The sequence below is a fragment of the Anabaena sp. WFMT genome (assembly GCF_051781005.1).
Taxonomy (GTDB): Bacteria; Cyanobacteriota; Cyanobacteriia; order Cyanobacteriales; family Nostocaceae; genus Anabaena.
On the sequence record NZ_JBPWOA010000024.1, the window covers coordinates 1 to 57,671 of the forward strand.

Here is a 57,671-nt window from a genome sequence, read left to right on the forward strand (position 1 = left end):
ATGCGAGTCGAACCACCAACTAAGACAATTTCGTCAAGTTGAGCATTGCTGAGTTTTGCATCTTGCAGCGCTTGTTGGACGGGTTGACGACAACGGTCAAGAAGATCAGCAGTCATCTCCTCAAATTGAACCCGCGTTAATGTCATATCTAAATGCTTTGGCCCCGTTTGAGTGGCAGTAATAAAGGGCAAATTGATATTAGTTTGAGTGGTACTAGAAAGCTCAATTTTTGCCTTCTCTGCCGCTTCAGTCAGTCTTTGTAAAGCTTGCTTATCTTTACGTAAATCAATGCCTTCATTGCTTTGAAACTCATGAGCTAACCAATCTACAATCTTTTTATCAAAGTCATCACCACCTAAATGGGTATCCCCACTGGTTGATTTGACTTCAAAAACACCATCCCCAACTTCCAAAATAGAAACGTCAAATGTCCCACCACCAAGGTCAAACACTAAGATAGTTTCATTCTGCTTCTTATCCAAACCATAGGCCAGGGCTGCTGCTGTGGGTTCATTGATAATGCGGAGAACATCTAAACCAGCAATTTTACCCGCATCTTTAGTAGCTTGCCGTTGAGAGTCGTTGAAATAGGCAGGAACAGTAATCACTGCTTGAGTGACTTGTTCTCCTAAATATTTACTAGCATCATCAACCAACTTTCTCAATACTTGGGCAGAAATTTCTTCAGGTGCAAACTCTTTACCCGCAGCCGGACAGTTGAGTTTGACATTACCGTTGCGATCGCGCAGAGTTCTATAAGTAACTTCTGTGGCTTCATGGGTAATCTCTTCATATTTGCGCCCAATGAAGCGTTTAACAGAATAAAATGTGTTTTCTGGGTTCATTACCGCTTGTCGTCTAGCAATTTGACCAACCAAGCGTTCCCCAGTTTTCGTGTAAGCGACAACTGAAGGAGTGATGCGTTGTCCCTCAGTATTAGCAATGACTAATGGTTGCCCTCCTTCCATGACAGCAACACAAGAGTTTGTAGTTCCCAAATCAATTCCTACTACTTTTGCCATATCTTCCCCTTGGGCTTCAGTAGAAGTTTACTTTTTTAGTTCAGCATTCAGCTATATCTCGTTCCTAATCTCCGACTGGGAATGTTATCACAAAGGCTCTACCTCTGCTATCATTAAGGGCAGAGTCTTCTCGAATCCATTCCCATACAGAGTATGGGAACGAGAAAATTAGAAATTAGTTACAAATTAACCGAGATTAACTTTGAAAGCTTTTTGCTTTTCTGGTTCTGCTTTAGGCAAATTCAACCGTAGAATACCATCTTTATATTCAGCCTGTACTTGTTCATGTTGGACAAGGGAAGGCAATGGTATGACCCGTTGGAATTTGCCATAACGGAATTCAGAACGAGTGTAACCTTCTCTTTCTGTTGTAGTTTCCGATTTTCTTTCCCCAGTAATAGAAACAGCTTCAGGAGTTACTTCCACATTTACATCTTTCGCTTCCAGACCAGGTAATTCTAGTCTCAATTTAAAAGCATCATCAGTTTCTTCAAGTTCAGCAGAAGGAATAAAAGTGATTCCTCCTCTTTCACCCCCATCAGTTGGTATAATTCTTTCAAACAAACGATTCATACGACGTTGTAGAGTATCCATTTCGCGGAGAGGGTCCCAGCGATCGAGTTCACGGAATGGTTCTAAGCGTTCAATTTCCCGGAGTGGGTCCCAACGAATTAGTGCCATATCTATCTCCTAGACAATCCTCTATTTGGTTTGTGGAGGCTTAATTTCAAGCTTCACAGATGGCAAACAACAGTAATATTTTTTAAATCTTTCTTTGCCTGAAGCTTAATCTTTAGCTTCCTAAATAAACAATAACACTAGGATCTAAATTCAGTGGGTTCGGTTTTATAGATATGGGAATCGCAATAGCCGTACCTGCGCGTTTTTTTGATAATTCGTTACAATTTCAATATTGAAAACAGAATAAATTTCATGTCAGAATAATTGTAAATATCTCTACCTTTATCCCAGCCATAGGTTATTAAGTACCTTAACAATCATAGCAAAAATGTAAGGATTCAGAATCTATCTGAGGTGTAATCATGGATTGTATACACAATATTTTTACTCTAACTGTTGAGATATACTTTTAAGTAAAACTTTTTGATTCGAGCTAATAAAAAAGTGATTACCATCAATCATTTGTAATAAAAAAGGAGCAGTAGTTTGTTCACGCCACGCTTCTAGCTCATAATCAGTAAACTCTGGATCTTGCAAACCACCAAAAACACTAATAGGAAAATCAAAAGGTGGTTGATATTTGTAAATATAGGTATCTAAAACAGTAAAATCAGCCCTGAGAATCGGCAGAAAAATTTGGATTATATCTGGATTGTCTACGATATCATCAGGAGTACCATTAAAATTAAGAATTTCTTGCCAAAACTCTGCATCTGGTAAGTTATAAATCGGTCTTTTTGTCGGAGGAACTTGTGGAGCATTACGAGCAGAGATAAATAGATGCGATGGAGTTAAATTATAATCTGAGCGTAGTAAACGAGTTAATTCAAAGCTGACGAGTCCACCCATACTGTGACCAAAAAAAGCAAAAGGTTTATCTAGATAGGGAATGAGATTTTGGGCTATTTCCCTCACCAAAGGTTGCATTTTTGTGTAGGGAGGTAAGTTCATTTGTCGTCCTCTTCCAGGAAGTTCTAGAGGACACACTTCAATAGTTGGGGGTAAATCATTAGCCCAGGTACGAAATACCATTGCATTACCTCCTGCGTAGGGTAAGCAGAATAAACGTAATTTGGCTTGGGGGTTGGGTTGGGGACAAGTTACCCACGAGTTGAAGGTAGTTTTGGTTGTCATAATGGTTTTTTTAATCACCAGGTATTTTTCAAAAATTGGGATACTCCCGATCTAATATATGATTTAAATGTATTGCTGGTTTAAAAAATAAATTAAGTACAATCCTTCATGCGTCGGGACTCTATTTTTTATAAACTGTTTCAACAATCTCCCTCTTTACTATTTGAATTCTTGACAAATCCTCCGACAAATGCAGATGCTTATAGATTTGATTCGGTAGCTGTCAAAGAACCTAAATTTGAAATTGATGGGGTATTTCTCCCACCAGAAAATGAAGGTGCAGGAGTTGTCTATTTCTGTGAGGTACAATTCCAAAAAGATGAACAGCTTTACGAAAGAGTATTTGCTGAATCTTCACTTTATTTCTACCGCAACCGTGCTAGATTTAGTGACTGGCAAGCTGTGATCATTTACCCATCTCGCAGCATTGAACAAAGCGATATTCATCCTCATCGCACACTACTCAATGGAAACCAAGTGCATCGAGTGTATTTAGATGAATTGGGGGATATTCATCAATTACCTTTATGGGTAGCACTGATGGTACTCACTACAGTTGAAGAAGAACAAGCACCAGAAGCAGCAAGATATTTGTTAACCAGAACCAGTCAAGAAGTATCATCTCCAGCAAGTCGCGTCATAATAGAGATGATTACGACGATTATGGTGTACAGGTTTGAACAACTAAGCCGTATAGAGGTAGAGTCTATGTTAGGTATCACACTAAAGGAAACAAGAGTTTACCGAGAAATCAAGGAAGAGGGACGAGAAGAAGGCCGAGAAGAGGGACGAGAAGTTATGGCTAATGCAATTTCCCGACAATTGACTAAGCGGTTTGGAAAATTGTCGGAGGAAATGCGCTCCTCAATTTCTGGTTTAGCTTTACCGGTTTTGGAAGATTTGAGTGAAGCACTGTTAGATTTTAACAGTTTAGCTGATTTGTCATCTTGGCTAGAGGCGCAAATCAATTAATAGGTTTTGGTTGTCATAATTGGGTTTAAGTAGGGATAATAAAATTTAACTAGATTTTTTAGATATATTCACTGACTCACCATTATGACAGGATTTGAACCTTGGGTAATATCATGTGTTAGTGGTTTACCCGGATTTCTCACAAGAAGAAAAAATCATTCAGGACTTACGCAACTGGCACAAGCGATAGCGAAGCGCTGCTGCAAGCAGTTCGCTAATCCCGCCGCAGGCATCGCCATTTAAAGGCTGAATCACCATAAACTTCACTACGAGGTGGCAGATTTAAGGGTAAGGCATTGAGCATCGCGGACATCATTGGCACTACCAGGTAAAAACACAAATTCCACAGGAATTCCGGTTTTAGTTGTTAATAATTGAACTCGCACGCCATAGAAGTATCTTTTCTTCGATGCAATGTAACCCGGAGGCGGAGCGTCTCCGGCTCCGCTCTATACTGCTCTGACTCAATTAACTTGATATTAAAAATGCGGATATTGTCACACATCGGCACCGGGAATGAGTCTAAAAGATACGTGTGAAAAGTCCTTTAGTATCTAGGTTATAGCATTGGTTGATGTCCTAACCGCCTTGTCCGTTGCTATAAATCAAGAACTGTGTGATTGGAATAACCTGATGGGAGCAAAAGTTCAAATTACTGGCTATATAAAACAATTAATCAATTTTTAAATTGCCAAATTTAGGACTCCACCACCCTTTAGCCGTATGAAAATAAGCCACATCCTTATGTTTCTTATCCTTCCAAGACTCCTGACCAGAACACCGCAGCATAGTTTTACTCTGCCCATCCTTAATATAGCTGTATTCCTCCAAAGGTTTTTTACATACCGGACAGGGATATGAAGTTAACTTTGCTGAAGGCTTGGGAGTATTTTCAGTTTCAGATGTTTTAGTTTTGGGTGCTTCCCAAGTTTTGTTAAAATCGCTCCAAAACAAAACAATGTTTTCACACCCACTCACACATTTGAGAAAGTATTTCTTTTTAACTTTGCTGCTAGGAATTTTAGCTAAAAAGTTTTTACAATCAGAACAACGAGTTTTAGAAGTTTCATATTTGCGCTCAATTAAATTATTCGTTTTAGCTGTAGTTGATGAATTAACAACCACAGTTTTAGCTTTGGAAAGCGCCGGGACAAAATAATTTTGATTCCAACTAGTCAAATAATGTTGCCAAGAGTTTTTTCCTTCAGAGATTGCATCTAGTGCATCCTCCATTTTGGCAGTAAATTCCGCTTCTAATAAATCTGGTAAAGCCTTTTGTAAAAACTCATCAACTTCTAACCCCAAAACTGTAGGTTGAAGATTATCTTTTTTCAACTCCACATAATTGCGTTTCTTTAAAGTAACAACTGTAGGGGCGTATGTACTAGGACGACCAATTCCTTTGCGTTCCATCAGTTGCACCAGTTTTGGCTCACTGTACCTTGGTGGTGGTTGGGTCTGTTTTTGGTCATGTCCGGCATTTTCTAAGGTGAGTGCCTGTCCCTGTTGCAATAAAGGTAAAACCGCATCTTTGCTAAGATTCGGCCAATACTTTGCATAACCGTAGAATTCAATTACCTGCCCTCTAGCTTGCCATAAAAGATTACCTGACTGAGTAATGACCAGAGTTTTACGGAGTTGAGCAGGACGACATTGGGAAGCGATCGCTCTTTTCCAAATCATCACATACAAGTTAAACTCATCGGTAGGGAGTTCTTCACGCAATTGGACGGAAGGACGAAAGACATCTGTAGGACGAATAGCTTCATGTGCTTCCTGCGCTGTTTTACTACTGCGATGCTTGGCTACTTGCTGGGGGACATTCTGGGGGTCATTTTGCTCTAACCATTGACGCGCACTGGCACAAAACTCAGGACTCAACATCACTGAATCTGTACGCATATATGTAATTAACCCTGCCTCATATAGCTTTTGGGCAACTTGCATGGTTTTGTCGGGGGCAAATTTCAACTTGGAACCGGCTGCTTGTTGCAGGGTGGAGGTGGTAAATGGTGGAGGTGGTTGACGATTAACAAGTTTCCCTTCTACGTGAATAATTTGATGCGGATGACGCTTTGCTTCCTCAACTAATCTTGTTGCTTCTGCTTCTGAGAGAACACGTTTAGATTCTGGTTTTTCTGGGTTATTACTGGCTGCATCATCGTGAGTTTCCGTTTCTGCTTCTGGTGTTTCTGTGGGAGTATTGGCTGTCTCTTTGTAGAAAGCCCGGAATCCTTCTTGATAATCTACCCAGACACTCCAATAATCTTGGGGGACAAAAACTTGAATTTCTCTTTCGCGCTGACAAATCAGGTGTAATGTGGCGCTTTGGACTCTACCTACACTTTTTGCGCCGTTATTTAATGCCCAAACTAGGGGACTGCCTTTGTAACCTACCAGCTTGTCAAGACAATCTCGACATAATCCTGCACCTATTAAGTTGGTGTCAAGTTTTCTCGGATGTGCGATCGCATTCTGAACCGCAGATGCTGTAATCTCAGTGTATACTACTCGCTTTGGTTCTCTCAAACCTAACGTTTCTTTAAGATGCCAAGCAATGGTTTCTCCCTCTCTGTCTGGGTCTGTTGCTAAAACGACTTCATCAACCTGCCTAACAGCGGCTTTTAGTTGTTGAATGGTTTCTTTTGCCCGTTGGTCACGGGGGATATAGTTGCAGCGGACACTATTGCCTTCCATTGTGAATCCTAGTGAATCATCCCCCTCATTGCTGAGTTCGCGGATGTGTCCACAACTAGCGCGAACAATCCAATCTGAGCCGAGAATTTGACTCAGCTTTTTGACTTTACCAGGGGATTCGACGACTAGGAGGCGTTTGGGCATAGCACCTGTTTTCTAAATGCTCTATATTGAGTGATTTGTAACAGTAAGCAATTCCATAGTACATTTTAGTAGATATGTACTATGATTTTACTTTTATTTAGAGATAACTAATTTTTTAGCAAATTTACTCTTGTTTACACCTAAAAATCTTGTAAATATCTGCCTATATGTGTATAGTTTTGTCTAGAAAATTGTCAACTAGGGAATAACTCCCTTCATTAATTACAAACCCACTTCCACAAAGGATGACTAGGACCCTGTTGACGTATTCTATAAACCTGCTTTTCTAAACGTTGCTTTTCCAGTTCCGGTAGTCCTAGCAAAATATTTCGACTTTGCCAAACTAAAACAGAAACAGTCATTCCAATACAAAAAGCTAAACCTAGAGTAGCTAATGGATGAAAAAAGAGTCCATATCGCACCGCTGACCAGGTAAAGTATTGTTGCCACAAAGAAATTTCTGCACGTAAATCCCACAAACAACCAGGCGCAATCAGAAGCCATAAACAGCCAGCAAATAACCACCTGCCATATACTGTTAGCTGATGCAACCTCTGTACTTGGTGAATAAAAGAAGCATCAGAGTTGTCAAAGCTTGGGTCATTAATTGGTGGTTCTTCCTGTTGAGCCATAGGACAATAAAATTACAATATATGGGAAAAGCAATTCAAAATTCAACAAGATGCTTTAATCCCATTTTGGACTAATCTCTAACCTAACTATCCTGGGAACTCACAGAAGTATCAATTGCTGAAAGTGTGGATTTTTCTGTGCGTTCTCGCCACCAAGTTAGAAGTGTACTGGCAATAAAAATACTTGAATATGCCCCCATAATAAAGCCGATAATTAGAGCCAAAGAAAAATTATGCAGCGTTTCTCCACCAAATAGGAAAATAGCGGTTAATGTCAACAGCGTTGTTAAAGTAGTGTTGATTGACCTGGTTAAAGTTTGGTTGACAGCATCATCAACAATTTCTGCAATTGGTTTCTCTGGGTTAATTTTGAGAGTTTCCCGAATGCGGTCATAAATTACTACCGTATCGTTAACAGAGAAACCTGTAATAGTTAGCAAGGCAACGATGAAGAGGCTATCTACTTCTTTACCTGCAACTAAGCCTAAAATTGAGAACGCCCCCACTGTGACTAAAATATCGTGCAATAGGGCAACGATCGCAAAAATGGCATAGTCTAACTGGAAGCGGAAGGTCATGTAGACAGTAATTAGCACGAAGGAAACTACCAGAGCTAAGATTCCAGATGTAAATAGTTCTCGTCCTAGTGTGGGGCCTACTGAGTCAATTTGATTTTTTTGCGGGTCGAAAGTACCAATTTTTTCGCTTAAGGCGTTTTGCAACTTGGTACGCTGGTCGGTTTCTAAGTTTTTTGTACGAATGGTAATGCCATTATCTTTACCATCTTCGGAGACTAATTGAATACTGCTATCTCCAAGTCCCTGTTCTTTAGCAACTTCTCGAACGGCGTTGATATCTATGGGTTGGTCGCAGTTATTAGGTAGGCTACAATCCCTGACTAGCTGTAACCTTGTCCCACCAATAAAATCTAAACTGGGACGTAGGGGTGCTTTAATTCCTGGTGTTTGCCAAGAAATCACCATTGAAATGATACCACTGAGAATGATAGCAGCGGAAATAGTCCACCAAAGACTCCGCGATTTATTAATACTTAGTTTCATTTAGCAACCTCTGCCTTATTTGCTGCTCCTACATTGGGAGAGTAAAATTCTGTTTTCCGCAAGGAGGGAATGGAAATAGCCAAAAACATCAAGGTGCGACTACAGGTAATTGCGGTAAACATACTCACAGCCACCCCTAAAGCCAGGGTTAAGGCAAAACCTTTAACCAACCCGGAACCTAACCAAAATAGGGCAGCGCAAGCAATCCATGTAGTAACATTACTATCTAAAATGCTGGAAAATGCCCGGTAAAAACCAGACTCTACGGAACGATATAAAGATTTACCCGCTTGTAATTCTTCCCTTGTCCGTTCAAAAATCAATACATTAGCATCCACAGCCATACCGATACTGAGAATAAAGCCGGCAATTCCTGGTAGTGTGAGAGTGACACCCAACAAACAAAAGGTAGCCCAGGTGAGAAGGGAGTAAATCACTAGTGAAAAATCAGCAATAATTCCTGGTAGTCTATAGTACACTACCATAAAGATTAATACTAAAATCAGACCACCGATACCAGCGTAAATGCTGCTTTGAATACTATCTTTCCCCAAAGTTGCCCCTACTGTTCGTCTCTCGGCAATTTCTACAGGTACGGGTAACGCACCACCACGTAATTGCACACCTAAATTGTTGGCTTCTTCTGCTTGAAAGCGACCTGTAATTACGGCAGAACCGCCAGTAATACCAGTAGCAGCAAATTCTACTCCCACTGAGGGAGAACTAATCAGTTCATTGTCAAGAAAGATACCGATGCCGCGTCCTGTTCCGGCCAATGCTTTGGTCAAGTCAGCAAATAGTTCCCCACCTTTTTGATCGAAGCGAATGGCAACATTCCAATTGCTACCTTGTTGAGTGGGTTCACCGTAGGCATCCTTGAGGTATTTACCAGTGAGTGGTGGTTTGGTGCTTTCAAATAATTCTGCGATCGCTTGATTGTTATTCTGCAACTGTTCTTGATTTTTAGCAATTGCAGCTTGGTCTTTGGAAGTTCTCAACTCTTCCTGCTTGGCTTTTTGTTCTGTTCGTGATACTTGCAGAGCAAATAGTTGAGTTTCTGTATTCGGCTTTTGGATACGGAACTCTAACTGTGCTGTACCTCCTAGTACCCTTTCTGCTTGCTCTGGATCATTTACCCCCGGCAGTTGGACTAAGATTTTATCTGTACCCACAGTTTGAATAATTGGTTCGGAAACGCCGAGTCCGTTAATCCGACCTTCCACAACTTTCTTCACGGCTTCCAATTCGCGGTCGGTGATTACCTTGATATCTTCTGTTGGTTTCACCTGAATTGTAAGCTGTGAGCCTCCCCGCAAGTCCAGTCCCAAGGGTACGGGAATATTAGCAATCACCGCAACTGCGGCGATTACCAAAACTATAATTAACGCTAATAGCGATCGCTGTCTTTGCATACCATCACTCACAACTGACAAAGGCTATAATAGCGTTCTTTTAGCCAGCTGTGAGTAGAAGTTTTCGTAGGAGTTCAGGAGTTCAGGAGTCAGGAGTCAGGAGTTCAGGAGTCAGGGGAATCATCATCAACTTTTACCTTTTGCCCTATTCTCTCTTCACTGTCAACTGTCAACTGTCAACTGTCAACTGTCACCTAAACTCGCAAGGCTACCATTTTTTGGACTGCTTCCACGATTTGCTCTGGTTGGATAATTGTCAATCGCTCCAAATTGCCGTTATATGGTGTGGGAATATCTTGGGAAGAAAGCCTTAACACAGGTGCATCTAATTCATCAAATAACCTGTCATTAATAGAAGCGGTTAATTCTGCACCAATACCCCCAGTTCTCATGCACTCTTCGACGATAATTACACGGTGAGTCTTACGGACGGATGCACCAATAGTATCAAAATCTAAGGGTTTGAGAGATATTAGGTCAATAACTTCTGGATCATATCCTTCTTTTTCAAGAGTTTTTAGGGCTTGCAGGACGTGATACCGCATCCGGGAATAGGTAAGAATTGTCACGTCTTTGCCTTGACGTACTACTTCTGCTTTATCCAGTGGTAGTACATATTCTGTTTCTGGCAGATTTTCTTTTAAGTTATAAAGCAAAACGTGTTCAAAAAATAACACCGGGTTATCATCGCGGATTGCCGCTTTGAGTAGTCCTTTGGCGTTATATGGTGTGGAACAAGCGACAATTTTCAACCCCGGAACAGCTTGGAAATAAGCTTCCAGCCGTTGAGAATGTTCTGCACCCAACTGTCTACCCACGCCACCCGGACCACGAATCACCATTGGGATTTTAAAATTACCACCGGAAGTGTAGCGCAACATCCCGGCGTTGTTAGAGATTTGATTGAAAGCCAAGAGCAAAAAGCCCATGTTCATGCCTTCAATGATAGGTCTTAGCCCCGTCATCGCTGCCCCTACAGCTATACCAGTAAAGCTATTTTCGGCAATGGGGGTATCTAAAACTCGCAGTTCACCATACTTTTCGTATAGGTCTTTGGTAACTTTATAGGAGCCACCGTACTGTCCTACGTCTTCACCCAGAACAAATACGCTAGAATCGCGTGCCATTTCTTCATCAATGGCTTCCCGCAGGGCGTTAAAAAATAGTGTTTCTGCCATTTAGACCTTTATCACAATTTATTGTTTTAGAATTTTATCGCGCCACCGTCCCTAATACCGTCAGCGATCGCACTAGATTGCGGACTGGTGATTGGTGACTAGGAATAGAGGAAGAGGTTATTAACCTGCTATACTCTGGTTTTCTACCACTTCATATAAATCTTCAATCAAAACTGCAAACGTCCGTGCCAACTTTTGAAGAGAAGTTATATCCACGGTGGCCAAGCCCTTTTCACCTCGTTTATTCTATTTTATAGCGATTCCTGTGGGGAAGGGTGCGATCGCATTTCCAAAATTTCACTACAGCGATACCTTCGGTGCGCTTCGCGATCGCACACCCCAAAGTCACACTATAAGCGATCGCCTTATCTACGAGATGCTACCAATAACGCACCCAAACTTACATGAAAGATTTAGTTAGGATTTAGGTTTAATCTCAAATTCAAGTTTTGAACGATAGAAAGAAACATCAAATTCCATAAAAAAGTTAGTTTGTCCCAAAATTAAGGGCGCATTTGGTTTACTCACCCATGCAAAAGCCAATCTAACTGAGGGAAATTCACCTATTTCAGCATTTACGAAAAATGGCATGGCTGCTTGACTGATATTACCTGCTAATTGGATAATGGCTTTGCTTTCATCCCATACTCCACCTAATTGAAGACCTATTTCATAAGGTAAAACATTGATGGTCGCACCACTATCTACTAAACCAAGTGCTTCTACTATTTGATCTCCTCGACGTAAAACTAATGGAACTCTTGGTAAACTATCAAATTCGTTTTGGCTGGGGTGGCTTTTTGAATACTTAAACCGCATAAAATTTAATCATTAGAAACTGATTGATTTAGTGCTTCCATGAGAATTTCTCCAGCCCCGAAGTTATTATAAGGCGTTGGTAGGTGATATGTTTTGAAGGGTTCTAATGGAGAAATATCTTCAGCGGTGTCCAAATCTTCTGCAAGGATGCGAATTAATTTGAGTTTTTCTGGCGCGGAAAGTTGTCGAATTGACGGGAGTAAATCTGTTAGTGTCATATTTTGCTGCTCGATGTTTCTAAAGGATATCAGAGTCAAAACTACCTTATTCTATTTTATCTAATAGCGATACCTTCGGTGCGCTTCGCGATCGCTCTCTCAAAATCTCACTAGAAGCGATCGCACCACCAAAATCATCCTACAAGCGATCGCTCTCTCAAAATCTCACTTCAAGCGATCGCACTTTAGTAGCAATTAGAAATTGTCTATCTTGACTTTCTTTTACCTCCTTTTTTATTAAGTTTATCCTCAGTTATGACGGATATTGCTGGTGTCCACTGACAGTCAAAAGTAGCATCAATTAGTTTTTTTAAACTTATTACTTTAACAACACCAGAATATGGCTCACCATACTTATGTTGTATATTTCTGATTTCATATCCTAACTCACCAAGGTCATCAGAATAACAAATTTTTCCAAAGAATTCCGAGCAGTCTTCGATTTGAGAACCTACCTGAAGCGATGGATCAAATTGCCAGCATATAATTTGGTCTGTTAAGATCAACTGATGGTTAAAAGATTCTTCGGGGAAATCGAACTTATATTCAACTGTTCGGAGACGTTTTGGATCTAAAGGTCTTTGCTCATCACAAGTTGCAATAGTATCAATTCCAACACCAGAGAATGTTAGTGGGCGTATCCAAAAATTAGCATATAGCGATTGCGGCGAAATGAGATGAGCCAGCAGGGTATATAATGCTCCTACCCAATGCTCTTCTCCAGGATCTGGTTCTACGAATACTTTATTAACCAGGTGTTCAATTTTTGCAATTTTAATTTCATGTTCAATCTTACTTCTTATCCCATTGATTACAAACCGACCTCTATTTTGAAGTCCATTCTTACGGTTTTCAAGCTGCTCAATTGCAATTTCTTTTTTCTGGGAAGTATATTCATTTTTTAATTTTTTAATTAGCTGATCAAAAACAGGCTCTTTACTTCGTACTTCCTCAAAAAATATTTTTATCTGTTCTAAAAACTTTTTACTATTAATTAATATTCGTGCATCTTCAGTGATAAAGTTTCTATTCATCACTAAATCAAAATTACCATTGATTATAAAGACATAATGACGTTTTCCATTATCTCCAGATAGGACTTCATAATCGCTCATCTCACTATTTTCATAGATTTGATCGTACTGACAAACTTTAACGCCCTGTGAGCATATCAATGTCCCTCTATGATCTACTAAACGAATCCCAGAACGTTTTCCATTTGAACCTTGTCTATCCAGTTCCTTATGCTCATCTAGAACTTTACGATTACCATCAATTGCTAAAATTAGGCAGTAATTTCTTCCATCTACATGAATATTTTTTGCATAACGAGAATCCCCTCTAAAACTCAGTATTCTTGATAGTTGTGCTGGAGATTTAAAATATTCACGACATTTATGTAGATATGGATAGCCTGGATTAATAGGTTCTAGCGAACCTAACATTAGTGAACCTGTGACAGTCCAAAGATATAATTCGCATTCATCCTTATATCCTTGTTCTTTTTCAAAGATTCTGCTTGCGGCTTGAGAAAACCCAGTATATTGAGGACGCAATATCCTTACGTCTCCATGTCTTGTATTGAATCTTATATAATTTCTGATATAAGATAAATCACCTTTATCTGTACCATAATAATAGGAAAAATCTTTTACATTAAGACCTTGAATAATGATCATAGTTCCTGTGAAAAATTTAGTCCTAAAAAAATCTTCATTTAATTGATCAATAACCAGTTTTGTTCTTTCATCTGGTTGCACAAATATTTGTTTGAAAGTTTTCCATATTTCTGATATTTTTTCTGATTCTAAAGGATAATGGGGAGTTAAATTCTTTTTAGGATTATCAATACTTTTCCATCTCCAAGAATTTTCATTCCTACAGCGAGTGATTATATCAAATCTGTTTGAATCAAAACAAAGCTTTGCTCCTTGGCATTTATAACCTATAGCATTACCAAAATCTTTAGTGGATATACCAATAGAGAAAAAAGATTCATAAGGAGTGATTTCGTTTATTTGTTCTGAATCACTTTCACTCAAACCAATTCCATTATCAAAGAATATAAATCCTTCGTACTGCAACAAAGGATATATATGTATTATAGAGGCATTAGCATCATAAGCATTAGATACTAGTTCACGAATTACTTCACAGGGATCTTTACGGTTTTTTGCAATATCAGCAAAAATATTTTCATAAGATATGCGGGATCTCTTTTCTTGCATATAATTCTCCTTGGCTAAATATCTCTAATGATGAATATCCAAAAAATATAGGGGGTAAAAATTACAATATCTTTACTCCCTATTACGTAATAATAGCAAATTCTTGACCTTGCGCTACAGGATATTTATCCAAAAACTTCTCTTACTTAGTCAATAATGAGCATCAAGAAAACCATTTTATTGCGTGAATGTATTTAATTAGCTTATATCCTAACTTTCCTCATTCCCCAATCTTTGCAACAATTCCTCACGGGATAAATTACCCAAAGAAAGAAGTAACTGAGTGCGTTCAGAAATAGGAAATTTAGCAATCTTTGCTACCAAAACGCCCTTCCAGAAGAGAAGTTATCAAATAAAGTTCTGCTTCTAACTTTCCTTCTTGCTTCCATTCTTCTATTTGTTGTAAATAAGCTGGTGATAAGTTCATAATTACTTCCTCTTCTTCCCTACTTAAATTATCTCTCAATTCTAAATTCTTGCGCCAGTCCGCTAAAATTTCTAACAAATTCTCTCGAAAAGGGTTATTTTCTGGTAACTCAGTTAACTCCTCCACTGCTCTTTTTTGCGTTCCTCCTTTTCCCAAAACTCTCAACCATAACGTATCCTCATTTTCTGGTAACTGATGAATAACAACTATTGCTGTTTTCAAAATATTCGGCAGAAAATAAACACCTTGAACCCAATCTTCTGCAATTTCAGTTGCACCTAAACCCGTAATCATCCGAGATGAAAAAGTAGGTGTTAAAATCCATAAAATCGGTAAATCTGATTCTGCAATGTTTCTGTTTTCACATTTTGCTTTCCTGACAACATCGCCATGAACAGCATATAATTTAAGTAAACAACTGCGAATTTCTATTTCTGATGGTGGGTTGCGAAAAGGCTCAAATAAACATTGAGTTTTTGCCATCTTTCCTAATAAACCTAAAGGTAGATTTTCCTGAGTTTGAGAAGAAAATGGTTCAAACCAAACATCTATTTCTTGAACTTCGCTTTTAACTTTTTCGCTTTTTTTAATAGTTCCTAGAGGTGTTAATAATTCCTCTAGATATTCTTTGGCAAATTGGTCATGAGATTGTCGAGTCATTTGATTATATCAAAAATCATGTTACAATACTCTTTATGCCTATCACTTATTAACTAAATAAACGAACTATTAACTCGTATTACACAAATACCTGGTCAATGTGGGGGTCGTCCTTGCATTCGCGGAATGAGAATTAGAGTGAGCGACATTTTAGAAATGTTAGCGGAAAATGTCAGCGTTAGCGAAATTTTAGAAGACTTTCCCGATTTAGAACCGGAAGATATCCAAGCTTGTCTTGTGTTTGCTGCACAACGAACTGAATTTGTCCGGTTAACAGCATGAAGATTTAGATTGATGCACAGTTACCCCCAACATTGGCAAGTTGGATAACAGATACTTTTGCTATAGAAGCATTTTCATTAAGAGATATTGGGTTACGTGATGCTAAAGATATAGAAATTTTTGAAGCTGCAAAAATCGCTAATGTCATCATCATGACGAAAGACAGTGATTTCGTTGATTTGGTTTGTCGGTTAGGAATCCCTCCTCAAATTCTTTGGTTAACTTGTGGAAATGTGACGAATCGCAATTTGCGTCAACTTTTGACAATTACTTTACCTGATGCTTTGGAACAATTACGACAAGGAGAAATGATTGTGGAAATTAGTAATAGTCGGTAAATAATTACTTTATCTTAAATAACTCTCTAACTCCCATAATCACACATCTCATGCCAATTCAAGAAAATCCTAATCCAGATTTCTCGTAGGGGTTTAGCAATGCTAAATCCTTACCCACCGATCATTTCTTATCATCAATATTTTTTATGTATTTGTACCAAACTTTTGTTTTTATCTTTTTTATTCCTTTGCGCCTTTGCGCCTTTGCGTGAGATATAAAAATATGGTTCATGAAAATCGCTATAACATCGTTACCAGGTTCAACCCAGTAACGATATTTAACGATAATTATGTTAGCTTTGCGCTACAGGTTCTTTCGCCAAAAACTTCTCCAACTCAGTCAAAGCATCAGCATCAACCTTAGTCTGCATTGGACAGAACTTAGGCCCACACATCGAACAAAACTCAGCCGTTTTATAGATATCTGCTGGTAAAGTTTCGTCGTGATATTCCTTCGCTCTTTCTGGGTCTAGAGACAACTCAAATTGACGATTCCAGTCGAAATTATAACGAGCTTTAGAAAGTTCATCATCTCTATCTCTAGCACCTGGGCGATGTCTAGCAATATCCGCCGCATGAGCCGCAATTTTATAAGCAATTAAACCATTTCGCACGTCTTCAGCATTAGGTAAACCTAAATGTTCTTTAGGAGTCACATAACACAACATTGCTGTCCCATACCAACCCGCCATTGCTGCCCCGATCGCTGATGTAATATGATCATAACCAGGAGCAATATCTGTAACCAAAGGACCCAGAACATAGAAAGGTGCTTCCGAACACTCTTCCATTTGCTTGCGGACATTGAACTCAATTTGATCCATAGGAACGTGGCCAGGCCCTTCCACCATCACTTGGACATCATGTTCCCAAGCCTTGCGGGTGAGATTTCCCAGGGTTTTCAGTTCCGCTAATTGGGCTTCATCTGAGGCATCATGGGTACATCCTGGGCGCAGGGAGTCGCCTAAACTGAAAGAAACATCATATCTTTTGAAAATCTCAATGATGTCGTTGAAATGGGTATACAGGGGGTTTTGTTTGTGGTGATGCAACATCCACCGCGCCAAAATTCCGCCACCACGAGAAACAATACCTGTAATCCGGTTTCTGACTAAAGGTAGATGTTCAATCAAAATTCCCGCGTGGATGGTTTGATAGTCTACCCCTTGCTGGGCGTGTTTTTCGATGATGTGGAGAAAGTCGTCAGCAGTGAGATTTTCAATTGTGCCGTGAACGCTTTCTAAAGCTTGGTAAACTGGAACTGTCCCAATGGGAACAGGTGAAGCGTTGATAATTGCGGTACGAATTTCATCTAAATTACCGCCACCTGTGGACAAGTCCATCACGGTATCTGCACCGTATTTTACTGCCAAGTTAAGTTTATCAACTTCTTCTTGCAGGTTGGAAGAGTTGGGAGAAGCGCCGATATTAGCGTTAACTTTGCATTTAGAAGCGATACCGATCGCCATCGGTTCTAGGTTAGTGTGATTAATATTCGCAGGGATAATCATCCGTCCCCGTGCCACTTCTGCGCGGATAAGTTCAGCAGGCAGGTTTTCCCGCTTGGCTACGTATTGCATTTCTTCGGTGATCACACCCTGACGGGCGTAGTGCATTTGCGATACGTTAGCTTGTCCACGTCGCTTGGCTACCCATTCTGTACGCATATTACATTCCTTAAATAAACAGCTTCCCTCCGCTGGTATTACCCAGACTCAGGTGTTAAGGGTTTGATCTCAGCTTGTTTTCCCAAGCACCCCTAGCATGAATGGAATTGTAGCATTTTGGTTATATTTGGGGGGCGGGGTGTTATAAATTGTGAGGATGGGTGTTAAGCTCTAGTTTCGGAATTTCGTTTAGTTATGGGTACTTGCTTGTATTTAGATAAATATTTTTTTCACGCAGAGGCGCGGAGGCGCAGAGTAAGAGCGCAAAGAAGATTTATTATTTACTAAGCTATTGCTTGCAAGTTAGCAAAATGAGTTGGTTTGCAATAGTTTCTAATTAAGGATTTGGCGTTTTCTCGTTTTTCACCTGTGAATAAGTTAAATATTACTTCTTCGTTTTGAGAGTAAAGATGTAATAAGCCAAAGTCTTTAATTCGTGATAAATGCTATAAAACGGTACTATTATTGCTTGTTCATACACCCAAAATTTACCAGTTATGGGTGTTTTATCTCGTTCTTCTGAACCATCACCAGAAACAAATTATAAAACTATTAAAGGTGCTATATATTCCTGCCACAATACATAAGAACGGCGAAATTTACCGTTTAACATCGGTGGTACATTGGCTACATAAAACCAATCTGGTGCTTCTGCGCCTTTTTCTGGAGGATCTGTTAAACGCCAATAAATACCGCAATCTTGACCGATCGCATATAATCTAGTTGAATATTATGGTACTACAGTGCGATCGCGTACAGCGCTCTGTAGGAATCGCTCTTTTGAATTACGAATTACGAATTACGAACTATTTAAATGCTTCTTGAAGTTGCTCTAGTGTCAGAGATTTAACTAAACTCAATGGTAGCGGTTGCTGACTAATAGTATTAACGTAATCTGCACTCAAGTAGGGCAAGTAACTCTGCTGTTCAGCGACATAGGTTTGCAAGAAAGGCACACTTAAAGCTTTGACATAGCTACGTGCTAATTCGGGATATAAACCAATTACCTGTATAGGAAGAGGCACAACTGTATTCGGTGATTCTGCAATAGTAGAAAAGTGTGTGCCACCATTAATCAGCACTAAATACTTATTTGGTGTTGTTAACCAGGTAAAGGGTATAATTTGTTCTGGTAAAGCCGGAGCAATGGTATCTGCACTGCCAGATATAATCATCACTGGAATTTTAATTTGGCTGAGACTAGCTGACCCCATAATACTGCTATTAATAGGGTCAATTGCAATTACTGCCTTAACTCGTGGGTCGAATAAATTATATTCTATATTTGGTAGATTTATAGCCAAACATTGAAGTAAGAGGGAAAGATTTAGTGAATTTTTTATATCTGGGCAATCTTTTTTTAATTGCTCAAAATTAATCTTTGCCCCTGCTAATGCTAAAGCTGTATAGCCACCAAAAGATTGTCCGATAACTCCTATTTGTTGTAAATTTAAACGCCCTTGAAATGCTGGGTTATTTTGAGATAACCGAGTTAGTTCATCTAACAAATACTTCACATCTAATGGTCTGTCAATAAACTCTCTGGGGCTAGTTACTGTCTGTGACTTTCCTGCTAATAGAGCTTGCAATTGTTCTGAATTACTACCAGGATGCTCTGGAACAGCAACTACAAAGCCTGATTGAGCAAGATGTTCAGCCAGGTAAGCAAAACTACTTCTATCAGAACCAAGTCCGTGGGAGATGACAATAATTGAACGCGGATTTAAGACATCGGGTAAATAGATATCGGCAGGAAAAATGCGGTTGCGAAATTGATCATTGAGTGTGATAGTTTGCTTTTTCCATGTGAAATTTCCTAGTTTTTTGATATCTGCTAAAAGTCCAGCAGTTGGATTAGATGTGGTTGATTTAAGTTGGGATTTTTCGTTAATATGTGCTACTGCGTTTTGGGTTTTATTTACTAAATCTTGTAATGTAGCTGCAATTTCTAAACTCCGGTCTAAATTAATTGAGATTGATCTTGTGGGAAATTTGCGTAATATATTTAAAAGCGTCAAATTATTTGGTTCTGTGGCTGCTAAAATGAGTGCTGCTCTAATTGCATAGAATCCTGATAAACGAGATTCTGTTTGAATAACTTCTCCCAATCTTTCTAATAATCTCTCACCAATTGATGTATAAAGAAATTGCGAAATGTTTACTATATTCAAGGGGATAGAAGTTACTAAAACTTTTCTCAGTTGAGTTAGTTGTGTTTGGTTGGCATACTTAGCATATACGGCTAAATCATCATCTATTTCGCCTGTTTTGGCATATTTTTCCAGTGAATCAATCGGTATAGATTCTTCTAAAATACCGGCAGAAAGGGTTAATCGCTCTGCACCTAAAACAGGATAAGCAGTTAGTCCAGGTAATAAACCTATACTAAAAACCCCGCAAGCTAATTTGGTCCAAACAATCCGTTTAGTTATGAGATAAGCCATTAAACTCCACCTTAACCGGATACTGTCGAGCCACCTTTTTGAAATTTTTCCCACGCCTGTTTGAGATGAGTTGGTGCGGGATTATTAGCATCATAGACCACAATCACATTTGTTAGCTTCCTTCCGGCAGGAACTAAAATTTTACTATTTGCAGCTAAAGCTCTTGATGCTCCCCCATCTAAATTCATCGCTTCATAGCAGCCTATGGCTTTCATTGCTTGGGCTTCTTGCTGTAAATTGAGATTAACTTCAAAATTCACCAAAAACAGCTTTGTACCATCTTTAGAAAAACCAATCGCTGTCCTTGCACCAGTACCTAAAACCGCAGGATCTTTAAAACCTTCAATCGCTGGGTTCAGCCAAATTTGACCTTTTCGCAACAGTCTAGGACCACAGGTGATAGAAAACCAATGTTGATTCCATTCTGGTTTTCCGTCAACTCGTGCTGTCACCATTTCGGGTTTATTCCCAACACCCAAACCCAAGGTAGTACCAAAGTTTTCCCACTGACTGTATTTGAGAAATTTGCCTCCTGCTACCATATTACCCATAACTGTTTTTTGGGCATTTTTAGCAAAAAACGTACCATTAGCGACGACAGTCGCACGAGAACGGGCAACCATGTTGTTAAACTCTTCATCACCGCTGGCTTTTTGCATGGTGTTAGCCAAAGCTGCATTATTCGCCAAACCAATGGTTATGAAAGTGTTGGGGTCAGTTAGGTCTACAATAGTTTGATAGAAGGGAATACCGTTGACTTTGCTTTTCTTTACTTGTACAGTTTGGGCGGTGGTAGGTAATGCCAGTGTGAGTCCTTGAGCTAAGGTAGCACCCCCCAGAAATAAAAAAGACCTGCGACCCATTTTAGAAATTGGCATAATTCGTAATTCGTAATTCGTAAGTTGTAATTTGTAGTTGATGATGGCAGATTAGGTTTTGACCAATGACCAATGACCAATGACCAATCACTAATGACTAATGACTTTAAGTATATTATTTTTCATAAACCCTATGGAGTTCTAAGCCAATTTACCCAGGAATCTCCCCAACACATTACTCTGAAAGACTATATTGATGTTCTTGATGTTTATGCTGTGGGGCGTTTAGATTGGGATAGTGAAGGTTTACTATTGTTAACCAATGATGGACAATTACAGCATCGTCTCTCTAACCCGCAGTTTGGACATAAGCGTACTTACTGGGTACAAGTAGAACGCATTCCTGATGCTGAGGCTATCAATAAGTTATGCACAGGGGTAGAGATTCAAGATTATCGGACTCGACCTGCCCAAGTTCAGCTATTTTTAGAAGAACCTGCGGTCAATGAGCGCAACCCCCCGATTAGATTTAGAAAAAATATTCCTACAGCTTGGCTAGAAATGACTCTCACCGAAGGGAAAAACCGTCAGGTGCGACGTATGACTGCTGCGGTAGGGTTTCCTACTTTACGATTGATCAGGGTGAGTATTGCCCAGCTACAATTAAATGGTCTACAACTAGGTGAATGGCGCGACCTCACACCCTCAGAAATACAAGACCTGAAAAAATCTCGGATTTAACACTTTGCAAAGCTACGATGGTAATCCAGAATTATTCCTGAGAATATCTGTTGGCTATTACAATTGATACTGCCACTAATATTCCCTGGTGAATCCACAGCCTTCAGGGTCAGTTAATTGTGGCACTTTGGATATTAGTGGCTAGAAGCATCTTAGAAGGAAAATCAAGGAATTTCCAATATGCTGATTTGCCCTCACTGTAAATTTGAAAACCCTAATGACAATAAGTTCTGTCAAAAATGTGGCACGTCCTTAATTCACAGGACTTGTCATAAATGTAGTGCAGATGTGCTTTTAGATATGCAGTACTGCCAAAACTGTGGTGCTGAATGTGGCACAATTTGGTGGGCAATTATTACCCAAGAAACACCTGTTGCAGTTTCAGAAGTTGAAGATGGGAAATTAACACAACATCAGGGAAGTACAAACTCTCAGCCACAATTTGCGGTAGGCTCATTTTTAGACAGGGGGCAACGTTATCAATTATTGGAACCGTTGCCAAGTCCAGAGGTTATTGCTGCTAATACTGAGGTCAAAGTCAGGGTTTTAGATTGCCAACCCTATCAAATATCACCTATTGAGGCAGTGCTAGATAATGAACCACAGGGGTTGATTGTACCTTCGGTGAGTGTCATTGGCATTCCTCCTTTGGCTCAAGCTTATGTGACGTTACAACCTGAATGTTTACCAGGAATACCACTAATTCACGATGCTTGGCAGCAAGATAATATTCAGGTTGTTTTGATTGAAGACCGTTCCCATTGGCAGTTGTTACTAGATGCCTGGCAAGATCAGGAAACCCATCCGTTACAGATTTTACACTGGTGTTATCAGATGATTCAACTGTGGGGGATACTGGAACGGGTGAATTGTCGCCAAAGTTTGTTGGAGTTATCGAATCTGCGACTGGATGAAGATCAAACGCTGGGATTACAACGGTTGTATCTGGAAACAACTGGGGATAATTTGTCACCAGATGCGGAAGAGCCTTTAACTATCAAGGCTTTGGGACGGGTTTGGCACGCTATATGTAAAGAGTCTCAACGCACTCAACTTGGTTCGGTTGTGGAAATCTTGGAGGATTTAGAAGCCGGTAAGATTGAAACTTTGGAAGAATTGCGATCGCGTTTACAAGACATAGCTATAGAGCTAGAACCACCTTCCCCAGCTGATTTTAGTTCGACCGCAACAAATAATACTACTTCGCCAACTATGTTGCAAGATAATCATCGGGAGGATATTGATAAAAACGAAGACGCACCAACCATGATCCTGTCCATGCAGTTAAAGAGTGTAGAAAATACAGGACGTACTGATGTAGGTCGTCAACGCAATCACAACGAAGACTATTTTGGCATTGAAACCAGCCAGCAAAAACTCGAATTACCCAGAAGTCGCATTTTGCAAGCACGAGGTATGTATATTCTGTGTGATGGAATGGGGGGACACGCTAGTGGTGAAGTGGCTAGTGAGTTGGCAGTTAAGACTGTGCGACAATATCTACGACAAAATTGGGTTTCTGAGGAACTACCAACGGCAGAAACTATCCAATCAGCTGTTTTTCTCGCTAATCAGACGATTTACAATCTCAATCAACAAGATGCCCGTTCTGGTGTTGGACGCATGGGTACTACCTTGGTTATGTTGTTAATGCAAAACACTAAGTTAGCAGTTGCTCATGTGGGAGACAGTCGGCTCTATCGTGTCACTCGTAAGCGCGGGCTAGAACAACTCACTGTAGATCACGAAGTTGGTCAACGGGAAATTGCCAAAGGTGTAGAATCTACCATAGCTTATGCCCGTCCAGATGCCTACCAACTCACCCAAGCTTTGGGACCACGAGATACAAATTTTCTCCATCCTCATGTAGATTTTTTCGAGATTCGTGAAGATACGCTGCTACTGTTGGTTTCGGACGGTTTATCAGATAATGATTTATTAGAAAGTCATTGGCAGACTCACCTGGAACCGCTACTTAGTTCTGGCGTTAATCTGGAATTAGGTCTAAACGACTTAATTGATTTAGCCAACGAACACAATGGCCATGACAACATTACAGGTATACTTATTCGGGTAAAAGTATGCCCTAATCAACAAAGTTTTCCATAAATTAACTCGTTAGCAATTTCTGTTCCATAACCATCATGAATTTTCCGTTTGAGAACTCCACAAAAAGAAATGCCCAATGTCATTCTGTTCACGAAGTGTGGCGTTAGCCATACGGAACGAAGTGTAGTGAAGAATCCTCCGAGATGCTTCGTTTCGCTTTGCTACACTCAGCATGACAAAACAGGATCATTTATTTTGTGGCTTACTCTTTGAGAAAATTTATGATTGTGAATTTCTTAACTTTTAGGTTGTATTGTGGTTACTCTGACCCTATTAGACACGCAAGATAAAACTCCACTCAAGCAGTGGTGCTTTGAGGGTTCCACCGTGATTCGCATTGGTCGAGCGGTGGATAATCACGTAGTTTTAAATGATAGCTTGGTTTCAAGGTATCATCTCGAACTTAAGCAATTTAGTTCTGGTAGTAAGGGTGATGCTTGGCAGGTAATTAGTCAAGGCACAAATGGCACTTTTCTTAATGGTACTCTAGTAACGAAAAGTACACTGCCAGATGATTCTTTTCTGGAATTAGCACAAGGAGGTCCTCTACTCAAATTCCAACTTCAAGATACACCAGAACCAACTGCTTCACCTTGGCAGCCAATGCACAAGGAAATTCAAAACACCAGTGCTGCTTGTACCCATGAAGGTAACTCTCCGGCTAATTTATTTTGTGTTCACTGCGGCCAACCGCTCTCAGTTAAACAGCAAATTCGCCATTATCAGGTTTTACGAACTCTAGGACAAGGAGGTATGGGTACTACTTACTTGGCTTGGGATGCCACAGGTTTAAGTACGAGTGTACCGCAACTGTTGGTATTAAAGGAAATGAATGCTGATATGGCTAGAATTGCCAAAGCTCAGGAATTATTTGCACGGGAAGCTAATGCGCTGAAATGTCTTAATTATCCGGGAATTCCTAAGTATTACGATTTTTTTGTGGAAAATGGCAAAAAATACTTGGCTATGGAATTAATTCATGGACAAGATTTAGAAAAACGTATATATAATACTGGGCCTGTTACACCCAATCAAGCGATCGCTTGGATGGTGCAAACTTGTGATATTTTAGAGTATCTCCATGGCCAAGAACCGCCACTAATTCACCGTGATATTAAACCTGCTAACTTGATGGTGCGGAGTGCTAATAATCGTGTTGTAGTGTTAGATTTTGGTGCTGTCAAGGAAACCGGCACCGCACCAGGGACAAGAATTGGTGCAGAAGGTTACTGCGCTCCTGAACAAGAACGAGGACAACCTCTCATACAATCCGATTTATATGCTATTGGCCCAACAATGATCTTTTTACTCACAGGGGAAAATCCTTTGAAGTTTTATCGTCAAAGAGGAAGGGCTTTTGGCTTTGATGTCAGAAGTGTTCCTACCATTACGCCCCAACTCAGAGAAGTGATTGAGCGGGTTACGGAAAGTCTACCACGCGATCGCTATCAAAGTGCCAAAGAACTGGCTAAGGCATTAATCTCCGCTACCAGCTAGAAAAATCTGGTTAGCAGTTAAGTTCAATTCTGGGAAAGCAGGTGAAATTATCCAGTCATCTCCTCTGAATGGGTTCATTTGATACTCATCCCCAACTAGAGAACAAACTGATATGGTAGGCTGTTTGGGGTCACTCACAAATTTAGTAGCACCAAAAGGCTGGTAATCTACTATCCAATATTCTTTAATTCCCATTTCCTCATAATCACTATATTTTCTATAGTAATCGACTCGCCAATTAGTACTGACCACTTCGATGAGTAACGGGACTGAATCACCTTGAGTAACTGTTGATTCTTTTTCCCACAGGGGTTCATTGACTAAGTTTCTAGGGTCTATCAACAAAACATCTGGAGAATAAGCTGATTCGCTTGTCGGTGGTTTAACTAATGCCTGTTTGGGAATAAAGTAGGGAAGATTGAGTCGGTAAAACTCTACTACGAGTTTTGTTACTAAAAACCCGGTACTTCTTTCGTGTTTTCCCAATGGTGGATTCATCTCGACAATTTCCCCATCATGCAGTTCATAAAACCTACCTTCTGGTTTCCATTGAATAAAATCCTCAAAGGTTACTAGTTGGGTTTTAGGTAAGGCTTGAATCATAATTTACAAAGCTCGTGGTTCATTAGCTAAAACCAAAAGTGCTTTCATTATTGCCCATAGTTTAGGCTACTGCAATGCAGAACAATCAAACTGAGTTAGTCAGTTAAAAAGACCGGATGGAAAAAAGTCTTCATGGTCACGGTCGTTTTATCCGTTCCCAGCCACAAGGTAAATGAGAATGTGGAACTAAATGAAGAGATTGATAATGGGTTAGCTTTTCCCAGTCCCTAATCCCTAGTCGTCGTCCCAATTTTCTACGGCTAATAGGTCAGCAACTGGATCTTGCACACTAAAGCCAAAGTCTTCGAGTTCCTGTTTCCAATGCTGCCAGTCATTGCCATATAGCAAGGCAATTTTCCAGATGCTATCGGTGGGCTTGATAATATTCGATTCTACGAGTGATTGCACGTTACGCTGCAATTTCACCATAGGGTGAATTACTTGCTGAGTCATAACCTCGATGTATTACTGATTTTATTTGGATGAATGCCTAAATTAAAACTACTTTCCGGTTGGCAAATGTTACTGGTGCGTAGGGCGCTTTATATTTGGCAAAGTAAGTCTTAACTTTTTTAGTATACCATAACAAAATCTAGTCAATTACTAGTAAATTCGGTTTTGTACGGTAATTACGACCACAGAACACCAGTTGTACTGAACAGCCATGCCTACAGTTTATCCCTCCAAGGAAGCAAGCATTCGACTGAGCTTACACAGAAGTCTAAGCGCCATCGGAGAGAGTCCAGCTATCGCCATAGCCAATTTCAGAATTTACCAGTCCTGAGAATTGCCATGATAGCTCAGTCTCAGAGAAATGGGAAAATTTTATTTTGGTGGCAAAATCCATAGTTTACGGGCTACTTCGCAGTTTTTGACAAATGAGAATATTTGCAAGTATTGAATTTGAGATGAATTTCAACACTATCAGGACTCACGCACTGAAACGGAAAACTGTCATTCTGAGCGCAGCGAAGAATCTCTCCAGAACTTGAAACGCCTATTCTACAGTTCTCAACTTGGCTGAGTGCGTAAGTCCTAACTATCTACACGATAGCAAACTTCTGGGGATTTCCTTATGGTTATTAATTCTTTATATCCTTAATCTGCGCCTTTAGCTATGAATGATATTTTTTGTGCAGTTGTGGGTAATCTGAGGGTTAGGAGAGAAAGATTGCGGTTAGTTAAGTATTTGCCGCAGTAAATTTTAACGCATGGCAATTTCCAGCGACGATTACTTGATTAAGCGTGGTAAGCAGATTGAACGTAAGAAAAGAATTGTTACATATATTGGACTGTTTTCATTTTGTGGTTCAATACTTTTTGGGGGTGTAACTACTATACAAAAGGCTTGGGAAAGTCCCCAAGCATCACCAGTACAATCGGTGGAGACTGAACTCCAAAAACAAGTAAAAGGTTATGAGTTGGTTTTACAGCGAGAACCAAATAATCAAGTAGCACTGGAGAAACTATCTATGATCCGGTTGCAGTCGGGGGATAAGCAAGGTGCGATCGCACTCATGGAGAAGCTAGTCAAGCAGCATCCAGATAGGCAAGATTATAAAGTCGTTTTGGGGAATATGAAGAAGAAGGAGGAGGAAAAAGCAAATTAAGAAAAAACCCACAGCGGTTGTATCATTGTTTAATTTATTTAAATTTTGTATTTGAGGGATAAATGCTAACACAAATACCTATGGTAGATTTAACGCAAACCTGTAAGATTTGTCACTGTACATCTCATTATTTTTCTACAGCTAAAATTCTCCAAAAATATGACGTTAATTATTTTCAATGTTCTAACTGTGGTTTCGTACAAACTGAACATCCCTATTGGTTAGATGAGGCTTATTCAGAGGCTATCACTGCTAGTGATGTTGGCTTGGTGTATCGTAATAATATGATGGCCAATATTACAGGTAAATTGCTAGCCAATTATTTTGATCATCAAGGCAAATTTTTAGATTATGGTGGTGGTTATGGGCTTTTTGTACGCTTAATGAGAGACAAAGGGTTTGATTTTTATTGGTTTGATAAATTCTGTAAAAATATATTTTCTCAAGGATTTGAATTACAGGAAACTGATAAACAAAATTTAGAAATAATTACTGCTTTTGAGTTATTTGAACATCTAACTAATCCTTTAAAAGATGTAAAAGAAATTCTTGATTTATGTCCTAATATATTGTTTAGCACAGAATTGCTACCAAACAATAACCCCACACCAGATAAGTGGTGGTATTATACTCCCCACGAAGGTCAACACATTTCAATATATACTCAGAAATCCCTAGAAATATTAGCCAGTAAGTACAATCTTCAACTATATACGGATGGTAAATCTTTACACTTATTGACAGCAAAAGTAAATCTACCAGAAAACTTATTTGAATCACTAGCAAAAAACGAATTACAATCTCCTAATAAAGAATCGCTTTTATATCGTGATTTTAATCAAATAGTTAATAGTATTTTACTAAAAACTAGAGGATTAAATCAATCCCGAACTTTCTCGGAAAGTAAGCAACCACTTATTATTATTGATGGTGTATTTTTCCAACTATATCAAACAGGAATTGCTAGAGTTTGGCGAAGTCTCCTGCAACAATGGGCAAACACCGAATTTGCTAATTATATCTTAGTGTTAGATCGAGATAACACAGCACCTAAAATTAGCGGTATTCGTTATCTTACTATTTCCCGCTACGACTATAAGAATACAGAAGCTGATCAAAAGATGTTACAGCAAATCTGTGATCAAGAAGAAGCAGAATTATTTATTTCTACCTACTACACTACCACCATAAATACCCCTTCAGTATTCATGGCTTATGACATGATTCCCGAAGTATTGGGGGGGGACTTAAATGAACCTATGTGGCGTGAAAAACATAACGGCATTAAACACGCTTCTGCTTACATTTCTATTTCTGAAAATACAGCTAAAGACTTAAGTCAATTGTTCTCTGATATACCATTAGAATCAATTACTGTTGCTCATTGTGGTGTAGATCCTCTTTTTTCGCCTGCTTCTGAAACTGGAATCAACACTTTTAAATATAAATATGGCATTAACATTAATAAACCATACTTCCTCTTAGTTGGTACTGGTGCTGGTTACAAAAATGGTATTTTGTTCTTCCAAGCATTTTCACAACTAGCCAGTAGCTACGGATTTGATATTATTTGTACTGGTATTGGCGGAGTGTTAGCGCCAGATTTAAGAACCTACACATCAGGTAGTGCTGTACATATGCTACAGCTAAGTGATGAAGAACTAGCAGTAGCTTACGCTGGTGCAGTGGCACTAGTTTATCCTTCTAAGTATGAAGGCTTTGGAATGCCTTTATTAGAAGCAATGGCTTGTGGTTGTCCTGTGATTACCTGTCCTAATGCTTCAATACCAGAAGTCACAAGAGAAGCAGCTATTTATATCAATGATAATGATGTGGAAGCACTGACAAATGCTCTGTGTGAAGTTCAGAAACCGAATATTAGGAAAGCATTAATTACCGCAGGTTTAGCACAGGCTAAAAAGTTCTCTTGGACAAAGATGGCGCAAACTGTGAGTTCGGCGCTAATTAATGCAACTTTGTTATCTTTAAATCTCAGGGAAACTAATTTAATTATATTCCCTGATTGGTCAAAACTAGAAGATGAACTAGCTTTAGAGTTGGCAGCAGTAATTAAAGAATTAGGTACTCATCCTGATAGTGACAAAATCACTCTATTGATTCACACCAGCAATATTGATACTGAAGAAGCAGCAATGTTTTTATCAAGTATCACTATGAATCTATTATTGGAAGATGATTTAGATATTACTGAAGGATTAGAACTGTCTCTTGTGAGTAATTTGGCTACAATGCAGTGGGATGTTTTATTGGATCGTGTCTCTGCCAGAATTACTTTAGAACACGAAGATGAACAAGTATTATCACAATTATCAGTTGATAAAATACCATCTTGTGAAATTCATAATTTAAGCAAGCAACTAAATGTTATTTTAAAAGAAAAAGAACTGATTAGAAACGAGCTTGACCCAAATTTTATTACTTACAATATCAAAGAAATTCCTATAAAGCTTCCCAAAGATCACGCTTTGCCATTCTACCAGGCTAGGTTTAGACTTTATGATAAATTTATTGGTATTATCGCTAAACATTTACCTAACAGCCAAGATTTTATAGTTGACATTGGCGCAAATGTCGGTGATACAGCTGCTCTTATGCTGCAATATTGTTTAAATCCCATTATATGTATAGAAGCTGATGGAGAATTCTTTAGTCTTTTGAAATTTAACCTTTTAAAATATCAGCAGAGAATTACTTTTGTAAATTCTTTTGTATCTAAAAATGGACATAAAAACGTAGAACTGGTAAAAAATAAGGGTACAGCAAGAGCAGTAGAAACAGAAAATAAACTTATAGAATCAAATTCGTTAGAATCTATTCTTGAAAATTTAAACTTAGGCAAATGTGTACTTTTAAAAACTGATACAGATGGATTTGATTTTGAAATACTACTTTCTTCCTTAAGCAGAATAGAAGAAGATACTCCTATACTTTATTGGGAAAATGAAATTTCATCTATAAAAGATATAGAGCTTGCAAAAGAGTTGCTTAAAAAATTAGCAGCTATGAATTATACAAAATATATTGTCATAGATAATTTTGGTAATCCCCTAATTTACGAAGGATCTTCTCAATTAGTGGAACAGATGAACGAATATCTTTTGAACAATATTTATACTAAGAATAATACTTTTTACTACACAGATATAGCTGCTTTTCCAGATAGATATAGTCATCTTATTTTACCCATTACATCTGAGTATAATAATTTCATTAGAAGTTCAAATTTATATCCATAATTTCTCGTTTGGTTTGAAAGCTAAAAAAGTAGTTTATTAATTTAGCCATTTACTATAGAGAAGATAGTATTATCATCTTCTTGTATGAGTTAGTCTGTCAGGTATTTGAATTTATAGAAGTTTATCTTTACAGACTTTTTTGTTTAGCTGCGAATTTCATTCCCCTGGTATTTATGCTTTCCCTTCAACAAATCTAAATAGAGAAGAGTTAAATAATGGAAGTAAACAAGTTAATTAACGCAAATGAAAAAGAGGTAGAAAACATACCTCTGAGTAAACAAAGCAATATAAATATAATCGTTTTTCCTGATTGGAAACAACCCGAAGAGTCACTGTTGCTAGAATTAGAACAAGCCATTAAATCTGTAGTAAATCATCCTGAAAGTCATCAAATGACATTGCTGATAGATACAAATGGTAGTGATATCGAAGAAGCCAATTTATTTTTATCTGCTGTGGCTATGAATTTACTCATAGGAGAAAATTTTGACATCACTACTGAATGCGAAATTTCTCTACTAGAAGGTTTAAATGAAAATGAAAGAGATAGTTTAACCAATTTTATTTATGCTCAAATTATTCTACAACATCAAAATCTGCAAGCATTAGGATTATTTGGTATAGATAAAATTCCAGCCTATGAAGTAGAGAATTTTAATAATATTCCACTGAGTAAATTGATTTTTGATTTAAGTAATAGATTATTTCAAGAAGGTAAATGGCAATCAGCTAGTCAACAATACCAAATACTTATACAAATGTATTCGGTAAATGCGGAAGTTTATTGGCATTTAAGTCAATGCTATAGAAATTTGAACCTATTAGATCAATATTTTCAAACACTTGCAGCAGGAATTAAAATTCATAATACTGATCCTAGATTACATTTTTCATTAATTATAGATTTGCGGCTTAATGGACGTAATCAAGAAGCAATTGCAAGTGCAGAGAATGCTTGTCAATTATTACCTGATGATTATACATTTCAAATTCTTAAATATTTAACAGTCCCGACAATCTACAACAACCAAGAAGAAATTAAATTTTATCGCCAGAGATATACAGAAGGACTAGAAAATTTAATTCAGAAAACATCTTTAAAAACTCCCGAAGAACGAAGTAATGCTTTAGCTGGAATAGGTAGATTAACTAACTTTTACCTCTCCTATCAAGCTCAAAATGATGTAGATTTACAACGCCAATATGGACAGTTAGTACATGAAATCATGGCGGCTAACTTTCCCCAATGGGTGATACCTTTATCTATGCCAGAACTTCAGAAGCACGACAAAATCCGCATTGGTTATGCTTCTAATTATTTACATTCTTATAGCGGTACACTTTGGTTAACTGGTTGGTTACGTTACTGTGAACATCAAAATTTTGAAATTTACTGTTACTATACAGGTAATCAGCCAGATCCAATTACTCAACAATTTAAAGATAATAGCGACTTTTTCCATCATATTCCTCACAACTTACCAGCAGTTTGTGAACAAATAATTGCAGATAAACTACAGATTTTAGTTTATCCAGAAATTGGCATGGACGCGCCAACTATGCAAATGGCAGCTTTACGACTGGCACCAGTGCAGTGTGTAGCTTGGGGACATCCTGTAACAACGGGTTTACCAACTATTGATTATTTTTTATCTAGCGAGTTAATGGAAGGGGAAAATGCTCAAGAACATTACTCAGAAAAATTAATTCTCTTACCTAATATTGGTGTTGCTTATCCTAAACCCTATATTCCCCCAGTTATTAAAACTCGTTCAGATTATGGTTTAAGTGATGATGATGTAATTTATTTATGTTGTCAAGCGCCTTTTAAATATTTACCACAATACGATTTTATATTGGCAGAAATTGCTAGTCGCATTCCCCAAGCCAAATTTGTATTTTTACGGGGTACTGTATTAAAGCCTCGATTGCAACGTGCTTTTGCTGTGGTAGGACTAAATAGTGAAGATTACTGTGTCCATCTTAATATTCCAGAACGGCTAGATTATCTGATGATTAACCTATTATCAGATGTTTATCTTGATACATTTACTTGGTCTGGTGGTAATACTAGCCTAGAAGCGATCGCTTGTAATATCCCTATAGTAACTTGTCCTGGGGAATTTATGCGTGGTCGTCACACAGATAGCTTTTTGAAACTGCTAGGAATAACTGACACCATAGCTAACAATGAAGCAGAATATATCGAAATCGCTGTTCAACTAGGATTAGATACAGCTTGGCGAAAGAGCATTGTAGAAAGAATGAGTCAGAATCAAGACTGTGTTTTTGATGATAAAACCTGCGTGTTAGGTTTAGAAGCATTTTATAAACAGGTTGTGGAAGAGAAATGAGCTTCAATCTCGTAATACAATATCAACTAGAGAAAGAATTTAAGTCAAAATTTACTTTCCCAACTTTCGTCTAGTTCAATATCACGGTTTAAAACTTCTGTGATGTCATAAGGACAGTTTAAGGGAAAATCTAAATCAGTTTCTTTGGTAGCATCTAAACTGGCATTCAGATAAACTTTTTTGAGCCAGTCATCAGCAAGATATTTTTGCAAACTAGGACTATCTTCTAAATAAAAAGCAATATTATTTCTCTCTCTTTTAATGGTTATTTGCCAACTTCTAGAACGTTTTTTTGGTTGATAATCCCACTTGAGTAGATGATGAATGATTAAACGCAGACTACTAAGGAGTTTATCTCTTTCTCGTTTTGACAAATCTTTAATTTCCTCCACTAAGTTTTCAATGTCTAATTCATGGAATTGTCTTTGTTGTAATTTTGCAGCCATTTCTTCAGCCCAATAAGCATAATCTTTGTCATAAAGACTGGTCATTTATTTTTACCTCATGAATGTTTCTCAGGATACCAATTATCATCTAATAACTGTTCTAAGGAATAGGGACAATTATCAGGAAATAGATTTGATGATAATTCTGTTTTTTTGCTAACTAACTTTCGAGAAAGTTGATAAATTTCCTCTAACTCTAAAATTAACTTATTTTTTAAACTCGTAGTTAAATTATGGTTTAAATCATATCTAAAAGCAATTATTTCTCCCTCCGAATGGGAAAAATTTCGATCATATTCCTGATGCCAATATTGTAGCAAAAGAAGATGCCTACAACCGTAAACTAAGCCCTTTGGTTAAAGATTAACATAATTTTAGAATTTCAACTATCAATGTACTTTAACCACATTTGCTGATAAGCTTGTTCCATTTCACGGGTGAACTGTTTACCATTCCAAAGGGGTGCAGTTTGACGTGACTTTAATAATTTCCAATGAATATCTTTTCTTAAATCGGCATCTTTTCCTAAACGCACACCCCACTCTATATACTCTTCATCACTCCAAGCAATACCTTCACTGATACCCGCATTCACCATCATTGTATAACTATTGCGGGCTGAAAATTGCTCTCCCACTTTCGTGACTAAAGGTACACCCACCCATAAAGTTTCCATAGTTGTAGTTGCACCATTATAGGGATAGGTATCTAAAACAATATTGGCAATTTGTAAATTAGCGCGATGGATGGCTGATGAGGGTACTTTATTCAAAAAACGTAATCTTTCCTTACTTACTCCCTCTGCTTCTGCAATTTGTTCAAAAAATTCTCTCACCACTCCTACATCTTTATTAATATCCTTGATGAGAAAGTAGCTATTGGGTACTTGTTTGAGAATTTTCATTTGTAACCGCACATTATCAGGGTTACGCTTATAACCTGCTTGGGCGCTAAAGTAAATAACTGCATCATCAGGAATTTCTAAATCTTTCCTGGTTAAAGTTGGTACACCAATTTCAAAACCATCAACTGCTAAATAAGTATTTGGTAAACGCCAAATTTTTTCACTGTAATATTCTTGAGCATATTCTGGTAAAACATAATTATCAGCAATATAGTAATCAATAGCAGGTATACCAGAAGCATCCCAGCCTAACCATGTTACTTGAATTGGGGCTGGTTTTAATGCGATCGCTTCACAAGTATTTTTAGAAGTCATACTATCAAGATCAACTAAGATATCAATTTCATCTTGATAAATTTGTTCGGCAATTTCTATCCCATCCCGACCTAATTTTCTGACATGATCTGAATTTTGCTCATACCAATCTTGTAGAAAGTCATGAATATGAGAACGGTAAGTAGCAAAATAAGTATAAATTTCAAACTCTTCTCTATTATGATGTTGATATAACCATCTGGCTAACCAACCTACTGAATGTTCTCGCAAACAATGGGAAAGATAACCTATTTTTAGTTTTTTCTTGGGTGTTTTTATTCTTTGAGCATTAGCGAGAGAGTAACGGTTATATTTTTCTTGGGCATAAAATTGAATGCTAGTTTGACATAATTTAACAATCTCATTATGCAAAAAGCGATTTTGTCGAGCCGCATCACGCAGATAGGGCAGAAGAGATGTACAGTGCATTAGACTGTAAATGGTTTCACGATCTAAAAATAATTGCTGTTCAATAAGTTGAAACAAATGATGTTCATATTTTTTTATAAATGGCACTGCTTCAGTCCAAGTGCCACCAGAAAATAGTAAAATATTTAAAATCACATAATTAGAACACAGTAAATCAGGTAGACTTTCAGATAAAGAATAGGCTTGGTAAGCGAACTCAACTGCCACATCAAATTGATTAAGCTCTTGATAAAATTCTGCTATAGAAGTAAGAGCCTTTAGATTTTTAGGTTCTATCTGAAGACATAAAGTACAGTATTTAATAGCTAAGTCAAAGCGACTACCTTTAAAAACTGCTTGATTGGCAGTAATATGAAAATACTCAATTAGCTTTGAGGTTTCTTCAATATAAGGAGTACAAACTTCTGCAAACTCTAAAACCCGATCTAAACAAGGATATTGTTTTAAAGCTTCTTTTAAAACTAACATTAAAAAAACAGTATCAATATTTATGTTATGATTTTGCAATCTCTCAATTAATCCTAACTCTCCTAAATCATTATTGTTGATCCTATTTAACTTTATAGATAAATATACTATCTTTAATAAATTGAAAATATCATCAGGATTTATTTCCCGAATATGCTGACGAATTACCCAAGATAATTCATATTTGTCTAAATCTTCCTGGAGTTGTGCTTCAGTAGCTAAAATACTAATTAATTCCTGAGTATACTGCTCAATTTCTGTTTCTTCCTCGTCAAGTAGGGCTAACATCCAAACAGTTTGTGCTTCTGCTTCTTGAGCATTTAATAATAAAGCTAGTCCTAAATACCAAAAGTACTTTTTTATTGTTGGACGCTGTTCAGTTAATTCTTGATAAAGATTTATTGCATTAACATACTGTCCATTAGTAAAAAATTTAAAAGCTTGAAATTCTTGATTTTTCATTTTTTTAGTGACAGTAAAAACATAATTTGTATCACGGATGTGTATTTATTTAAATTTATTTTGTATAAGCTAAATTTATAAGTTTTTAGTGCTTATTTTCTGTCACATACTTTTGCCACATTTGCTGATAAGCTTGCTCCATTTCACGGGTGAACTGTTTACCATTCCAAAGGGGTGCAGTTTGACGTGACTTTAATAATTTCCAGTGAATTTCTTTTCTCAAATCAGCATCTTTTCCTAAACACACACCCCACTCTATATACTCTTCATCACTCCAAGCAATACCTTCACTAATACCCGCATTCACCATCATTGTATAACTATTGCGGGATGAAAATTGCTCTCCCACTTTCGTGACTAAAGGTACACCCACCCATAAAGTTTCCATAGTTGTAGTTGCACCATTATAGGGATAGGTATCTAAAACAATATCGGCAATTTGTAAATTAGCGCGATGGATGGCTGATGAGGGTACTTTATTCAAAAAACGTAATCTTTCCTTACTTACTCCCTCTGCTTCTGCAATTTGTTCAAAAAATTCTCTCACCACTCCTACATCTTTATTAATATCCTTGATGAGAAAGTAGCTATTGGGTACTTGTTTGAGAATTTTCATTTGTAACCGCACATTATCAGGGTTACGCTTATAACCTGCTTGGGCGCTAAAGTAAATAACTGCATCATCAGGAATTTCTAAATCTTTCCTGGTTAAAGTTGGTACACCAATTTCAAAACCATCAACTGCTAAATAAGTATTTGGTAAACGCCAAATTTTTTCACTGTAATATTCTTGGGCATATTCTGGTAAAACATAATTATCAGCAATATAGTAATCAATAGCAGGTATACCAGAAGCATCCCAGCCTAACCATGTTACTTGAATTGGGGCTGGTTTTAATGCGATCGCTTCACAGCTAATATCCGCAGTCATACTATCAAGATCAACTAAGATATCAATTTCATCTTGATGAATTTGTTCGGCAATTTCTATCCCATCCCGACCTAATTTTCTGACATGATCTGAATTTTGCTCATACCAATCTTGCAGAAAATCATGAATATGAAAACGGTAAGTAGCAAAATAAGTATAAATTTCAAACTCTTCTCTATTATGATGTTGATATAACCATCTGGCTAACCAACCTACTGAATGTTCTCGCAAACAATGGGAAAGATAACCTATTTTTAGTTTTTTCTTGGGTGCTTTTATTCTTTGAGCATTAGCGAGAGAGTAACGGTTATATTTTTCTTGGGCATAAAATTGAATGCTAGTTTGACATAATTTAACAATCTCATTATGCAAAAAGCGATTTTGTCGAGCCGCATCACGCAGATAGGGCAGATAATATGTACTATTAAGTAAACGGTAAATCTTATTCCTCCCTAAATTTGGCTGTTCTGTAATTAGCTTATTTAAACAATTTTCATATTCCTGTATAATTGGAATAGCTTCATACCAACGTCCACCAGAACGCAATAAACCCTGTAATACCATGATATTAGCATTGATTAAATCAGTGGTATTAGTTGCTAAATCATGTATTTTTTTAGAAAGATTAATTCCTTTGTCAAAATTGCCAACTTCATAATAAAAAGTTGCTAAGTGACTGAGGACTTCTGAGATAACATCTGGATCTGGATAATTGATGTTTAAAGCTAATTCAGCATATTGAATTGCTAAATTAAACTTGTGTCCTGCGTAAGCTGCTTCCGTAGCAGTTAACATTACGCAGTGAGTCAGTTGTAAGGAATCTAAATAGAAAATACAGGCTTCAGGAAAATCTAATATCCAAGGTTCAAACCATAATATTTTTAGTGTTTTTTTAAGGACGGAAAATAACAATTCTCTATCTATTTCTTCAAGTTCAGAATTTAAAAGTTCAATAATGCCTAATTCCTGAAAGCTATCTTGAGTCAGATTTTCTAAATCTAAAGATAACTTGATTATTTCTAAAATATTATTAACTTCACCAGGATAAATTTCTTGAATATGTTGACGAATAACCCAAGCAATTTGATATTGTGTTAATTCTTCTTGTCTTCCTGCTTCTGTTTGTAAGATTTTAATTAATTCATAAGTCCACTGTTCAATTTGTTCTTCTTCTCCTTCAAAAATTGCTAACATCCAAGTAGTTTGTGCTTCTGTTTCTTTACCTTGTAAAAGTAAGGATAATCCTAAATACCAGTGATATTCTTTTACTTCTGCTTGATTATTAATTAATTCTTGATAAAGTTCTCCAGCTTGGAAATACTCACTTTGCTGGAAGGTTTCAAATGCTTGTTTTGCTAGAGATTGGAGATTATTCATAATTGTGAAAACAAAAATAAAAAACAAAAAGTAGGTAAAATAATTACCTACCTTTACATTAATTTAGATGAAGCTATCTGTGCCATATCCTGAGAACTAAGATAGTTTTCAAAAGCATTTGATAAACTATCTTATTCAATTGATTTAAAGTTACCTGAACATTTTGGTATTACGGAGTTAGCAGCAGCATCAACAGTTGCACCACCGGCTTCATAGGGGCCTGCATCTTTTTTCTGGCACAAGATAGCAGTTGTTGTAGAAGCACCACCAGATTGAATTAGGTCAGTAACACCGATAAAGGCTCTCAGGTTTATAGAGTTGATTGGCTCGGCAATATTTCTAACACCAGTAGTTGGTGTCAAAGCACCTCCAGTTGCACCCTCGAGCTCGTATGTATAGTTGGTAGTTTGTGTGAGAATACCTAGACCCATTTCTCCAATATCACTAGCAAACTTCTGGTTTTCTAGATAGAATGTTTGTTGACCTCGGTTCATGGAACCAGCATATTGTTTACCTTCAGATTCTCTGGCTTTGTTCGCTTGGTTCAAGAAGGAAGGTAGAGCGATCGCTGATAGAATACCAATAATGATGATTACAACTAACAGTTCAATTAAGGTGAAACCTTCGTTGTTATTTTTTTTGCCGAGGAGGTGTTGGATAAATTTAGCTTTCAGTTCAGTTTTCATAGTAGTTTTCCTTGGGGTGAAGTATTGTTTTTTCCCTTGTGCTAATAACTTACCCACATCTGATCAGTTTCATATCACTCCACGAATTTTTTTTTTTACTAGATGGAAGAAATAGACTAAAAAGCTTATTTATTAAGGCTTACAGCTATTTAGTGTTTGGTGAAAAATCTGGCATGACACGACCAATCTGACTGAAATATAGAATTAAGATTGACGCTCTAACATAATGCAATCAAAATCCTCTAGAACCTGTAACAGCTTTTGTAATATTTGAAAAACCTTGACTTGATCTGTAGGTTCTGCTGTCAGAGGATCAAGAGGCCTAAACTTTTGCCAATGCTCCACTAGGGACATCATTGGTAGAGGTTTGTCAAACACAGGTAGCAAGCAAAGAGCCATTGAGCTATCTATATAGACAAATTCCTCTGTTAAAGCTAGATATTTACGGATAGGAAAAGTTTTACCTAAGCTTATACAAGCAATAAGGTCTGTTTTGAATTTAGGGTGTTGGAACTGAGGATGCATATATACTGTTGCATTTTCCCAATCAGACTCAGTCCATTCGGAAAACGGGACAACAGTAGGTGCTGTTTGAGGATGACCACACCAAAAATTTAGCAGCCTATGAATAGGATGGAGAAGTTCAAATAAATGTAAACTATCTTCTATGGAGATTTCCGGTAAGCTCATTCCTAGAAAAGCAGGTAAATTATCTGGTTCTTTGAATAGGTTCATCAAGTCCCATTGTCGCCAGTTGGTCATCTTGATAAACTCTAAATCAGCAGCCCTCAAAGCTGAAAAAATATCATTAATGGTGTAACCCTTATCCCCTTGGAATAAGTAGTTCATGAGAATATTCTCTTTTTTGTCCTCTCCTTCATAGCCAGGACTCCACGTTGTAGCTTTAAGATTGACATTATCCTTTAAAGCCTTCATGGTATCAGTGACGATTTCTATTTCTAAATCTTCTGGATTTCCATCCATCAAACCCATCAGCGTAAAGACTTTTTGAGCGCGAAAAATATTGGCTCTCTGAAGTGAACTATGTAGATTGCTACGAATGATGCCTTCCGGCTTTAAGACAGCTTTCATTGCTTGCAAAGCCACAGCTATATCAGGGAAAAGATAGAGAACTTCATCACAATTAATATAATCAAATTGATAATTTAGTTGAGGTAAATCATATATTGACAAAACATGAAATTCAGCATTATCAAAACCATGATATTCCAAACGCTGCCGTGCAAGTTTAACCGACTCTTCAGATATATCAACACCAACTATTTTCGCACCAGGATTTGCTTCGGCTAAAACTAAAGATTTATACCCAGTACCACATCCAGCATCTAAAATTACTTTGTCTTTGGTATCTATAACTTTTTGGTTCCTTAAGTAGTAAGGTGTAACTAAGTTATGAATGTAGAGTAAATCAAGACTATCTTTAGGTGATTTATCTAAGGGAATTGTGGGATAGGGAGAGCTATCAAATTGTTGGCGAATTTTTGCCCATAAATCTGATGTTGAATTTGTCATGTTAATCGCTCTTAATAGTCTGTTGATTATGATACTTGCTGATATTTATTGGTCATGTAGAGATATTTGAGACAACGTCTCTACATTTCTAGTTGTCTTTTGGCAGATATACAGATCAATAACAGTATGCCCCAATAGTTGAAATTTATATCACCATCAGGACTTTCTCGTTCCTATACTCTGTATGGGAATTCTAGAAGGCTCTGCCTTTAGTGACAAGAGGCAGAGCCTCTGTGATGGCATTCCCAGCCGGAGACTGGGAACGAGATATCTTGTTGTTATTACCACTTCTCAATTTATGCTATATTAAATTGGTTAAACGTAGTCGTTATGAGTTCGGATAAATGTATGACTAACCCCATAGTAGAAAACTTAGTAATTATCGGTTCTGGTCCGGCAGGTTATACGGCAGCTATCTATGCGGGACGTGCTAATTTAAAACCTGTTGTCTTTGAAGGATTCCAAGCGGGGGGTTTACCGGGGGGACAACTGATGACAACGACGGAGGTTGAGAATTTTCCTGGGTTTCCTCAAGGGATAACAGGCCCGGATTTGATGGATAATATGAAGGCGCAGGCTGAACGCTGGGGGGCAGAGTTATATACTGAGGATGTGATTTCTGTTGATTTGAGTCAGCGTCCTTTTATTATCCGATCGCACGAAAGGGAAGTAAAGGCAAATAGTATAGTTATCGCTACAGGTGCAACAGCCAAACGTTTGGGTTTACCTAGCGAACATCAATTTTGGAGTCGGGGTATTTCTGCTTGTGCGATTTGTGATGGTGCAACTCCAATTTTTCGAGGTGCAGAGTTAGCGGTTGTTGGTGCAGGTGACTCAGCAGCAGAGGAAGCAATTTATTTAACTAAATACGGTTCTCCGGTACATATGTTGGTGCGTTCTGAGGAAATGCGGGCTTCTAAAGCTATGCAAGATCGGGTTTTGAGTAATCCAAAAATTCAGATACATTGGCACACAGAAGTGGTGGATGTGTTTGGGAATGATTTTATGTCGGGGGTGAAAGTCCGCAATAATCAAACTGGGGAAGTGAGTGAATTACCTGTGAAAGGGTTATTTTATGCTGTTGGTCATACGCCCAATACAGGCTTACTTAAGGGACAATTAGAACTAGATGAGGTGGGATACATTATCACTAAACATGGTGGTGTAGAAACTAGTGTAGATGGTGTATTTGCCGCCGGGGATGTGCAAGACCATGAGTTTCGGCAAGCTATTACAGCTGCGGGTACTGGTTGTATGGCGGCGATGTTAGCGGAAAGATGGTTATCATCAAAGGGTTTAATCCATGAGTTCCATCATCTACCAGAAACAGCTGTTAATGAATTAGAACCTCAGCCAGAAACACAGAAAATGGAAACCGAAGGGGAGTTTAATTTGCAAGCTACACGCCATGAGGGTGGTTATGCTTTAAGAAAATTATTCCATGATAGCGATCGCTTGCTTCTCGTCAAATACATTTCTCCTGGTTGTGGCCCATGTCATACTCTCAAACCTATATTAAATAAAGTAGTGGATGAATTTGATGGTAAAATCCACTTTGTCGAAATCGACATTGATAAAGATAGAGACATTGCGGAAAATGCCGGAGTGACAGGAACTCCAACGGTGCAGTTATTTAAAGAGAAGGAATTGGTAAAAGAAGTTAAGGGTGTCAAACAAAAAAGCGAGTATCGACAGTTGATTGAAAGTAACCTGTAGGCTGATATTTCTCTTGTGGAACAGGCATCTTGCCTGTTATGGGCGGGCAAGACTTGTACTGAGCTTGTCGAAGTATGCCCACCCCACAAGAATTATATATTTTTTTATCTTGTTTATCTCGTTCCTAGTCTGAGACTGGGAACAAGTCTTAAGCCCCAGTCATTTATTTTCCATGACCATTACAAAACGTCAAATACCGAGTTTTTTAAATTTTGCTAAATCTAACCTATCCCAGCGATTTATGCTGATAGGTTTAGCTATGACTCTATTTTTTATCTTTTTAGCCTTTTTTGCACCTGTATTACAGGGTTGGGGGTGGCTACAAAATCCTAAAGAATTTCTCTCTAACCCTATTCATGAAGCACCTTCACTTAAACATTGGTTTGGTACGAGTCGTTTAGGTTATGATGTCTTTTCTCGGACTATATTTGGTGTCCAAGCGGCACTGCAAGTAGTGATATTGGCTACTGCACTAAGTATGGTAATTGGTGTACCTTTGGGGATGGTAAGTGGCTATTTGGGCGGAAAATTAGATAAAATATTGCTATTCCTCATGGATAGCATTTATACTTTGCCAGGATTATTACTTTCCGTAACACTAGCATTTGTGGTGGGGAGAGGAATCTTAAATGCTGCGATCGCAATAAGTATCGCCTACATCCCTCAATATTATCGCGTAGTTCGCAACCACACCGTCAGCGTCAAAACCGAAGTCTACATCGAAGCCGCACAAGCAATGGGCGCTTCTACCTGGATTGTCCTGTCACGTTATCTATTTTTTAACGTCATTCAAAGCGTTCCCGTCCTCTTTACTCTCAACGCCGCAGATGCCATATTAGTTTTAGGCGGTTTAGGATTTTTAGGGTTAGGATTACCTGAAGAAGTCCCCGAATGGGGATATGATTTAAAACAAGCTCTGGAAGCACTACCCACAGGCATCTGGTGGACTACCCTTTTCCCTGGTTTAGCAATGACAATTATGGTTGTAGGGTTATCACTACTTGGTGAAGGGTTAAACGACTTTGTAAATCCTCGTCTAAGAAGAGAAAATAAGCAATAGTCATTGGTTATTAATCATCTAAACAGAACTAACAACTGACGGTAGGGGTTCAGCAGTACTACACCCTTACAACTAGCAAACGAAAACTAACAAATACAAGAGTTTATTGTGAAAGATAATATTACTTTAATTGCTGCTGCAACGGGTGGGTTAATGCTTTCTGTAGCTTTATCTGGTATTTTAAAAGGCGCACCTGTGACAGATTGGCAACGGGTAAGTCATAATTCATACCCAGTGGCGAATGTGCGAATTATTAGTAAAAATCAATAGACTTGGTAATGGGTAATGGGTAATCAAGTAATTGGTATTGATTTGGGGGGAACTGCAATTAAACTAGGGCGATTTACAGAAAATGGTAATTGTTTACAATCTTTAACTGTGGATACTCCCCAACCGGCAACGCCAGAAGCCGTATTATCTGCAATAGTGGATGCCATATCTCAAATTGACCCAGATAATCAAACTATAGCTATAGGTGTAGGAACTCCTGGCCCTGCTGACGCAACTGGACGTATTGCTAAAGTTGCCATTAATTTGGTAGGATGGCATGATGTACCTTTAGCAGATTGGTTAGAAGCAAAAACTGGAAAACCAACCATTTTAGCTAATGATGCTAACTGTGCAGGTTTAGGGGAAGCTTGGTTAGGTGCTGGACGCAATTTCCCAAATCTGATTTTACTAACTTTGGGAACTGGGGTTGGTGGTGCAATTATTCTTGATGGTAAATTATTTGTTGGTCATCAAGGTGCAGCAGCAGAATTAGGTTTAATCACCTTAAATCCCGATGGGCCAATGTGTAGTAGTGGTAATCAAGGTTCTTTGGAACAGCATACTGCAATTTCGGCTATTCGTCGTCGCACTGGTAAAGAACCAGCAGAATTAGGCGCACTTGCCCAAGCAGGAGATGCCCAAGCATTGAATTTTTGGCAAGAATATGGCAAGGATTTAGGAATTGGTATAACAAGTTTAATATATGTTCTCACACCACAAGCAGTAATTATTGGTGGTGGTGTCAGTGCCAGTTTTGAATTTTTTCTACCATCAATGCAAGCAGAAATTGAAAAGCGTGTTCTACCTACTTCGCGTTTAGGTTTACAGATTTTACTAGCAGAACTTGGTAACTCAGCGGGAATGGTAGGTGCTGCTAAATTAGCATTGACGAAGATCAAGATAGGGGAGTGATTGGTGATATGGGGAGGTTAATAACCCAATTACAAATTATCAAAATAAAATCCTGTGTGTTTTTGTAGGTAGTAAATAACCTTTGCGTAGGATTCTGCATTATTTGTAGGGTTAATAATAATAGGAAAATTAATATCTGGTAGCCAAAAGGTTAATCTACCATTTTGCTCCTGACAGAAAGAACTAATGTAGTTAAGATTAATTACATAGTCTTTTCTCTCGTATGTTATTTTTACCCAATAAGCATTGTCTGATTCCACTCCTTGGGCGTACTCTATATATTTGGAAATCTTCTGATAATCTTCCCAATTACTGTGCGGGTTAATAACTATAGGTATGTAACTATTGGGTAACCAAAAGGTAATTCTACCGTTCTTTTCATAGCAAAAAGTATTTACACGGTCAACATTAATTACGTATTCTTTCCTTTGATCTTGTATTTTTACCCAGTAAGCCACAAAATTGCCTCAACACAGACTACATATTTGTTTGTATCTCCTAAAGTAATTTTACCCAAATTCTGATTATTGCTACATTTTGTATTTTCAGGTGAACTACCCACCACTGCAAGCGGTGCAGCGGGGGCTTCAAAATCGGCGAGGGTGTGAGGGATTAAAAAACTTGGACTGGCTTTGGTGTGGTTGGGGTGGGATGAGTGCGGGAAATGGTAGCTTGCATGAATCCTTTAAATAAAGGATGGGGACTACTAGGACGGGATTGAAATTCTGGATGGAATTGACAAGCAAGAAAGAATGGATGATTGGGTAATTCGACAATTTCGACTAAACGCCCGTCGGGAGAAGTTCCACTGATAACATAGCCAGAATCTAACAATGGACTACGATAAACGTTGTTAAATTCATAGCGGTGACGATGACGTTCGTAAATTACTTCTTCTTGATATAAATCAAAGGCTAGTGTGCCAGGTATAACGCGACAAGGATAAAGACCTAAACGCATTGTTCCGCCTAAATCTACTACATCCTGTTGTTCAGGTAATAGGTTAATAACTGGATCGCTGGTGTAAGGATCAAATTCGGCGCTATTAGCATCGACTAATCCTTGGACGTTTCTCGCCCATTCAATCACAGAGCATTGCATTCCTAAGCATAAACCTAAGAAGGGGATTTGGCGATCGCGTGCGTATTTAATTGCCGCAATTTTACCATCTATGCCTCGGCTGCCAAAACCACCGGGGACAACGATACCATCAACACCTGCAAGATAGTTTTCTGCGGGTTCATTTTCCAAAGCTTCTGAGTTTACCCACCGCAAACGCAAATCGCCATGAGTAGCAATAGCCGCATGACGTAGGGATTCCACCACAGAAAGGTAAGCATCACTTAAACGCACATATTTACCAACAATGGCAATTTCGATGCTGTATTTGGGACTATACATCCGTTCTACCATCGTTTCCCATTGCGTCAAATTGGGTTGACGTTGTTCCATTTGCAGTAAATCTAGGGCTTGGTGTGCCAGTCCTTCCCGTTCTAACATTAGCGGCACTTCATAGATGCTACTAGCATCTTGGGCAGCGATGACACATTCTACTGGCACATCGCAAAATTCTGAGAGTTTTTGTTTTAAACCTACAGGGATAGTGCGATCGCTCCGACATACTAAAATATCTGGTTGAATGCCTATTGATCTAAGTTCCTTCACAGAATGTTGTGTTGGCTTGGTTTTCATCTCACCCGCTGAGGCTATCCAAGGCAACAAGGTAACGTGCATATATAATACATTCTGCCGTCCTACCTCCTTACGTAACTGGCGAATTGCTTCTAAAAATGGTAGTGATTCAATATCGCCCACAGTCCCACCGATTTCAGTAATTACTGCGGAAGGATTAGTTTCTTTAGCAACTCTCAGAATCCGATCTTTAATTTCATTAGTAATATGAGGAATTACCTGTACAGTGCCGCCATTATAGTCTCCACGGCGTTCTTTATTAATCACTGACTGATAAATCAAGCCAGTAGTAACGCTGTTTAATCGAGACATTGAAGTATCAGTAAAGCGTTCGTAATGTCCCAAGTCCAAATCTGTTTCTGCACCATCTTGGGTAACAAAAACTTCCCCATGTTGAAAGGGACTCATCGTACCTGGATCGACGTTAATATAGGGATCAAGTTTGAGAATAGATACCGAATAATCCCGCGATTTCAGCAATCGTCCCAAACTTGCTGCTACAATGCCTTTACCAATACTGGAAACAACGCCTCCAGTTACAAAGATAAACTTAGTCATAGTATTTTCAATTTCTAGTAACTTCTAAAAATACATCCTGTCTGTGGAAAGATAAAGCCTATACCTGAAGGCTAGTGAAACATAGCACAAGTAACTAACTAACCAGTTAAAAAAGGTTTAAAAGCTGCTCAAACAAGCTTTCATCCCTTTTGCGTTCTGACTACTTGCATTAGTATGAAGGATGAATCGTAACCCAATGATAAATCGACGTGTTTTGTTCCGATTTATGGGCTTTTTTTTCATGCTTCATTCTTTATCCTTTATTACTCATTGTCTCACAGTCACCATCGTAAAATCTTCTGTGTTTTGCCGTGAAAAAAGTCTTAGGATTAGTAGTATTTAACTTTCTCTTCACTTCCTCCGTGGCTTTAGCACAAAGTTCTCTTCTAGTAGTTTTTCCCCCTACAAACTACCAAACCAGTACAGAAAAAATCTTTTTTATCGGTACAGCACTAGCAAATAGACAAGTTCTCATTAATGGTAAGCCGATTAAACGCAGCAAGGCTGGTCATTTTTCTCCCAGTTTACCTTTGCAGTTAGGGGAGAATGTATTTAAATTCCGTTACCAAAATCAAGAACGAGAGATTAAAGTAACACAGCTTTCCACTCAACCAGAATTCCCAGAGGGCTTAGGCTTTGCTAAAGATTCTCTAACTCCTGCTGTCGATATTGCTAGATTACCGGGAGAACTGATCTGTTTTGGGGCTGTTGCACCTCCTCAAGCTAGTGTCTCTGTCAAGGTGGCTAATCAAATAATTCCCTTGTCACTACAACCGTCACAGGCTCAATTACCTGCTAATTCCAGCGTATTGATAGGAAGAAATCAGCCAACTACCTTTAGTCCTAGCAAATATCAAGGCTGTACAACAGTGGCCAAAGTTGCCGATTTAGGACAACCTCTATTTAGTTTGACATTGAATGGTAATACTGCTACTCAACTTGGTCAGGGCAAAATTCAAATTCTGGAACCTGCACAACTTCCAGTTACTGAGGTAACAGCAGCATCAGGTGTGACTCGTACTGGCCCTAGTACTGATTATTCTCGACTGACACCATTACCAAAAGGAACAAGGGCAACAGTTACAGGTAGAGAAGGTGATTGGTTACGCTTAGACTATGGAGCTTGGATTAATAGTAAAGAAACTAAGATTATACCAGATGCAGTGCAGCCACAAACAGTAATTCGTAGTGTCGGATATCGTCAGCGTGCAGGTGAGACAGAGATACTATTTCCCCTACAAGTGGCTGTGCCTGTGAGTGTGGAACAGGGTGATTCCTACGGAGCGCTTCGCTATCGCACTTTTAGTATCACTCTCCACAATACCACTGCCCAAACAGATACCATTCGTTTGGATGACAACCCCCTCATTTCTCGTCTAGATTGGCAACAGGTGACTCCCAATCAGGTCAAGTACACCTTGAACCTCAAAAAGCTCCAACAGTGGGGTTATAAGCTGAGATATGACAACACAACCCTGGTGTTGAGTTTGCGCCATGCACCTAATATTCACAACAGAAAACGCCTGCCTCTATCTGGCATCAAAATTGTACTTGATCCAGGACATGGCGGTAAAGAATCTGGTTCAAGTGGAATGAAGGGATATTTGGCAAAAGATGTAAATTTGGTGTTTTCTAAATTACTGCGAGATGAGTTGGTACAACGTGGTGCAGTGGTGGTGATGACAAGGGAGGATGATCGAGATGTTTCTTTAGTGGAACGTCAGGAGATAATTAGTCAAGAAGAACCTACCATTTCTCTTTCTATCCATTACAGTTTTTTACCTGATGATGGTAATGCCGAAAAAACTAGGGGTTTAGTTAGTTTTTGGTATCATTCCCAGGCACACAGCCCCGCTATATTTTTACATAACTACCTAGTTAACAAACACCGTGAACCTTCCATTGGTGTATTTTGGAATAACTTAGCCTTGACTCGTCCCAGTGCTGCACCTGCAATGTTATTAGAATTTCGTTTGATGACTAATGCTGACGAGTTTGAGGAGATAGTCAACCTTCAACAACAAAAGAAATTAGCTAAAACGTTTGCTGATGGGGTGACTAAGTGGTTTAAGATGGTGAAAAAGTAATTACGAATTACGAATTACGAATTACGAATTATTCTGTTACTATCATTAAATATTTTGTATTTTAGCTGTGAAAAAACTTTTAGGATTAGTATCATTTAGCTTTATTTTTCCCTCCTCCGTTGCTGTAGCACAACCATCACTTTTAGTGGTTTATCCTCCAGCCAATCACCAAACCAGTACAGAAAAAATATTTTTTATCGGTACAGCACCAGCAGATGGACAAGTCCTAATTAATGGTACACCTGTTAACCGTAGCAAAGCTGGTCATTTTGCCCCTAGTTTCCCCTTGCAGTTGGGAGAAAATATATTTAAAGTTCGCTACCAAAATCAGGAACGAGAGATTAAGGTAACAAGGCTTTCTACCCAACCTCAGTTACCAGATGGGTTAGGTTTTGCTAAAGATTCGCTGACTCCTGCTGTTGATATTGCTAGACTGCCTGGAGAACTGATTTGTTTTAGTGCCGTTGCACCTCCTCAAGCTAATGTTTCTGTGAAGTTGGCTAGTCAAACTGTTAATCTTTTACCCCAACCTTCAAAAGCAGAATTACCCGCTAATTCCAGCATTTTAACCGGGCGCAATCAGGCTACTATCTCTAATATTAGTAAATACCAAGGTTGTACAACAGTCGCAAATCCTGGGGATTTGGGACAACCTCTATTTAGTTTGACATTGAAAGGTCAGACAATCACCCAACTTGGTTCGGGAAAAGTGCAAATTCTAGCCCCAGAACGGTTAGCCGTCGCTGAGGTAATAGCCGCATCAGGTGTAGCACGGACGGGGACAAGTACCGATTATTCTCGACTGACACCCTTACCACAAGGAACAAGGGCAACCGTCACAGGTACAGAAGGTGATTGGTTACGGTTAGATTATGGGGCTTGGATTAATAGTAAGGAAACCAAAATTATACCCGGTGCAGTTCCCCCACAAACAGTAATTCGCAGTGTGGGCTATCGTCAATTAGCTGGAGTAACGGAGATGCGTTTTCCCTTGCAAGTGCCTGTGCCTGTGAGTGTGGAACAAAGCGATCGCACTTTTGCTCTCACTCTCTACAATACTACTGCCCAAACAGATACAATTCGTCTGGATGATGACCCCTTAATTTCTCGCCTAGATTGGCAACAGGTGACTCCTAATCAGATTAAATACACTTTTAACCTCAAAAAGCTCCAACAGTGGGGTTATAAGCTAAGATATGACAACACAACCCTGGTATTGAGTCTGCGTCATGCACCGAATATTCAGAATAGAAAACCCTTATCTGGCATCAAAATCTTACTTGATCCGGGACATGGTGGCAAAGAATCTGGTGCAATTGGTCCAACGGGGTATCCAGAAAAAGATGTGAATTTAGTAGTTTCTAAATTACTGCGGGATGAGTTAGTACAGCGTGGTGCAAAGGTGGTGATGACAAGAGAAGATGACCGGGATGTGTCTTTGGTAGAACGTCAGGAGATCATTAGTAAAGAAGAACCTGCGATCGCTCTTTCCATCCATTATAATTCTCTACCTGATAATGGTGATGCGGAAAAAACCAAGGGTTTCGGTAGTTTTTGGTATCATCCTCAATCACATAATCTCGCAATATTTTTACAAAATTACGTAGTTAACAAACTTCGTAAACCTTCCTATGGCGTGTTTTGGAATAATTTAGCCTTGACTCGTCCCTCTACTGCACCTTCGGTATTATTAGAATTAGGTTTTATGAGTAACCCTAATGAGTTTGAGGAGATAGTGAACTCTCAAGAACAGAAGAAAATGGCTAAGACTTTAGCTGATGGGGTGACTGAATGGTTTAAAACTGTGAAGTAAGATGATGAAATCATCTTTGGCTAATTACTTACAATAACTTTTTTCCTATTCCCTGTTACATAGCTATAGGAATTTTCACAGTAAAAGTTGTTCCTACTCCGACTTTACTTTCCACCAAAATTTCTCCCTGGTGTCTTTCTACGCATTTTTTCACAACTGGCAATCCTAACCCAGTTCCGACAATGCTTTCAACATTTTGGCAACGATAAAAAGGCTCATAAATCTTATCTTGTTCCGCTGGAGAAATGCCTATACCTTCATCTATCACCTGAAAAATGGTAGCATCTGGTTGAGAATTTAAAACCAAGGATATACTACCTCCAGATGACGAATATTTGATGGCATTTAAAAGCAAATTACTAAGAATAGAGTACAACAATTTTTCATCTAGATTAGCACGAAAAAATTGACCATTTTTGATAAAATTTATGATATGATTTGTGCGACTAAACATCTGCACCTCTTCTAGCAGATTTAAACAAAAGTTTTCTACATTTATTAATTGAGGTTTATAATCTAGTTTACCTGCTTCGGCTCTAGTCAAAGTTAGTATATCTGTTAATAGGTGATTCATCAACTTTGCTGAAGACTGAATGCGGTCAAGGTTTTTTAATTCCTTTTTATCCACCAAATCCACCAGAATTTCCCGTAATAACTGAGATGAAAGCAATATTACACTTAAAGGTGTACGAAATTCATGGGAAATCATAGAAAATAGCTGAACCTTTAATTCACCAATTTTTTTTTCTTGAGCAAGGGAAGCTTCCAAAGATTTAATGTGTTCATGTTTTACTCCTTGACGCTCAATGATAAAACATAAACTGCAAATCACAACTAGGCTTAAAATAGTTCCTAGTATTTCCATAATTATTCGTAAGTGAATACTCTGTTGCGACTGATTGAGAGAACTGTTGAGGAAACTTTGTTCTTCAGTTTGAATATCTGCAATTAGAGGTATAATTTTTTCTCTTAAATTAACACTGACTTCGGTAATGTTAGTTTGCTGTTGTAATGCATTTTTATCTTGTTGATAAAGTTGTATTGATTTTTCTAAAAGAGTTAATCTTTGATTAACCAATGATTTGAAACTGGCAAATCTCTGTTTTTGATTGATATTATTATGGATTTGAGTTTCTAATAAACTGACCTTGGTTTTTATATTATTTATGGCATTTTCATAACGCTCTAAATCTTGTCTACTTCCCAAAAATATATACCCTCTTCGTGCTGATTCAGCTACTGTCATAGCTGCATATAAATCTGTCAAAGTATTGAGAGTTTGATAAGTATGCTGAACTTGATTAGCATTTTCCTTAATTTCGGTAGTGTTATTAAATGAAGCGAAGGTAACTAGCGCCATTAGCGATATAGCTAAAGAAACTCCAGCCGCAATCCATTTTCCTGAAATATACGATTTCATAAATTATCCATTTATTTATAAAGTCAATTTAAGTTAATATTTCCCTCATTACCTCTAATTGAATAAGGGAAAAATTATGCGAATTCTGATAGTTGAAGATGATATTCAACTGGCAGAAGCACTTACAGAAGCTTTAACCAGAAGACAGTATGTAATTGATGTTGCTAAAGATGGAGAAGCAGCTTGGCACGCAACAGAGTCAATGAAATATGATTTAGTAGTGCTAGATGTAACTTTGCCAAAGCTAGATGGAATCAGGTTTTGTCACCGCTTACGTACTACTAACACCAACAGTCCAGCATATCGGAACTCGACAGCACCAATATTGATGTTAACAGCCCGCGATACGGTAGCCGATAAGATTGCTGGTTTAGATGCTGGTGCAGATGATTATGTAGCAAAACCATTTGATTTAGAAGAATTAATGGCTCGGATACGTGCTTTACTTAGACGTGGTAGTGCTGCCAGTACAGTAAGTTTATCTTGGGGAAAGTTAACGTTAAATCCTAGCACTTACGAGACAACTTATGACGGTCATCTTATCTCCTTAACTCCCAAAGAATATGCAATTTTGGAATTGCTGGTTGCAAATGGTAGAAGGGTTTTGAGTCGTTCTAGCATCATTGAGCAAGTTTGGTCTGTTGATGACTCTCCTGTAGACGAAACAGTAAGGTCTCATATTAAGTGTCTTCGTCAAAAATTAAGGCTCTTAGGTGCGCCAGAAACCTTGATTGAAACAGTTCATGGTTTGGGATATCGTCTCAACTGATACAAATTCCTAGAGAATTTATCAGTAATATTTTAAATGTAGAGACGATTAATGAATTGCTCTACTAGATATTAATATCTCAGCGGCTTGATTTATTAAGTCCATTGTTAGAGAAAAATAGGTTCACCAACATCATACAGCCCTCTATAATATTTTATCTGCACAAATTCTGCACAAATCCTGCACGGTAATTGCATATATAGGTTATATGCTGATAGTGCAAATGATTGTTAAACCCATAAAGAGTTTGTCAATGAAATGGAAAGATTCATATTATGGCTGGTTAATTGAATTAATCCCCTTATCAAAAGGCTATATATTCAAGTGTTGGATGCCTAATGAAGAAATAGGGATTAGCAATAACCATATTTATCCTAGTTTATCTCAAGCGATGATGGCGGCTAGGACAAGGGCAAAAATCGAATCTGTGAAATTGTCGTTGCTCAGTTTCTTAAAACAATACTACGACAACTACAACCTGACTACGCAAGAATATATGGAGCTAAAAAATTCGGTTGTTAACTTTACTAAAGTTGCTAGTCAACTGGAAATGCAGGACTTTTAAAAAAGGAGATGAATTAGAGAGTTATTGATTGTTAAGAAAACCAAGAAAACGCTTTTCCTCTATCTTCAAATAATCAATTATTAAAATTCTTTAGTAGTTATGCAGGGTGCGTGACTTAAATCACGTTGTTTTCATCAAAGGAAGTAAAAATGCTAACGAATATTATATATGGTCGTGGCAGTGGTAGATTCAATCTAACTGGTTTGTGCCTCTTTCCACTTGTGCAGAATTGGCATAGTAAATAAACCCCAAGCTAAACCTGTAATTAAACCAAAAGGCGTAACAATATAATTGTTAAAATCCCATAAACCGAAAACTTGCGCTGCTAACTCCAACGGATAAGCCATCATTAAAATACTAGCAAAAGCAGCACCATTCCAACCATATTGACTTAACCAAAAAACACCTTTTCCACCAGTTAAAGCATACAAAATCCGAGTAATTAACAAACCTGATACCGTCCCATAACAGCGCATACATACCGCCATAATAAAAGGTGACGATAACTCCAAACCCATAGTAGGCTGCGGACAAACATGATTACCCATAAAGTAAATAATGTCCGCAATACCCGGAAGCAAAAACACACCAGACGCAGCCAAAAAAGGAGCAACAAGGGGACCAAAAACCATTCCAGCTAACAGGAAATCAGCAAAAAAACTCACCCAATTAACCTGTAACCCTCTTGACAAAACTACCCTTTGCATCTTTCTTCCTTTGCGTCTTTGCGCCTTTGCGTGAGATATTCCTTAACCTATTACACCAGGCGAATGTAATTCGCGGCTACACAAACAAAACCCACGCAGGTGGGTTTCAATATTTTGTGCTTTTTCTTAACCTACATTAGCGACATAAGGACTTGTCAACTTATCTAATTGCTGAGTTAACAGACTGAGGAACAAACCCACATCAGTCACCACACCTACAGATTCTATTGAACCGCGATCGCTCAATTTAGTCACTACTGCCGGATTAATATCTACAATATACCTGAAAAATATTAAATTTTACCAAATAACTGAATTATAAAAACCAAACCATTTTTTTCCACTTCCATCTTTTCACAAGCTGATTTTGCTTTAAGAGAAAGTTTATCTGGATCAAGACTCCACCAAATTAAGGCACAAGTATCTAAAACGAAAGTCATATTTCGCCCCATTCTTCAGTTGTGGGTGTGGTGATATCTTCAAAATATTGAACCTTACCACGGAGGGGACTAAATAATTCTGTTGTTGAACTTTTGACAGCAATATTTTCTGGTTTTTTACTTTCTATAAAAGTAATTAAAACTTCACTTTCCAATATATTTTTCGGAATCTCAGCTAACTCAATTTTTCTATTTTTATAGCTTCCTTTCACAGTTTGTAACATTACTAATTATCTCCTTTTCTTAGTGTTTTTATATTATAACTCTCTGCGACTGGAGCGCCTCTGCGTGAGAAAACTACCAAACAAAGACACAAAAACGCACAGAAAAACCCTTTGCGCCTTTGCGTCTCTGCGTGAGATATTTCCTAACCTACATTAGCGACATAAGGACTTGTCAACTTATCCAATTGCTGAGTTAACAGACTGAGGAATAAACCCACATCTGTCACCACACCTACAGATTCTATCGAACCGCGATCGCTCAATTTAGTCACTACCGCTGGGTTAATGTCCACACAGACCATCTTCACACCCGCTGGAGTCATATTCCCTACCCCAATAGAATGCAGCATGGAAGACAGCATCAAAATCATATCTGCACCTTGGATGATTTGAGAATATTCCTGTTGTGCTAAAATCAGGTTCATTTGGGTATCTGGTAAGGGGCCATCATCCCGAATTGAACCAGCGAGGGAAAAGGGAATGTTATTTTTCACACATTCATACATTACCCCACTCTTCACCACTCCCGCCTCTACAGCTTTCGCAATGCTACCAAAACGACGGACAGTGTTAATTACCTTCAAATGATGTCGGTGTCCACCTCGTACAGCTACACCCCGCTTCATGTCTACACCCAGGGATGTTCCCAGCAGATTTTGTTCCATATCATGGACTGCGATCGCATTTCCGCCCAAAAGACCTTGAACGTAACCTTCCCGAACTAACCGACATAAATGCTCACCACCGCCCGTATGAATCACCACAGGCCCAGCCGTAACAACGACTTTACCACCGCTATCCTTAATTTTCCGTAATTCCCAAGCCACTTGTTCCACGACTAATTCCACCCGTCTTTCGCTGGAAACACCAGAAGACATAAAGCTGAATTCTTGGGAGTTGCGTTGTTCTCGTGATTCGGCTTTGCGGACGGTGCGGATACCTAAAACATCAACAACTACTTTGTCGCCGATTTCCAAATCACGCAGCAGTTTACACTTAGCTACAATACCATTAGCAGTTTGAGAAATTGCGATCGCGCCATCCATGCGTTGATTCTGCACCTTCAGCCATTCCCCATTTACCCGGATTTCTGTCGGATAAATCGTGCTGACATAAAAATCATCAGGTGCTACACCCGCTTGTACCACAGGTTCTAACTTAGAATCTCGTTCATCTTGGGGTAAATCAACCGCACCCAAATCAATCAACTGCGAGATAATTTCTTCCATCACCTCATGGGATGGTGCAGATACCCTCACCTCAGCCGCAGATGTACTTTGACGTTGTTCTCCCAAGTTGAATTTGAGAACTTGGAAACTTCCCCCCATTTCCACAATCAAATCTAAAGCACGGTTAATCAAACCCGCATCTAGTAAGTGTCCTTCCATGCGAATGACACGACTTTCTACAGATACATTAGCGTGAATTTCTTCGCCGATTGGTTCTGTTACCCGCAAAGTCAAGCATTTAGCCGCACCACCCGCTTTGAGAAATTCGGTTAAAGGTGTTTCAATGACTTGAAAACCAACTTGCGCCAAACGTGATTTTAAACTCTCACTGGCTTTGTTCATAATCACGATGCTTTCCACATTCACCGCATTACAAGCGAAGTTAACAGCATCAGCTTCAGTAATGGCTATGCGCTTTTCAGGTGCGACACGCATTTCAATCACGCGGTTAGAGTAGGAATCAAACGCACCAGGATAATACAGCAAATAACCATTTGCTAAAGGACAAAAGCAAGTATCCAGGTGATAAAAACGTTCATCCATCAACCGCAGAGAAATCACCTCAATGTCCAGCCATTTAGCCAGGTAGGGGTGAGAATCTAATTCTGACCGGAAACCGTATCCAGCCCATAACCAACGCCCTTCTCTGTCTAGGAGTGCGTCACCAGCACCTTCAAAGGGCAGGTCTTTAGGAAGAGTGTAAACATTATAACCGTTTTGTTCAAACCAATGTTGAAAATGCGGTTCTTCACCTTGGCGTTCTTTATGTAGAAAGCGGCTGAGAACGACGTTTTCACCGAGGACTAAACCTGCATTGGCACTAAATACCATATCAGGCCAACCTTTCTCTGGTGCAACTAAATCGACAATGGCGTGATTGTTAATGACATTGTATAACTTATTCCATTGTTCCACAGCGCGATCGCGTGATGACTTGTGAATATTCCCTTCCATCCAAGGATTAATCACATAATCCACATCATAATGGTCAGGAGCGCACATTAAAAACCGAATTTGGGAAACCATAAAAATTTTTACTTCGCTTTTCAGTAATCTCTTCTGGATACAGAGTTTTGGTGTTCTACTTCTGTCAAATCTGCTACTTAATCCCTACCTTTTGCTCTTGGTAGGCTTTATAAAGCGATCGCTTCACTCGCCGTAGGCATCGTTATTATTCTATTACCACTAGGGACAATGTGAGAAAATAAAGCAAAAAATGTCTCATGGGGGATGTTATAGTGTGGCTAATAACCGTTTAGAGAAAAGCATATTTTATTGAATAACTTTTTATGACTACTGAAAAGAGAAAAGGACTTAAAGAAGCTTTTGCAGTTTTTTTTGAAAATCCCAGTCGTGAATCATTGCGTCAATTATTAATTGATCATACGGGTGAACATGATGATTTAGATTTTAAAAGTGAATTTGAATTAATTGCTCCGCAAATTTTAGCCAAGCATATTATAGCAATGGCAAATAAATCAGGTGGTGTAATTATTTTTGGAGTTAAAGAAACAGAGAATGGTAAATTTGAATCTGTAGGACTTCAATTAGATGACAAGACTGAATTTTCAAAAAAAATTGAAGCTTATTTACCTGACAAATTAATTCGTTCTGTACATGATGTTAGTTTCAATGAAGCTGAATACACAAAAA

The 57,671-nt window shown here is 38.4% G+C and carries 46 protein-coding genes, 8 pseudogenes and 1 riboswitch (1 of these 55 running past the window's edge); of the genes and pseudogenes, 21 read left to right on the forward strand and 33 right to left on the reverse strand.

Annotated features, from left to right (window positions below; genetic code table 11):
* From ACSQ6I_RS15705 to ACSQ6I_RS15715, 3 genes are all read right to left on the reverse strand, one after another.
* Positions 1–1,022 (reverse strand): Hsp70 family protein (locus ACSQ6I_RS15705; RefSeq protein WP_438891244.1); only part of this gene is annotated, 1,022 nt, incomplete at its 3' end.
* Between the two features lie 186 nt (positions 1,023–1,208).
* Complete coding sequence (locus tag ACSQ6I_RS15710) at positions 1,209–1,703, reverse strand: Hsp20/alpha crystallin family protein (protein WP_438891245.1); 495 nt, start codon at positions 1,701–1,703, stop codon at positions 1,209–1,211.
* Positions 1,704–2,087: 384 nt separating this feature from the next.
* Entirely contained in the window at positions 2,088–2,837 is a 750-nt protein-coding gene (locus ACSQ6I_RS15715; RefSeq protein ID WP_438891246.1) for a thioesterase II family protein, read from the reverse strand.
* A 108-nt stretch (positions 2,838–2,945) separates the two neighbouring features.
* Here ACSQ6I_RS15715 and ACSQ6I_RS15720 point away from each other — a divergent pair, with 108 nt between their 5' ends.
* Entirely contained in the window at positions 2,946–3,809 is an 864-nt protein-coding gene (locus ACSQ6I_RS15720; RefSeq protein ID WP_438891247.1) for an Rpn family recombination-promoting nuclease/putative transposase, read from the forward strand.
* A gap of 241 nt (positions 3,810–4,050) precedes the next feature.
* Here ACSQ6I_RS15720 and ACSQ6I_RS15725 read toward each other — a convergent pair.
* The 6 genes and pseudogenes from ACSQ6I_RS15725 to ACSQ6I_RS15750 form a co-directional block, all read right to left on the reverse strand.
* Positions 4,051–4,341: pseudogene (locus tag ACSQ6I_RS15725) on the reverse strand (IS982 family transposase); the annotation flags it as partial.
* A 140-nt stretch (positions 4,342–4,481) separates the two neighbouring features.
* Positions 4,482–6,650 (reverse strand): type I DNA topoisomerase, encoded by a 2,169-nt coding sequence (gene topA / locus ACSQ6I_RS15730; protein ID WP_438891248.1) that lies wholly within the window; start codon positions 6,648–6,650, stop codon positions 4,482–4,484.
* A 218-nt stretch (positions 6,651–6,868) separates the two neighbouring features.
* Positions 6,869–7,282 carry a hypothetical protein gene (locus ACSQ6I_RS15735; RefSeq protein ID WP_438891249.1) on the reverse strand — a complete coding sequence of 138 codons (414 nt, stop codon included), beginning with the start codon at positions 7,280–7,282 and terminating at the stop codon, positions 6,869–6,871.
* Positions 7,283–7,365: 83 nt separating this feature from the next.
* Complete coding sequence (gene secF / locus ACSQ6I_RS15740; RefSeq protein WP_438891250.1) at positions 7,366–8,343, reverse strand: protein translocase subunit SecF; 978 nt, start codon at positions 8,341–8,343, stop codon at positions 7,366–7,368.
* Positions 8,340–9,755 (reverse strand): protein translocase subunit SecD, encoded by a 1,416-nt coding sequence (gene secD / locus ACSQ6I_RS15745; RefSeq protein WP_438891322.1) that lies wholly within the window; start codon positions 9,753–9,755, stop codon positions 8,340–8,342. The genes secF and secD overlap by 4 nt, the downstream gene beginning before the upstream one ends.
* A 194-nt stretch (positions 9,756–9,949) precedes the next feature.
* Entirely contained in the window at positions 9,950–10,933 is a 984-nt protein-coding gene (locus ACSQ6I_RS15750) for an alpha-ketoacid dehydrogenase subunit beta (protein ID WP_438891251.1), read from the reverse strand.
* Between the two features lie 217 nt (positions 10,934–11,150).
* Between ACSQ6I_RS15750 and ACSQ6I_RS15755 the strand changes: the two genes are divergently transcribed.
* Entirely contained in the window at positions 11,151–11,354 is a 204-nt protein-coding gene (locus tag ACSQ6I_RS15755) for a hypothetical protein (protein ID WP_438891252.1), read from the forward strand.
* Here ACSQ6I_RS15755 and ACSQ6I_RS15760 read toward each other — a convergent pair.
* The 4 genes and pseudogenes from ACSQ6I_RS15760 to ACSQ6I_RS15775 form a co-directional block, all read right to left on the reverse strand.
* Positions 11,351–11,752, reverse strand: coding sequence for a hypothetical protein (locus tag ACSQ6I_RS15760; RefSeq protein ID WP_438891253.1), 402 nt, complete (start codon positions 11,750–11,752; stop codon positions 11,351–11,353). The two genes, ACSQ6I_RS15755 and ACSQ6I_RS15760, sit on opposite strands and share 4 nt — an antisense overlap.
* A 5-nt stretch (positions 11,753–11,757) precedes the next feature.
* Positions 11,758–11,970, reverse strand: coding sequence for a hypothetical protein (locus ACSQ6I_RS15765; RefSeq protein WP_438891254.1), 213 nt, complete (start codon positions 11,968–11,970; stop codon positions 11,758–11,760).
* Between the two features lie 206 nt (positions 11,971–12,176).
* Entirely contained in the window at positions 12,177–14,198 is a 2,022-nt protein-coding gene (locus ACSQ6I_RS15770; RefSeq protein ID WP_438891255.1) for a hypothetical protein, read from the reverse strand.
* Between the two features lie 210 nt (positions 14,199–14,408).
* A pseudogene (locus tag ACSQ6I_RS15775) lies at positions 14,409–15,285 on the reverse strand (hypothetical protein).
* 57 nt (positions 15,286–15,342) lie between these two features.
* On the opposite strand from ACSQ6I_RS15775, the gene ACSQ6I_RS15780 reads away from it, so the two are divergent.
* Positions 15,343–15,567: a DUF433 domain-containing protein gene (locus ACSQ6I_RS15780; RefSeq protein ID WP_438891323.1), complete on the forward strand. Its 225-nt coding sequence runs from the start codon at positions 15,343–15,345 to the stop codon at positions 15,565–15,567.
* 8 nt (positions 15,568–15,575) lie between these two features.
* Positions 15,576–15,905, forward strand: a complete 330-nt coding sequence (locus ACSQ6I_RS15785; RefSeq protein WP_438891324.1) for a DUF5615 family PIN-like protein — start codon at positions 15,576–15,578, stop codon at positions 15,903–15,905.
* A gap of 293 nt (positions 15,906–16,198) precedes the next feature.
* Here ACSQ6I_RS15785 and thiC read toward each other — a convergent pair whose 3' ends face one another.
* The 4 genes and pseudogenes from thiC to ACSQ6I_RS15805 all read right to left on the reverse strand — a co-directional run bounded on the left by thiC (position 16,199) and on the right by ACSQ6I_RS15805 (position 20,894).
* Positions 16,199–17,572: a phosphomethylpyrimidine synthase gene (gene thiC, locus ACSQ6I_RS15790; RefSeq protein WP_438891256.1), complete on the reverse strand. Its 1,374-nt coding sequence runs from the start codon at positions 17,570–17,572 to the stop codon at positions 16,199–16,201.
* Between the two features lie 7 nt (positions 17,573–17,579).
* Positions 17,580–17,676: riboswitch (TPP riboswitch) on the reverse strand.
* A gap of 323 nt (positions 17,677–17,999) precedes the next feature.
* A pseudogene (locus ACSQ6I_RS15795) lies at positions 18,000–18,287 on the reverse strand (Uma2 family endonuclease); the annotation flags it as partial.
* 91 nt (positions 18,288–18,378) lie between these two features.
* The gene (locus tag ACSQ6I_RS15800) at positions 18,379–20,016 is read right to left on the reverse strand and encodes an alpha/beta hydrolase (RefSeq protein WP_438891257.1); all 1,638 of its coding nucleotides are present in this window, start codon (positions 20,014–20,016) and stop codon (positions 18,379–18,381) included.
* An 11-nt stretch (positions 20,017–20,027) separates the two neighbouring features.
* A complete protein-coding gene (locus ACSQ6I_RS15805) occupies positions 20,028–20,894 on the reverse strand; it encodes a phosphodiester glycosidase family protein (RefSeq protein ID WP_438891258.1) in 867 nt (288 codons plus the stop codon).
* 93 nt (positions 20,895–20,987) lie between these two features.
* On the opposite strand from ACSQ6I_RS15805, the gene ACSQ6I_RS15810 reads away from it, so the two are divergent.
* From ACSQ6I_RS15810 to ACSQ6I_RS15820, 3 genes are all read left to right on the forward strand, one after another.
* Positions 20,988–21,575, forward strand: a complete 588-nt coding sequence (locus tag ACSQ6I_RS15810) for an rRNA large subunit pseudouridine synthase E (RefSeq protein ID WP_438891325.1) — start codon at positions 20,988–20,990, stop codon at positions 21,573–21,575.
* A 180-nt stretch (positions 21,576–21,755) separates the two neighbouring features.
* Positions 21,756–23,684 (forward strand): serine/threonine phosphatase, encoded by a 1,929-nt coding sequence (locus ACSQ6I_RS15815; RefSeq protein WP_438891259.1) that lies wholly within the window; start codon positions 21,756–21,758, stop codon positions 23,682–23,684.
* Positions 23,685–23,939: 255 nt separating this feature from the next.
* On the forward strand, positions 23,940–25,181 hold the full coding sequence (locus ACSQ6I_RS15820; RefSeq protein ID WP_438891260.1) for a protein kinase domain-containing protein: 1,242 nt from the start codon (positions 23,940–23,942) through the stop codon (positions 25,179–25,181).
* On the opposite strand, the gene ACSQ6I_RS15825 is transcribed toward ACSQ6I_RS15820, so the two are convergent.
* Both ACSQ6I_RS15825 and ACSQ6I_RS15830 read right to left on the reverse strand, forming a co-directional pair.
* On the reverse strand, positions 25,161–25,784 hold the full coding sequence (locus ACSQ6I_RS15825) for a Uma2 family endonuclease (protein ID WP_438891261.1): 624 nt from the start codon (positions 25,782–25,784) through the stop codon (positions 25,161–25,163). The two genes, ACSQ6I_RS15820 and ACSQ6I_RS15825, sit on opposite strands and share 21 nt — an antisense overlap.
* A 234-nt stretch (positions 25,785–26,018) precedes the next feature.
* On the reverse strand, positions 26,019–26,237 hold the full coding sequence (locus tag ACSQ6I_RS15830; protein ID WP_438891262.1) for a DUF4327 family protein: 219 nt from the start codon (positions 26,235–26,237) through the stop codon (positions 26,019–26,021).
* A gap of 758 nt (positions 26,238–26,995) precedes the next feature.
* On the opposite strand from ACSQ6I_RS15830, the gene ACSQ6I_RS15835 reads away from it, so the two are divergent.
* The 5 genes and pseudogenes from ACSQ6I_RS15835 to ACSQ6I_RS15855 all read left to right on the forward strand — a co-directional run bounded on the left by ACSQ6I_RS15835 (position 26,996) and on the right by ACSQ6I_RS15855 (position 33,005).
* Positions 26,996–27,394 (forward strand): tetratricopeptide repeat protein, encoded by a 399-nt coding sequence (locus tag ACSQ6I_RS15835; RefSeq protein WP_438891263.1) that lies wholly within the window; start codon positions 26,996–26,998, stop codon positions 27,392–27,394.
* A gap of 287 nt (positions 27,395–27,681) precedes the next feature.
* Positions 27,682–28,092 (forward strand): annotated as a pseudogene (locus ACSQ6I_RS15840) (class I SAM-dependent methyltransferase); the annotation flags it as partial.
* A gap of 210 nt (positions 28,093–28,302) precedes the next feature.
* Positions 28,303–29,769 (forward strand): annotated as a pseudogene (locus ACSQ6I_RS15845) (glycosyltransferase family 4 protein); the annotation flags it as partial.
* 207 nt (positions 29,770–29,976) lie between these two features.
* Positions 29,977–30,651 (forward strand): annotated as a pseudogene (locus tag ACSQ6I_RS15850) (FkbM family methyltransferase); the annotation flags it as partial.
* Between the two features lie 215 nt (positions 30,652–30,866).
* Positions 30,867–33,005 (forward strand): O-linked N-acetylglucosamine transferase family protein, encoded by a 2,139-nt coding sequence (locus ACSQ6I_RS15855; RefSeq protein WP_438891264.1) that lies wholly within the window; start codon positions 30,867–30,869, stop codon positions 33,003–33,005.
* 44 nt (positions 33,006–33,049) lie between these two features.
* Here ACSQ6I_RS15855 and ACSQ6I_RS15860 read toward each other — a convergent pair whose 3' ends face one another.
* From ACSQ6I_RS15860 to ACSQ6I_RS15885, 6 genes and pseudogenes are all read right to left on the reverse strand, one after another.
* On the reverse strand, positions 33,050–33,496 hold the full coding sequence (locus ACSQ6I_RS15860; protein WP_438891265.1) for a DUF29 domain-containing protein: 447 nt from the start codon (positions 33,494–33,496) through the stop codon (positions 33,050–33,052).
* Positions 33,497–33,507: 11 nt separating this feature from the next.
* A pseudogene (locus ACSQ6I_RS15865) lies at positions 33,508–33,774 on the reverse strand (DUF29 domain-containing protein); the annotation flags it as partial.
* A 59-nt stretch (positions 33,775–33,833) separates the two neighbouring features.
* Positions 33,834–36,029 (reverse strand): O-linked N-acetylglucosamine transferase family protein, encoded by a 2,196-nt coding sequence (locus ACSQ6I_RS15870; protein ID WP_438891266.1) that lies wholly within the window; start codon positions 36,027–36,029, stop codon positions 33,834–33,836.
* Between the two features lie 85 nt (positions 36,030–36,114).
* Positions 36,115–38,337, reverse strand: a complete 2,223-nt coding sequence (locus tag ACSQ6I_RS15875) for an O-linked N-acetylglucosamine transferase family protein (protein WP_438891267.1) — start codon at positions 38,335–38,337, stop codon at positions 36,115–36,117.
* Positions 38,338–38,468: 131 nt separating this feature from the next.
* The gene (locus ACSQ6I_RS15880) at positions 38,469–39,023 is read right to left on the reverse strand and encodes a type IV pilin-like G/H family protein (protein ID WP_438891268.1); all 555 of its coding nucleotides are present in this window, start codon (positions 39,021–39,023) and stop codon (positions 38,469–38,471) included.
* Positions 39,024–39,227: 204 nt separating this feature from the next.
* Positions 39,228–40,556, reverse strand: a complete 1,329-nt coding sequence (locus ACSQ6I_RS15885) for a class I SAM-dependent methyltransferase (protein WP_438891269.1) — start codon at positions 40,554–40,556, stop codon at positions 39,228–39,230.
* 348 nt (positions 40,557–40,904) lie between these two features.
* Here ACSQ6I_RS15885 and trxB point away from each other — a divergent pair, with 348 nt between their 5' ends.
* The 4 genes from trxB (at position 40,905) to ACSQ6I_RS15905 (ending at position 44,514) form a co-directional block, all read left to right on the forward strand.
* Positions 40,905–42,272, forward strand: a complete 1,368-nt coding sequence (trxB, locus tag ACSQ6I_RS15890) for a thioredoxin-disulfide reductase (protein WP_438891270.1) — start codon at positions 40,905–40,907, stop codon at positions 42,270–42,272.
* 172 nt (positions 42,273–42,444) lie between these two features.
* Complete coding sequence (locus tag ACSQ6I_RS15895) at positions 42,445–43,332, forward strand: ABC transporter permease (RefSeq protein ID WP_438891271.1); 888 nt, start codon at positions 42,445–42,447, stop codon at positions 43,330–43,332.
* A 108-nt stretch (positions 43,333–43,440) separates the two neighbouring features.
* Positions 43,441–43,602, forward strand: coding sequence for a hypothetical protein (locus ACSQ6I_RS15900; RefSeq protein WP_438891272.1), 162 nt, complete (start codon positions 43,441–43,443; stop codon positions 43,600–43,602).
* 15 nt (positions 43,603–43,617) lie between these two features.
* Positions 43,618–44,514 carry an ROK family protein gene (locus tag ACSQ6I_RS15905; protein WP_438891273.1) on the forward strand — a complete coding sequence of 299 codons (897 nt, stop codon included), beginning with the start codon at positions 43,618–43,620 and terminating at the stop codon, positions 44,512–44,514.
* Between the two features lie 29 nt (positions 44,515–44,543).
* Here the strand turns inward: ACSQ6I_RS15905 and ACSQ6I_RS15910 are convergent, their stop codons facing one another.
* Both ACSQ6I_RS15910 and ACSQ6I_RS15915 read right to left on the reverse strand, forming a co-directional pair.
* The gene (locus tag ACSQ6I_RS15910; protein WP_438891274.1) at positions 44,544–44,972 is read right to left on the reverse strand and encodes a hypothetical protein; all 429 of its coding nucleotides are present in this window, start codon (positions 44,970–44,972) and stop codon (positions 44,544–44,546) included.
* A 154-nt stretch (positions 44,973–45,126) separates the two neighbouring features.
* On the reverse strand, positions 45,127–46,764 hold the full coding sequence (locus ACSQ6I_RS15915; protein ID WP_438891275.1) for a CTP synthase: 1,638 nt from the start codon (positions 46,762–46,764) through the stop codon (positions 45,127–45,129).
* A 311-nt stretch (positions 46,765–47,075) separates the two neighbouring features.
* Between ACSQ6I_RS15915 and ACSQ6I_RS15920 the strand changes: the two genes are divergently transcribed.
* Together ACSQ6I_RS15920 and ACSQ6I_RS15925 are read left to right on the forward strand one after the other, a co-directional pair.
* The gene (locus tag ACSQ6I_RS15920; protein WP_438891276.1) at positions 47,076–48,851 is read left to right on the forward strand and encodes an N-acetylmuramoyl-L-alanine amidase; all 1,776 of its coding nucleotides are present in this window, start codon (positions 47,076–47,078) and stop codon (positions 48,849–48,851) included.
* Positions 48,852–48,918: 67 nt separating this feature from the next.
* Entirely contained in the window at positions 48,919–50,664 is a 1,746-nt protein-coding gene (locus ACSQ6I_RS15925) for an N-acetylmuramoyl-L-alanine amidase (protein WP_438891277.1), read from the forward strand.
* 55 nt (positions 50,665–50,719) lie between these two features.
* Here the strand turns inward: ACSQ6I_RS15925 and ACSQ6I_RS15930 are convergent, their stop codons facing one another.
* A complete protein-coding gene (locus ACSQ6I_RS15930) occupies positions 50,720–52,084 on the reverse strand; it encodes a sensor histidine kinase (RefSeq protein WP_438891278.1) in 1,365 nt (454 codons plus the stop codon).
* Positions 52,085–52,160: 76 nt separating this feature from the next.
* On the opposite strand from ACSQ6I_RS15930, the gene ACSQ6I_RS15935 reads away from it, so the two are divergent.
* Together ACSQ6I_RS15935 and ACSQ6I_RS15940 are read left to right on the forward strand one after the other, a co-directional pair.
* Complete coding sequence (locus ACSQ6I_RS15935) at positions 52,161–52,853, forward strand: response regulator transcription factor (RefSeq protein WP_438891279.1); 693 nt, start codon at positions 52,161–52,163, stop codon at positions 52,851–52,853.
* 253 nt (positions 52,854–53,106) lie between these two features.
* Entirely contained in the window at positions 53,107–53,418 is a 312-nt protein-coding gene (locus tag ACSQ6I_RS15940; RefSeq protein WP_438891280.1) for a hypothetical protein, read from the forward strand.
* A 194-nt stretch (positions 53,419–53,612) separates the two neighbouring features.
* Here ACSQ6I_RS15940 and ACSQ6I_RS15945 read toward each other — a convergent pair whose 3' ends face one another.
* The 5 genes and pseudogenes from ACSQ6I_RS15945 to argZ all read right to left on the reverse strand — a co-directional run bounded on the left by ACSQ6I_RS15945 (position 53,613) and on the right by argZ (position 57,044).
* Positions 53,613–54,125 carry a DUF2085 domain-containing protein gene (locus ACSQ6I_RS15945; RefSeq protein ID WP_438891281.1) on the reverse strand — a complete coding sequence of 171 codons (513 nt, stop codon included), beginning with the start codon at positions 54,123–54,125 and terminating at the stop codon, positions 53,613–53,615.
* A gap of 126 nt (positions 54,126–54,251) precedes the next feature.
* Positions 54,252–54,401, reverse strand: a pseudogene (locus ACSQ6I_RS15950) (ornithine cyclodeaminase family domain); the annotation flags it as partial.
* 17 nt (positions 54,402–54,418) lie between these two features.
* The gene (locus ACSQ6I_RS15955; protein ID WP_438891282.1) at positions 54,419–54,565 is read right to left on the reverse strand and encodes a hypothetical protein; all 147 of its coding nucleotides are present in this window, start codon (positions 54,563–54,565) and stop codon (positions 54,419–54,421) included.
* Positions 54,562–54,789 carry a type II toxin-antitoxin system Phd/YefM family antitoxin gene (locus tag ACSQ6I_RS15960; protein ID WP_438891283.1) on the reverse strand — a complete coding sequence of 76 codons (228 nt, stop codon included), beginning with the start codon at positions 54,787–54,789 and terminating at the stop codon, positions 54,562–54,564. The genes ACSQ6I_RS15955 and ACSQ6I_RS15960 overlap by 4 nt, the downstream gene beginning before the upstream one ends.
* A 143-nt stretch (positions 54,790–54,932) precedes the next feature.
* A complete protein-coding gene (gene argZ, locus ACSQ6I_RS15965) occupies positions 54,933–57,044 on the reverse strand; it encodes a bifunctional arginine dihydrolase/ornithine cyclodeaminase (protein WP_438891284.1) in 2,112 nt (703 codons plus the stop codon).
* Positions 57,045–57,307: 263 nt separating this feature from the next.
* Here argZ and ACSQ6I_RS15970 point away from each other — a divergent pair, with 263 nt between their 5' ends.
* On the forward strand, positions 57,308–57,671 hold the 5' end (the start) of the coding sequence (locus ACSQ6I_RS15970) for an AlbA family DNA-binding domain-containing protein (protein WP_438891285.1). Its footprint extends 449 nt past the window's final position; the window shows 364 of its 813 coding nt (coding positions 1–364); it begins with the start codon at positions 57,308–57,310; its stop codon lies off the right edge, out of view.

What these genes read in the sequence shown, in the direction of transcription:
- ACSQ6I_RS15955 (WP_438891282.1), bottom strand. Translation starts at nt 54,565, where the DNA reads ATGACTTTCGTTTTAGATACTTGTGCCTTAATTTGGTGGAGTCTTGAT.
- thiC (WP_438891256.1), bottom strand. Translation starts at nt 17,572, where the DNA reads ATGCGTACAGAATGGGTAGCCAAGCGACGTGGACAAGCTAACGTATCG.
- ACSQ6I_RS15915 (WP_438891275.1), bottom strand. Translation starts at nt 46,764, where the DNA reads ATGACTAAGTTTATCTTTGTAACTGGAGGCGTTGTTTCCAGTATTGGT.
- ACSQ6I_RS15715 (WP_438891246.1), bottom strand. Translation starts at nt 2,837, where the DNA reads ATGACAACCAAAACTACCTTCAACTCGTGGGTAACTTGTCCCCAACCC.
- ACSQ6I_RS15880 (WP_438891268.1), bottom strand. Translation starts at nt 39,023, where the DNA reads ATGAAAACTGAACTGAAAGCTAAATTTATCCAACACCTCCTCGGCAAA.
- ACSQ6I_RS15835 (WP_438891263.1), top strand. Translation starts at nt 26,996, where the DNA reads ATGGCAATTTCCAGCGACGATTACTTGATTAAGCGTGGTAAGCAGATT.
- secD (WP_438891322.1), bottom strand. Translation starts at nt 9,755, where the DNA reads ATGCAAAGACAGCGATCGCTATTAGCGTTAATTATAGTTTTGGTAATC.
- ACSQ6I_RS15885 (WP_438891269.1), bottom strand. Translation starts at nt 40,556, where the DNA reads ATGACAAATTCAACATCAGATTTATGGGCAAAAATTCGCCAACAATTT.
- secF (WP_438891250.1), bottom strand. Translation starts at nt 8,343, where the DNA reads ATGAAACTAAGTATTAATAAATCGCGGAGTCTTTGGTGGACTATTTCC.
- topA (WP_438891248.1), bottom strand. Translation starts at nt 6,650, where the DNA reads ATGCCCAAACGCCTCCTAGTCGTCGAATCCCCTGGTAAAGTCAAAAAG.
- ACSQ6I_RS15905 (WP_438891273.1), top strand. Translation starts at nt 43,618, where the DNA reads ATGGGTAATCAAGTAATTGGTATTGATTTGGGGGGAACTGCAATTAAA.
- ACSQ6I_RS15960 (WP_438891283.1), bottom strand. Translation starts at nt 54,789, where the DNA reads ATGTTACAAACTGTGAAAGGAAGCTATAAAAATAGAAAAATTGAGTTA.
- ACSQ6I_RS15765 (WP_438891254.1), bottom strand. Translation starts at nt 11,970, where the DNA reads ATGACACTAACAGATTTACTCCCGTCAATTCGACAACTTTCCGCGCCA.
- ACSQ6I_RS15815 (WP_438891259.1), top strand. Translation starts at nt 21,756, where the DNA reads ATGCTGATTTGCCCTCACTGTAAATTTGAAAACCCTAATGACAATAAG.
- ACSQ6I_RS15750 (WP_438891251.1), bottom strand. Translation starts at nt 10,933, where the DNA reads ATGGCAGAAACACTATTTTTTAACGCCCTGCGGGAAGCCATTGATGAA.
- argZ (WP_438891284.1), bottom strand. Translation starts at nt 57,044, where the DNA reads ATGGTTTCCCAAATTCGGTTTTTAATGTGCGCTCCTGACCATTATGAT.
- ACSQ6I_RS15935 (WP_438891279.1), top strand. Translation starts at nt 52,161, where the DNA reads ATGCGAATTCTGATAGTTGAAGATGATATTCAACTGGCAGAAGCACTT.
- ACSQ6I_RS15830 (WP_438891262.1), bottom strand. Translation starts at nt 26,237, where the DNA reads ATGACTCAGCAAGTAATTCACCCTATGGTGAAATTGCAGCGTAACGTG.
- ACSQ6I_RS15735 (WP_438891249.1), bottom strand. Translation starts at nt 7,282, where the DNA reads ATGGCTCAACAGGAAGAACCACCAATTAATGACCCAAGCTTTGACAAC.
- trxB (WP_438891270.1), top strand. Translation starts at nt 40,905, where the DNA reads ATGACTAACCCCATAGTAGAAAACTTAGTAATTATCGGTTCTGGTCCG.
- ACSQ6I_RS15800 (WP_438891257.1), bottom strand. Translation starts at nt 20,016, where the DNA reads ATGGCTTATCTCATAACTAAACGGATTGTTTGGACCAAATTAGCTTGC.
- ACSQ6I_RS15720 (WP_438891247.1), top strand. Translation starts at nt 2,946, where the DNA reads ATGCGTCGGGACTCTATTTTTTATAAACTGTTTCAACAATCTCCCTCT.
- ACSQ6I_RS15870 (WP_438891266.1), bottom strand. Translation starts at nt 36,029, where the DNA reads ATGAAAAATCAAGAATTTCAAGCTTTTAAATTTTTTACTAATGGACAG.
- ACSQ6I_RS15860 (WP_438891265.1), bottom strand. Translation starts at nt 33,496, where the DNA reads ATGACCAGTCTTTATGACAAAGATTATGCTTATTGGGCTGAAGAAATG.
- ACSQ6I_RS15940 (WP_438891280.1), top strand. Translation starts at nt 53,107, where the DNA reads ATGAAATGGAAAGATTCATATTATGGCTGGTTAATTGAATTAATCCCC.
- ACSQ6I_RS15710 (WP_438891245.1), bottom strand. Translation starts at nt 1,703, where the DNA reads ATGGCACTAATTCGTTGGGACCCACTCCGGGAAATTGAACGCTTAGAA.
- ACSQ6I_RS15760 (WP_438891253.1), bottom strand. Translation starts at nt 11,752, where the DNA reads ATGCGGTTTAAGTATTCAAAAAGCCACCCCAGCCAAAACGAATTTGAT.
- ACSQ6I_RS15810 (WP_438891325.1), top strand. Translation starts at nt 20,988, where the DNA reads ATGACTAATGACTTTAAGTATATTATTTTTCATAAACCCTATGGAGTT.
- ACSQ6I_RS15805 (WP_438891258.1), bottom strand. Translation starts at nt 20,894, where the DNA reads ATGCCAATTTCTAAAATGGGTCGCAGGTCTTTTTTATTTCTGGGGGGT.
- ACSQ6I_RS15825 (WP_438891261.1), bottom strand. Translation starts at nt 25,784, where the DNA reads ATGATTCAAGCCTTACCTAAAACCCAACTAGTAACCTTTGAGGATTTT.
- ACSQ6I_RS15875 (WP_438891267.1), bottom strand. Translation starts at nt 38,337, where the DNA reads ATGAATAATCTCCAATCTCTAGCAAAACAAGCATTTGAAACCTTCCAG.
- ACSQ6I_RS15945 (WP_438891281.1), bottom strand. Translation starts at nt 54,125, where the DNA reads ATGCAAAGGGTAGTTTTGTCAAGAGGGTTACAGGTTAATTGGGTGAGT.
- ACSQ6I_RS15895 (WP_438891271.1), top strand. Translation starts at nt 42,445, where the DNA reads ATGACCATTACAAAACGTCAAATACCGAGTTTTTTAAATTTTGCTAAA.
- ACSQ6I_RS15855 (WP_438891264.1), top strand. Translation starts at nt 30,867, where the DNA reads ATGGAAGTAAACAAGTTAATTAACGCAAATGAAAAAGAGGTAGAAAAC.
- ACSQ6I_RS15770 (WP_438891255.1), bottom strand. Translation starts at nt 14,198, where the DNA reads ATGCAAGAAAAGAGATCCCGCATATCTTATGAAAATATTTTTGCTGAT.
- ACSQ6I_RS15930 (WP_438891278.1), bottom strand. Translation starts at nt 52,084, where the DNA reads ATGAAATCGTATATTTCAGGAAAATGGATTGCGGCTGGAGTTTCTTTA.